The 57,671-nt window shown below is 50.2% G+C and carries 56 protein-coding genes (1 of these 56 only partly in view); 34 read left to right on the top strand and 22 right to left on the bottom strand.

Annotated features, from left to right (window positions below; translation table 11 throughout):
- Nucleotides 1-245 precede the first annotated feature (245 nt).
- Entirely contained in the window at nucleotides 246-1,568 is a 1,323-nt protein-coding gene (locus tag DV520_RS03175) for a replication-associated recombination protein A (protein WP_117141768.1), read from the top strand.
- Between the two features lie 42 nt (nucleotides 1,569-1,610).
- Nucleotides 1,611-2,066, top strand: coding sequence for a DUF5131 family protein (locus DV520_RS03170; RefSeq protein ID WP_242984636.1), 456 nt, complete (start codon nucleotides 1,611-1,613; stop codon nucleotides 2,064-2,066).
- A gap of 192 nt (nucleotides 2,067-2,258) precedes the next feature.
- Here DV520_RS03170 and DV520_RS03165 read toward each other — a convergent pair whose 3' ends face one another.
- The 4 genes from DV520_RS03165 to DV520_RS03150 all read right to left on the bottom strand — a co-directional run bounded on the left by DV520_RS03165 (nucleotide 2,259) and on the right by DV520_RS03150 (nucleotide 5,365).
- Nucleotides 2,259-3,578 (bottom strand): MATE family efflux transporter, encoded by a 1,320-nt coding sequence (locus DV520_RS03165; protein WP_117141767.1) that lies wholly within the window; start codon nucleotides 3,576-3,578, stop codon nucleotides 2,259-2,261.
- Nucleotides 3,579-3,657: 79 nt separating this feature from the next.
- Nucleotides 3,658-4,230, bottom strand: a complete 573-nt coding sequence (locus tag DV520_RS03160; protein ID WP_117141766.1) for a TetR/AcrR family transcriptional regulator — start codon at nucleotides 4,228-4,230, stop codon at nucleotides 3,658-3,660.
- Between the two features lie 77 nt (nucleotides 4,231-4,307).
- Complete coding sequence (locus tag DV520_RS03155; RefSeq protein WP_117141765.1) at nucleotides 4,308-4,688, bottom strand: DUF4363 family protein; 381 nt, start codon at nucleotides 4,686-4,688, stop codon at nucleotides 4,308-4,310.
- Nucleotides 4,685-5,365, bottom strand: a complete 681-nt coding sequence (locus DV520_RS03150) for a DUF421 domain-containing protein (RefSeq protein ID WP_117141764.1) — start codon at nucleotides 5,363-5,365, stop codon at nucleotides 4,685-4,687. The genes DV520_RS03155 and DV520_RS03150 overlap by 4 nt, the downstream gene beginning before the upstream one ends.
- Before the next feature lie 165 nt (nucleotides 5,366-5,530).
- Here DV520_RS03150 and guaA point away from each other — a divergent pair, with 165 nt between their 5' ends.
- On the top strand, nucleotides 5,531-7,072 hold the full coding sequence (gene guaA / locus DV520_RS03145) for a glutamine-hydrolyzing GMP synthase (RefSeq protein WP_276875121.1): 1,542 nt from the start codon (nucleotides 5,531-5,533) through the stop codon (nucleotides 7,070-7,072).
- Between the two features lie 115 nt (nucleotides 7,073-7,187).
- Here guaA and DV520_RS03140 read toward each other — a convergent pair whose 3' ends face one another.
- Together DV520_RS03140 and DV520_RS03135 are read right to left on the bottom strand one after the other, a co-directional pair.
- Nucleotides 7,188-8,261 carry a site-specific integrase gene (locus DV520_RS03140; protein WP_117141762.1) on the bottom strand — a complete coding sequence of 358 codons (1,074 nt, stop codon included), beginning with the start codon at nucleotides 8,259-8,261 and terminating at the stop codon, nucleotides 7,188-7,190.
- A gap of 42 nt (nucleotides 8,262-8,303) precedes the next feature.
- Complete coding sequence (locus DV520_RS03135) at nucleotides 8,304-8,909, bottom strand: helix-turn-helix domain-containing protein (protein WP_024724398.1); 606 nt, start codon at nucleotides 8,907-8,909, stop codon at nucleotides 8,304-8,306.
- 203 nt (nucleotides 8,910-9,112) lie between these two features.
- Between DV520_RS03135 and DV520_RS03130 the strand changes: the two genes are divergently transcribed.
- The 5 genes from DV520_RS03130 to DV520_RS03110 all read left to right on the top strand — a co-directional run bounded on the left by DV520_RS03130 (nucleotide 9,113) and on the right by DV520_RS03110 (nucleotide 12,942).
- The gene (locus DV520_RS03130; RefSeq protein ID WP_117141761.1) at nucleotides 9,113-9,316 is read left to right on the top strand and encodes an ICEBs1 excisionase; all 204 of its coding nucleotides are present in this window, start codon (nucleotides 9,113-9,115) and stop codon (nucleotides 9,314-9,316) included.
- A complete protein-coding gene (locus DV520_RS03125; protein ID WP_117141760.1) occupies nucleotides 9,306-10,478 on the top strand; it encodes an AAA family ATPase in 1,173 nt (390 codons plus the stop codon). The genes DV520_RS03130 and DV520_RS03125 overlap by 11 nt, the downstream gene beginning before the upstream one ends.
- A gap of 196 nt (nucleotides 10,479-10,674) precedes the next feature.
- On the top strand, nucleotides 10,675-10,833 hold the full coding sequence (locus DV520_RS03120; protein WP_476737629.1) for a hypothetical protein: 159 nt from the start codon (nucleotides 10,675-10,677) through the stop codon (nucleotides 10,831-10,833).
- Nucleotides 10,834-11,229: 396 nt separating this feature from the next.
- Nucleotides 11,230-12,492: a plasmid recombination protein gene (locus tag DV520_RS03115; RefSeq protein ID WP_117141759.1), complete on the top strand. Its 1,263-nt coding sequence runs from the start codon at nucleotides 11,230-11,232 to the stop codon at nucleotides 12,490-12,492.
- A 174-nt stretch (nucleotides 12,493-12,666) separates the two neighbouring features.
- Nucleotides 12,667-12,942 (top strand): hypothetical protein, encoded by a 276-nt coding sequence (locus tag DV520_RS03110; protein WP_058117816.1) that lies wholly within the window; start codon nucleotides 12,667-12,669, stop codon nucleotides 12,940-12,942.
- 7 nt (nucleotides 12,943-12,949) lie between these two features.
- On the opposite strand, the gene DV520_RS03105 is transcribed toward DV520_RS03110, so the two are convergent.
- The gene (locus tag DV520_RS03105) at nucleotides 12,950-14,101 is read right to left on the bottom strand and encodes a sensor histidine kinase (RefSeq protein ID WP_117141758.1); all 1,152 of its coding nucleotides are present in this window, start codon (nucleotides 14,099-14,101) and stop codon (nucleotides 12,950-12,952) included.
- Nucleotides 14,098-14,775, bottom strand: a complete 678-nt coding sequence (locus tag DV520_RS03100; RefSeq protein ID WP_117141757.1) for a response regulator transcription factor — start codon at nucleotides 14,773-14,775, stop codon at nucleotides 14,098-14,100. The genes DV520_RS03105 and DV520_RS03100 overlap by 4 nt, the downstream gene beginning before the upstream one ends.
- Before the next feature lie 147 nt (nucleotides 14,776-14,922).
- On the opposite strand from DV520_RS03100, the gene DV520_RS12230 reads away from it, so the two are divergent.
- From DV520_RS12230 to msrB, 4 genes are read left to right on the top strand one after another with little or no spacing between them, the layout of a single operon-like run.
- Nucleotides 14,923-15,069, top strand: coding sequence for a CD1871A family CXXC motif-containing protein (locus DV520_RS12230; protein WP_165643166.1), 147 nt, complete (start codon nucleotides 14,923-14,925; stop codon nucleotides 15,067-15,069).
- Nucleotides 15,070-15,094: 25 nt separating this feature from the next.
- Nucleotides 15,095-15,988 (top strand): 4Fe-4S binding protein, encoded by an 894-nt coding sequence (locus DV520_RS03095; protein ID WP_172616034.1) that lies wholly within the window; start codon nucleotides 15,095-15,097, stop codon nucleotides 15,986-15,988.
- A 5-nt stretch (nucleotides 15,989-15,993) separates the two neighbouring features.
- On the top strand, nucleotides 15,994-16,950 hold the full coding sequence (locus tag DV520_RS03090; protein WP_117141755.1) for a TlpA disulfide reductase family protein: 957 nt from the start codon (nucleotides 15,994-15,996) through the stop codon (nucleotides 16,948-16,950).
- A gap of 37 nt (nucleotides 16,951-16,987) precedes the next feature.
- A complete protein-coding gene (msrB, locus tag DV520_RS03085; RefSeq protein WP_117141754.1) occupies nucleotides 16,988-18,100 on the top strand; it encodes a peptide-methionine (R)-S-oxide reductase MsrB in 1,113 nt (370 codons plus the stop codon).
- Between the two features lie 79 nt (nucleotides 18,101-18,179).
- On the opposite strand, the gene DV520_RS03080 is transcribed toward msrB, so the two are convergent.
- The gene (locus tag DV520_RS03080) at nucleotides 18,180-18,398 is read right to left on the bottom strand and encodes a DUF6061 family protein (protein WP_117141753.1); all 219 of its coding nucleotides are present in this window, start codon (nucleotides 18,396-18,398) and stop codon (nucleotides 18,180-18,182) included.
- 421 nt (nucleotides 18,399-18,819) lie between these two features.
- Nucleotides 18,820-19,350, bottom strand: a complete 531-nt coding sequence (locus tag DV520_RS03075) for a helix-turn-helix domain-containing protein (RefSeq protein WP_117141752.1) — start codon at nucleotides 19,348-19,350, stop codon at nucleotides 18,820-18,822.
- Nucleotides 19,351-19,635: 285 nt separating this feature from the next.
- Here DV520_RS03075 and DV520_RS03070 point away from each other — a divergent pair, with 285 nt between their 5' ends.
- From DV520_RS03070 to DV520_RS03025, 10 genes are all read left to right on the top strand, one after another.
- Complete coding sequence (locus DV520_RS03070; protein ID WP_117141751.1) at nucleotides 19,636-19,827, top strand: helix-turn-helix domain-containing protein; 192 nt, start codon at nucleotides 19,636-19,638, stop codon at nucleotides 19,825-19,827.
- Between the two features lie 5 nt (nucleotides 19,828-19,832).
- Nucleotides 19,833-20,906: a site-specific integrase gene (locus DV520_RS03065; RefSeq protein WP_117141750.1), complete on the top strand. Its 1,074-nt coding sequence runs from the start codon at nucleotides 19,833-19,835 to the stop codon at nucleotides 20,904-20,906.
- A 1-nt stretch (nucleotide 20,907) separates the two neighbouring features.
- Nucleotides 20,908-21,234 carry a plasmid mobilization protein gene (locus tag DV520_RS03060; RefSeq protein ID WP_117141749.1) on the top strand — a complete coding sequence of 109 codons (327 nt, stop codon included), beginning with the start codon at nucleotides 20,908-20,910 and terminating at the stop codon, nucleotides 21,232-21,234.
- Nucleotides 21,231-22,421 (top strand): AAA family ATPase, encoded by a 1,191-nt coding sequence (locus DV520_RS03055; RefSeq protein ID WP_117141748.1) that lies wholly within the window; start codon nucleotides 21,231-21,233, stop codon nucleotides 22,419-22,421. Before DV520_RS03060 ends, DV520_RS03055 begins: the two co-directional genes overlap by 4 nt.
- A gap of 286 nt (nucleotides 22,422-22,707) precedes the next feature.
- Complete coding sequence (locus DV520_RS03050; protein ID WP_117141747.1) at nucleotides 22,708-23,892, top strand: plasmid recombination protein; 1,185 nt, start codon at nucleotides 22,708-22,710, stop codon at nucleotides 23,890-23,892.
- Between the two features lie 9 nt (nucleotides 23,893-23,901).
- Nucleotides 23,902-24,279, top strand: a complete 378-nt coding sequence (locus DV520_RS03045) for a TnpV protein (RefSeq protein ID WP_117141746.1) — start codon at nucleotides 23,902-23,904, stop codon at nucleotides 24,277-24,279.
- A 240-nt stretch (nucleotides 24,280-24,519) separates the two neighbouring features.
- Nucleotides 24,520-24,732 (top strand): helix-turn-helix domain-containing protein, encoded by a 213-nt coding sequence (locus DV520_RS03040; RefSeq protein ID WP_117141745.1) that lies wholly within the window; start codon nucleotides 24,520-24,522, stop codon nucleotides 24,730-24,732.
- A gap of 15 nt (nucleotides 24,733-24,747) precedes the next feature.
- Nucleotides 24,748-26,643, top strand: coding sequence for a Dam family site-specific DNA-(adenine-N6)-methyltransferase (locus DV520_RS03035; protein ID WP_242984634.1), 1,896 nt, complete (start codon nucleotides 24,748-24,750; stop codon nucleotides 26,641-26,643).
- A 14-nt stretch (nucleotides 26,644-26,657) separates the two neighbouring features.
- Entirely contained in the window at nucleotides 26,658-28,670 is a 2,013-nt protein-coding gene (locus tag DV520_RS03030) for an AlwI family type II restriction endonuclease (protein WP_117141744.1), read from the top strand.
- Nucleotides 28,671-28,711: 41 nt separating this feature from the next.
- Nucleotides 28,712-31,285 (top strand): TrlF family AAA-like ATPase, encoded by a 2,574-nt coding sequence (locus DV520_RS03025; protein ID WP_117141743.1) that lies wholly within the window; start codon nucleotides 28,712-28,714, stop codon nucleotides 31,283-31,285.
- A gap of 438 nt (nucleotides 31,286-31,723) precedes the next feature.
- Here DV520_RS03025 and DV520_RS03020 read toward each other — a convergent pair whose 3' ends face one another.
- Nucleotides 31,724-32,212 (bottom strand): helix-turn-helix domain-containing protein, encoded by a 489-nt coding sequence (locus DV520_RS03020; RefSeq protein ID WP_117141742.1) that lies wholly within the window; start codon nucleotides 32,210-32,212, stop codon nucleotides 31,724-31,726.
- 300 nt (nucleotides 32,213-32,512) lie between these two features.
- Here DV520_RS03020 and DV520_RS03015 point away from each other — a divergent pair, with 300 nt between their 5' ends.
- The 12 genes from DV520_RS03015 to DV520_RS02960 all read left to right on the top strand — a co-directional run bounded on the left by DV520_RS03015 (nucleotide 32,513) and on the right by DV520_RS02960 (nucleotide 46,265).
- On the top strand, nucleotides 32,513-32,716 hold the full coding sequence (locus DV520_RS03015) for a hypothetical protein (protein ID WP_002566189.1): 204 nt from the start codon (nucleotides 32,513-32,515) through the stop codon (nucleotides 32,714-32,716).
- Nucleotides 32,717-32,718: 2 nt separating this feature from the next.
- Nucleotides 32,719-33,801 (top strand): site-specific integrase, encoded by a 1,083-nt coding sequence (locus DV520_RS03010; RefSeq protein WP_117141741.1) that lies wholly within the window; start codon nucleotides 32,719-32,721, stop codon nucleotides 33,799-33,801.
- Nucleotides 33,802-33,805: 4 nt separating this feature from the next.
- Entirely contained in the window at nucleotides 33,806-34,141 is a 336-nt protein-coding gene (locus DV520_RS03005; RefSeq protein WP_117141740.1) for a plasmid mobilization protein, read from the top strand.
- Nucleotides 34,131-35,321: an AAA family ATPase gene (locus DV520_RS03000; protein ID WP_117141739.1), complete on the top strand. Its 1,191-nt coding sequence runs from the start codon at nucleotides 34,131-34,133 to the stop codon at nucleotides 35,319-35,321. Before DV520_RS03005 ends, DV520_RS03000 begins: the two co-directional genes overlap by 11 nt.
- Nucleotides 35,322-35,414: 93 nt before the next feature.
- Entirely contained in the window at nucleotides 35,415-35,648 is a 234-nt protein-coding gene (locus tag DV520_RS02995) for a complexin-2 (RefSeq protein ID WP_071422327.1), read from the top strand.
- A gap of 657 nt (nucleotides 35,649-36,305) precedes the next feature.
- Nucleotides 36,306-36,551 (top strand): DUF6061 family protein, encoded by a 246-nt coding sequence (locus DV520_RS02990; RefSeq protein ID WP_117141738.1) that lies wholly within the window; start codon nucleotides 36,306-36,308, stop codon nucleotides 36,549-36,551.
- A gap of 85 nt (nucleotides 36,552-36,636) precedes the next feature.
- On the top strand, nucleotides 36,637-36,861 hold the full coding sequence (locus tag DV520_RS02985; protein WP_117141737.1) for a helix-turn-helix domain-containing protein: 225 nt from the start codon (nucleotides 36,637-36,639) through the stop codon (nucleotides 36,859-36,861).
- Nucleotides 36,858-38,588: a type I restriction-modification system subunit M gene (locus tag DV520_RS02980; RefSeq protein WP_117141736.1), complete on the top strand. Its 1,731-nt coding sequence runs from the start codon at nucleotides 36,858-36,860 to the stop codon at nucleotides 38,586-38,588. The genes DV520_RS02985 and DV520_RS02980 overlap by 4 nt, the downstream gene beginning before the upstream one ends.
- Nucleotides 38,585-39,892, top strand: a complete 1,308-nt coding sequence (locus DV520_RS02975; RefSeq protein ID WP_117141735.1) for a restriction endonuclease subunit S — start codon at nucleotides 38,585-38,587, stop codon at nucleotides 39,890-39,892. Before DV520_RS02980 ends, DV520_RS02975 begins: the two co-directional genes overlap by 4 nt.
- A 3-nt stretch (nucleotides 39,893-39,895) precedes the next feature.
- A complete protein-coding gene (locus DV520_RS02970) occupies nucleotides 39,896-40,495 on the top strand; it encodes a hypothetical protein (protein ID WP_117141734.1) in 600 nt (199 codons plus the stop codon).
- Complete coding sequence (locus tag DV520_RS02965; protein ID WP_117141733.1) at nucleotides 40,495-43,497, top strand: type I restriction endonuclease subunit R; 3,003 nt, start codon at nucleotides 40,495-40,497, stop codon at nucleotides 43,495-43,497. Before DV520_RS02970 ends, DV520_RS02965 begins: the two co-directional genes overlap by 1 nt.
- A gap of 26 nt (nucleotides 43,498-43,523) precedes the next feature.
- The gene (locus tag DV520_RS02960; RefSeq protein WP_117141732.1) at nucleotides 43,524-46,265 is read left to right on the top strand and encodes an AAA family ATPase; all 2,742 of its coding nucleotides are present in this window, start codon (nucleotides 43,524-43,526) and stop codon (nucleotides 46,263-46,265) included.
- A gap of 329 nt (nucleotides 46,266-46,594) precedes the next feature.
- On the opposite strand, the gene DV520_RS02955 is transcribed toward DV520_RS02960, so the two are convergent.
- The 11 genes from DV520_RS02955 to DV520_RS02905 form a co-directional block, all read right to left on the bottom strand.
- Nucleotides 46,595-46,942 carry a TIGR04076 family protein gene (locus tag DV520_RS02955; protein ID WP_117141731.1) on the bottom strand — a complete coding sequence of 116 codons (348 nt, stop codon included), beginning with the start codon at nucleotides 46,940-46,942 and terminating at the stop codon, nucleotides 46,595-46,597.
- A 185-nt stretch (nucleotides 46,943-47,127) separates the two neighbouring features.
- On the bottom strand, nucleotides 47,128-47,787 hold the full coding sequence (gene kdpC / locus DV520_RS02950) for a potassium-transporting ATPase subunit KdpC (protein ID WP_021920134.1): 660 nt from the start codon (nucleotides 47,785-47,787) through the stop codon (nucleotides 47,128-47,130).
- Nucleotides 47,788-47,803: 16 nt separating this feature from the next.
- Entirely contained in the window at nucleotides 47,804-49,861 is a 2,058-nt protein-coding gene (gene kdpB / locus DV520_RS02945) for a potassium-transporting ATPase subunit KdpB (RefSeq protein WP_021920135.1), read from the bottom strand.
- 15 nt (nucleotides 49,862-49,876) lie between these two features.
- The gene (locus DV520_RS02940; RefSeq protein ID WP_021920136.1) at nucleotides 49,877-51,628 is read right to left on the bottom strand and encodes a potassium-transporting ATPase subunit KdpA; all 1,752 of its coding nucleotides are present in this window, start codon (nucleotides 51,626-51,628) and stop codon (nucleotides 49,877-49,879) included.
- Nucleotides 51,629-51,649: 21 nt separating this feature from the next.
- The gene (gene kdpF, locus DV520_RS12750) at nucleotides 51,650-51,745 is read right to left on the bottom strand and encodes a K(+)-transporting ATPase subunit F (RefSeq protein ID WP_117141730.1); all 96 of its coding nucleotides are present in this window, start codon (nucleotides 51,743-51,745) and stop codon (nucleotides 51,650-51,652) included.
- A 476-nt stretch (nucleotides 51,746-52,221) separates the two neighbouring features.
- The gene (locus DV520_RS02930) at nucleotides 52,222-52,905 is read right to left on the bottom strand and encodes a V-type ATP synthase subunit D (RefSeq protein WP_021920137.1); all 684 of its coding nucleotides are present in this window, start codon (nucleotides 52,903-52,905) and stop codon (nucleotides 52,222-52,224) included.
- 12 nt (nucleotides 52,906-52,917) lie between these two features.
- On the bottom strand, nucleotides 52,918-54,294 hold the full coding sequence (locus tag DV520_RS02925) for a V-type ATP synthase subunit B (RefSeq protein ID WP_021920138.1): 1,377 nt from the start codon (nucleotides 54,292-54,294) through the stop codon (nucleotides 52,918-52,920).
- Complete coding sequence (locus DV520_RS02920; RefSeq protein WP_117141729.1) at nucleotides 54,291-56,069, bottom strand: V-type ATP synthase subunit A; 1,779 nt, start codon at nucleotides 56,067-56,069, stop codon at nucleotides 54,291-54,293. Before DV520_RS02920 ends, DV520_RS02925 begins: the two co-directional genes overlap by 4 nt.
- Nucleotides 56,070-56,147: 78 nt before the next feature.
- Nucleotides 56,148-56,459, bottom strand: a complete 312-nt coding sequence (locus DV520_RS02915) for a V-type ATP synthase subunit F (protein WP_117141728.1) — start codon at nucleotides 56,457-56,459, stop codon at nucleotides 56,148-56,150.
- Nucleotides 56,452-57,453, bottom strand: coding sequence for a V-type ATPase subunit (locus DV520_RS02910; protein WP_117141727.1), 1,002 nt, complete (start codon nucleotides 57,451-57,453; stop codon nucleotides 56,452-56,454). Before DV520_RS02910 ends, DV520_RS02915 begins: the two co-directional genes overlap by 8 nt.
- A 24-nt stretch (nucleotides 57,454-57,477) precedes the next feature.
- Nucleotides 57,478-57,671, bottom strand: partial view of a V-type ATP synthase subunit E gene (locus DV520_RS02905; protein ID WP_165850023.1) — the 3' portion only. 409 nt of this gene lie beyond the right edge of the window; 194 of the gene's 603 nt are visible here — the last part of the coding sequence; its start codon lies off the right edge, out of view; its stop codon occupies nucleotides 57,478-57,480.

Here is a 57,671-nt window from a genome sequence, read left to right as displayed (position 1 = left end):
AACTGAGAGAAAATTTTTTTTCGTTTGTTCGCAGATTTTTTTGCCCCTTTCCCATACCTTTTCCGTCAAATTTCTCGTTCTTCCTCTCTTTCCCTTCCCTCCGGTCCCATGCCAGCCCGCAAAAACCATGGAATCCCCTTTCCTGGACTGGATCAGCGACAAAAGAAAGCCCGTTCTATTGAAGCTTCTCAAACTCTGTGATACCATAAACAAATACCAAGCGCAAGCAGAAAGCAGGACCCACCATGGAACAAAATACCTTATTCGGGCAAGAGCCCCCTCGTCCCCTGGCTGCCCGACTCCGCCCTCAGTGTTTAGAAGAATACGTCGGGCAAACCCATCTCTTGGGGGAAGGCAAGCTCCTCCGCCGGCTGATTGAAACGGATCAGCTTGCCTCTATGATCTTCTGGGGGCCGCCCGGTGTGGGAAAAACCACTTTAGCCCAAGTGATTGCCCATGCCACCAAAGCAGAGTTCATTGCATTCTCGGCTGTTACCGGCGGGATTAAGGAGATCCGCGCCATTATGCAGCAGGCGGAGAGCAACCGAAGATTCGGAACCCGCACCATTGTATTTGTAGATGAAATTCACCGGTTTAACAAAGCGCAGCAAGACGCATTCCTTCCCTTTGTAGAAAAGGGAAGTATTCTGCTTATCGGGGCTACCACGGAAAATCCCTCCTTTGAAGTCAACGGCGCTCTGCTCTCCCGGTGCAAGGTCTTCGTGCTCCACGCTTTAACCTCAGAAGAGCTTGTCCATCTGCTGAACCGGGCCCTGCAGGACCCCCGCGGCTTTGGGGCTCAGCATATCCTCATCGAGCCGGACATGCTGGAGCACATTGCCCGTTTTGCCAATGGCGACGCGCGAATCGCCCTATCCACCCTGGAAATGGTGGTCCTCAACGGAGCGGTCTCCGACAATACCATTACAGTAACCAGAGAGACCCTGGAACAGTGCACCGCCCAAAAGTCCCTTCTCTACGACAAAAATGGAGAGGAACACTACAATCTGATCTCCGCCCTGCACAAATCCATGCGAAATTCTGACCCGGATGCCGCAGTTTACTGGCTGGCCCGGATGCTGGAAGCAGGAGAAGACCCCCTTTACGTCGCCCGACGCCTGACCCGGTTTGCCAGCGAAGATATCGGACTGGCCGACGCCCGTGCCTTGGAAATCGCTGTGGCTGCCTATCAGGCCTGCCATTTCATTGGAATGCCTGAGTGCTCTGTTTTCCTGACCCAAGCTGCGGTTTACCTCTCCCTGGCACCCAAATCAAACGCCCTGTACCTGGCCTATGAACGTGCCAAACAAGACGCCCTGACCCAGTTGACGGAGCCTGTCCCCCTAGCACTCCGAAACGGGGTCACCAAATTGATGAAGGACTTAAACTACGGCAAAGGCTATCAATACGCCCATGATACCCCGGACAAGCTCACCACCCTACAATGTCTCCCAGACACTCTGGTGAACCGGGTCTACTATCAGCCCACAGACCAGGGGCAAGAGGCCAAGTGGAAAGCTCGCCTGGAACAGATCAAAGATTGGAAACACGAAAATCGGCATGCATGACATTTGGAATCCTTGGCACGGCTGTCATAAGTACAGCGAAGGGTGCCGGTACTGCTCCATGGACCAGAAAAGCGGCCGGAGCGGCGCAGATATCTACCGGACAAAAATTCCTACCCGCTCCAAAAAGACCGGCGGGGCCAATACAAAATTAGGCGTGGTGAAATGCTCTGGGTGTGCATGACCTCCGATTTTTTCTTACCGGAAGCAGACCCATGGCGGGATGATGCCTGGGATATGATTCGCATGCGACCAGATGTCATCTTTTTCCTCCTAACCAAGCGTCCCCAAAGAGTATCCGCCTGTCTGCCGGAAGACTGGGGCAACGGTTGGGAAAACGTATTTTTTCACGTGGCTTGTGAGAACCAAATCCGAGCAGAGGAACGGATTCCCTTTCTGCTCTCCCTCCCCTTCCGTCACAAGGGCGTCTTCTGCACGCCTCTCCTGGGGCCCATCTCCCTGCGCTTCCAAGCCCATTTGCAATGGATGCGCGGACTGTAAAGTCTGCCGCGCCATGTAAGGAGAAGTGTCCCACTGAATGTTCCTATCGTTCTGTCTCATCATCCGTTCTCAGCCTTCCTTTACAGAATGTGTATCCACCATGGGCGGCAGCGGTCTGTTCTCTTTGTCTACCTATCTGACCATGTCCGCTTTGTCGGCATCCCTCGCAGCTTTTTTGCTGCGAAAGACGGATTATATGGGGCTTTTCTTTCTGGAGGCCAATCCCCTGGCAAGCAGGCACGCCGTTACCACCGCTGCCACATGGCTACACAAAACAGCAGCCCATATCCCATTTAGCCCGGCAGAGGAGAGCAGACAGGCCAACGGAATCCGAATGATTAAGTAGTACAGTACCATGCAAAGCATGCTGTGTCCTGGATGACCCATCCCATTGACTGCCCCCAGAAAACAGTTGGTTTCCATATTGAACAGATATCCCACACTGACCACCTGGAAATATCCGGCCACCACTTCCGCCACAGCCTTACTGTCTACAAACAGTTCAGACAAAGGATGAGCCAGTCCCACAACACCGCAGGAGAGAATGATCAACAGACCTCCGCCCCAAAGCAAAGCCGTTTTACAGTATACCCACGCGCGATCACGGCGTCCGGCCCCTATACACTGACCCACAATCGTTGTCAAAACCATTTGAAAGGACATCGCTGGATAGAAGAGAAGAAGCTCCAGCTTCCCAGCCACGCCATACGCCGCCAGGGCGGTCACCCCAAAACCGCTGACTATCGCAGTAAGCACACTGGTGCTGATGGCAGGAATACTTTGCTGAAACGCCGCTGGAAGGCTTTTTAAGCAAATGGTGCCAAGCTCCTTCCCGGACCAATCAGCAGCATGGAAAGAAAACAAGGCTTTCTTTCTCAGATAACACACCATAAACCCCAAACAAATTCCCTGAGACAAAACCGTCGCCGCTGCCGCGCCCTGCAATCCAAATCCGTGAATCAACAGCGGGTCTAACGCGCCGTTGAGTACAGTACATACCAGCATGGCCAGCATCTGGAACACCGTATCCCCAAAGCTGCGCAGCACAGCGGCAAAATAACAATAGAGATAAACCGCCCCATACCCAATCAAATAAATCCTCAGGTAGAGACAAGTCATTTCATACAGCTCCGATGGAACTTGAAGAAACCGAAGCAAAGGGGATACCATTCCCTCCAATAATCCTGTCATCCCAAGAGAAAACACAATACTTAAAATAAATGAAGTAAACAGGATGGTTCGGGTTCGTCGTGTCTCCCCCGCCCCAATGGCCTGAGAGAGCAAAATAGCAACCCCGTTGGTCGCCCCCATTGCGATGGAATTGAGCAGCAAAAGGATTGGGGTCGCCGCTGTCAGCGCCGCGTAGGCAGACTCTCCCAGCAGGTTTCCAATCCATAGACTGTCCACCAAATTATAGGCCATGTTCAAAAACATCGCCGCCATCATCGGCAGCACCATGGCAAACAAGCACTGGCTGGGATTGCCATGGATGATATCAAAATTTTTACTCATATTTTTCTCCTTTTTTGAATGAATTTCATTCATTTACTTGCCGAAAAGAGTCCCAGCCCAAAAAGAGCAGGGTCTTTGCTTAAAATGTAGTCAGCAGATGGATTAAAAATGCCTTGACGCGGCGTACTCTCTCCTCTCCACTGAGCGTTTGATTCCATAGAATGCCCAACTGTCCATAGACACAAAAAGAGGCGGCCGTCTCCGGGTCTGCAATCTGGACCTCTCCCCGCTCATTGGCCTTCTCCAACAACTGTTGCACCAACGGCTGAAGTTTGGCACATATCGCCATGGAGAGCGGCCCATGGAGCTTTTCGCTCTCCGGCCCATGGCAGAGCTTGGCAATGGCACTGTCCTCCGCCTCGGTTTCCAGAAAGGTCGGCATTTGTTCCACCACTTGGACCAGTGTCAGACCTGGTTTTCTCAATACGCTGGCGATCTGATCCACTTGCCGCTGGGCATATTGATCAACAGCTGTCTGAAACAACGCCTCTTTGGATGGAAAATAGCGGTAACACAGTCCCTGTGCCACCTGCATGGCCTGGGCAATCTCGGTCATCGAGGTTTTTTCATAGCCCTTTTCCCAAAAAAGTTTCAGGGCCGTATCTAAAATTTCTTGCCGGCGTTCTGTGGGATCCTTTGTAATCCGCGACATGGGAATCCCTCCTTTTTGAGCTCCTGCTAAGGATACACCGCATTCCGCTCCTTGTCAATGAATTATTTTCATTCACATTAGAAAAGATTTCCGGCGGATATTGTTTCCAGCCCACACATTGCCTCCAGCTTGCCACAGATCCGGACACTCATTGCCGTGTACTCGCCCACTTCCCGATCCCATAAGAATCCTTTTGCCTCCTTCAGCAGTACAGTAACCTCATCAATCTCCTCATGAAACTGTACAAACCGAAGATATGACACATTACTCTGCCAATGCTCCTGTGCCTTTTGGGTCAGTGCCTCTGCCTTCTGCCAGTCCTCCTCCCGCGCCGCTGCAACCGCTTGGGACAGGTCTTCCCGCATGGGTTCCGTCAGCTGATGCACATGGACCATGTTCCAGGACAGAAGGAGCACCATACCAGCTAAGATCGCCACAGAAATCCAAAGCTGCCTCAAGTTTTCTCCTCCTTCTTGACAAAATATACATTGTCGGCTTCGTCCACGGTCATCAGAAACACCTGGCGGATGTCCTGAACGCCCCGGCTTCCCATCTGCTCCTTCACCCACCGCATAGACAGATTCCTGGTTTTTAAGTTGTGGGAGAGTACCCGGCCATCGCTGACCACAATCACCGGCAGTCCGGCTTCCTTCACCTTCAGCCCCATGTCTCTGACCGTGACCGGCTGATGCTCAGCGTAAGGCAACACAGAAATGCGGCCCGTGGTCTCCAGCACGGCATACTTCACCGTGGAGAGGTCCGTAACCCCTGCCATGCGAAGCTCTTCCATCAATTCATCCACAGTGAAGCGGTTCTTCACCATTTCCCGGGTTAAAATCTTCCCGTCCTGGATCACGATGCTGGGTCTGCTGCATAAGAGTGCCCGAAACCGGATGCTCTTCACCGTCAGCACAGACAGGATCGCGGACAAGCACAACAAAGTTAAAATCGGAATAATCCCCATAATCAAGGGAATTCCAAAGTCCTGCATAGGAACCGCCGCCAGGTCCGCAATAATCAGGGAAAGCACCAGTTCGGAGGGCTCCAACTCCCCGATCTGCCGTTTCCCCATGAGGCGGATTCCAAGGATAATCAGCAGATATAAAATAATTGTCCGGACCACAGCAGTAATCATGCCTTCTCCCCCTTTGATCGTCCCATTCTTTGCCATAGCATGCCCTATCATTTACAAAATATGTAACCAAAAGATACAGAGATCAGGCAAACCGGACTTGTAATTCCTACTGACGCGCAGTACAATAAAACATCATCATTTTACGCAAGAGAAAGGATGGTCCCTGTGAAACACGAGCTTGTCCTCGTCTTGGACTTTGGCGGGCAATACAACCAGCTCATTGCACGCCGGGTTCGGGAATGCGGCGTCTACTGCGAGGTAAAACCTTATACAACCCCCTTGGAAGAGCTGAGAGCCATGGCACCAATCGGCATTATCTTCACTGGCGGGCCTAACAGCGTTTATCTGGACACCGCCCCCCATGTGGATCCTGAGATCTTCACCTGGGGCGTTCCCATCTTGGGTATTTGTTATGGATGTCAGCTGATGGCCCACAGCTTGGGCGGTGAGGTTTCCCCCGCCCAGGAAGACACAGCCCGGGAATACGGAAAGACAGTCACTTATTACGACACTACCTGTCCCCTCTTCCAAGGAATCCCGTCAGAGGGCATCTCCTGGATGAGCCACGGGGATTATATGGCCCAGGTTCCTTCCGGCTTTTCTTTGACCGCCCATACGAAAATGTGTCCCAACGCCGCCATCGCTGACATGCAGAGAGGCTTCTACGGCGTACAATATCATCCAGAGGTCAACCACACAGAATATGGTATGGAAATGATCCGCAATTTTCTCTATTCTGTCTGTCACGCCAACGGCGACTGGACGATGCACGATTTCTGCCAATCTGCCATTGCCGCCATCCGAAAAAAGGTGGGCAGCGGCAAGGTCCTGCTTGCTCTTTCCGGCGGTGTGGACTCTTCTGTTGCCGCCGCACTGCTTGCAGAAGCAGTGGGAAATCAGCTGACCTGCGTCTTTGTAGACCACGGCCTTTTGCGTCTGCACGAAGGAGACGAAGTAGAGGCCGCCTTTTCCAAGTGGAACCTGCACTTCCGCCGGGTCAATGCAGAAACCCGTTTCCTGGGCAAACTGACAGGTGTAGAGGAACCAGAACAGAAACGCAAAATCGTTGGCGAAGAGTTTATTCGGGTCTTTGAAGAGGAGGCAAAAAAAATCGGTGCCGTAGACTTTTTGGCACAGGGCACCATCTATCCCGACGTAATTGAATCCGGGACGGGAGAAGCCGCCACCATCAAGAGCCATCACAATGTCGGTGGCCTGCCGGACTATGTAGATTTTAAAGAGATTCTCGAACCGTTGCGTATGCTTTTTAAGGATGAAGTCCGTCAGCTGGGGAGAGAACTGGGACTCCCAGAATATTTAGTCAGTCGTCAGCCCTTCCCCGGGCCAGGTCTTGCCATCCGCATCATCGGAGATGTCACCAAGGAAAAAGCAGATATCCTTCGCCTGGCCGATTTCATCTTCCGAGACGAGCTTTCTAAATCCCGGGAAGCCCAAAATCTTAGTCAGTTTTTCGCCGTTCTCACCAATACCCGCTCTGTGGGCGTCATGGGCGATGGCCGTACTTATGACCATACCTTGGCCCTTCGCGCCGTCACGACCGATGATTTTATGACCGCTGACTGGGCCCGTATCCCCTACGATATTTTGGACTGCATCAGCACGCGCATTGTAAATGAAGTTCCTGGGGTCAATCGGATTGTATACGATATTACATCCAAGCCCCCGGCAACCATCGAGTGGGAATAAATATTTAGTGTTTTTGGAATCCTGAAAAGCGTTGGTAATACAGCGTTTTTCAGGATTTTTCTTTTTTAGTGGCTACAAATTGGCTACATTTGCAGCGATTTTTGTAGCCAGAGGCTCACGGCATGATGCCGTCAAGCTGTCTGGCTACCTCCACCTGCTTGTTGGGGTACAGGTGGCTGTACGTGTCCATCGTTGTCTGCACCTTTTCATGTCCGAGCCGCTCCGCGATCAGCAGCGGTGAGAAGCCCATCTCCACCAGCAGGCTGGCGTGGCTGTGGCGAATATCATGCACCCGAATCCGCTTCACACCTGATGCTTTGCAGCCATACTCCATTTCGTGATACAGAAAGCTCTTGGTATAGGGAAAGAGCCGGTCGTCCTTTTGCAGTCCGTAGCAATGGGACATATACTCCTGCAAACAGGTGCAAAGACCGTCGGGAATGGGGATAGTGCGGATGCTTTTCGGCGTTTTCGGAGTGGTGATAATATCCTCTCTGCCGAGGCGCTGATAGCTCTTGTTCACCGTCAGGGTCTTCTTCTCGAAGTCGATGTCCGACGGTGTGAGCGCCAGCAGTTCTCCCTCCCGGATCCCCGTGTAGTACATGGTCATAAATACCGTGTAGCTGGCAGGCCGGTCTTTCATGCTCTCGATAAAGGTCTGGAACTCGTCCTTTGTCCAGAACAGCATCTCGTCGGCTTTCTTCTTGCCCATGCTCCCCGCCTTGTGGCAGGGGGTTTCTTTCAAGCCATAGTATTTGACTGCGTAGTTGAAAATCGCCGTGAGCTGGTTGTTGATGCACTTGAGATAGGTCTGGGCGTAAGGCTTGCCATTTTCATCCCGATAGCTGGTCAGGGAGTTCTGCCATTGGCGCACATGAGTGGGCTTGATCTCGTTCAGCGGGATTTTCTTAAAGAAAGGCGTTACCTTCAGGTCAATCAGCCATTTCTTGCTGGCAACGGTGGAGGGCTTGAGGCGGTGCTCCATATCCTTGACATACAGGGCGATGAAGTCACCGAAGGTCATGCCGAGGCTGCCCGTGGATTGGCTGATAAAGTCCCGTTCCCATTGAAGGGCTTCCTTCTTGGTGGCAAAGCCACGCTTCTTCTTGTGGATGGTCTTGCCCGTCCAGTCCGTCACGCGGATCTGGGACATCCAGCGACCGGTGTCGCCGTCTTTTGTTACTGACATTTTTACCTCCTTCCCTCAAGAATCAGGCTTTGATGGGGTTATTTACTCATTACTCTCGTTTTTACCGTATTCCTTTTCCAAAAGCTCTGTCCGTCTTGCAATTAGTTCATCACGGTCAAGTTCTTCCGGCTCTGTGCATTTGACTGCGTTCGCGGCATAGTATGCAAGCGTCTGCTCCTTCCAGCGCTTATATGCTGCCTGCGTGGAGTTATAGGCGCGAAGCTCGCTGCGTTCGTCCTCCCACTGCTCAAGGAACAGGCACATATCGGCGTTGAACTCTGCCATGCTCTTTCCGTCAAAGGAAATGGAACATTCCCACTGCTTGCGGCGGGGTGGCTTCTGCACGTCGATCTTGAAGTCGATGCCTTCTACCGTTTCCAGCTTAAAGAGAAAGTCCATCACGTCGGAAAGCGTTCTGATCTGCGTTGTACTGGATTCGTAGCCGAGGATATAGGTCGGCGTTGAATCCAACAGGTCGGCAATCTGATTGACAACGGCAATCGACACTTCGATCTCTCCAGTTTCGTACTTCTGTACGGTGCGGAGAGATTTTTTCAGCATTTGTGCCAGTTCGGTCTGGTTCAGCCCCTTGCGTTTTCGGAGCTGCTTGATTCTCTGCCCAATGGCGGGATAATCGAAATTGTCCATATCTGATTCACCTCGTCCATATCATATCACAGAATAAAGCGAATTGCAAGTACATATTTTTATTTTCTAAAGGCTTGATAAATGCACCTTGTGTGCGTATAATAAAATATGTACTCAGGGTGCGTATTTCGGAGAGGCTGGAGAAAGGGGGATGAACAAAAGATACGCAGGCCGAGGCAGATCACATTGAAACAGGAGGTACTATGAGAGCACAGTTTATCACAGCGTCAGAGGTGGCAGAGATCATGGGAATCAGCCGCAGCAAGGCGTATCAGATCGTCCGGGAAATGAACAGGGAGCTGAAATCCCAGGGCTATCTGACCGTAGCCGGAAAATGCCCTGCCCAGTATTTCAAGCAGAAGTTCTACGGCTTCCAGATTCCCGGAGGTGAGCGTAATGACGGATAATGAGAAAACGACCGCCCTCATCCCATCTGTTGGCGCAGATGGAGGGCAGCCGCCTCACAATTCAACTAACCAGAGCATACTACATGAAACCTGCGAAAGCAATCCCCCAGAGGGAAATATTGAGGAAATGCGCGAGAAAATCCGGCGCATGAACGACCCACATTATCTTCATACCGTTTCCATGACAGAGCTGTATCAGACCGCCTACAAGAGCAGACCGCCCGTCATAGACGGTCTGCTCTACTCCGGGGCATATATCCTCGCAGGAGCACCCAAAATCGGAAAATCATTTCTGGTAGCGCAGCTTGCCTACCATGTCAGCACAGGGCAAAGGCTGTGGGGCTATGAAGTCCATCAGGGTACGGTTCTGTACCTTGCACTGGAGGATGATTTCCAGAGAATCCAGAGTCGAATGTTTATGATGTACGGCGTGGCGGATACTGCCAGCCTGCATTTTGCAACGGCAGCAAACAAAATCGGAAACGGTCTTGACGAGCAGCTTGAGAATTTCATAAAGGAACACCCCGACACGAAGCTGGTTATCATTGACACCATGCAGAAGATCAGAGAAGCTGGCGGCGAGGCTTACAGCTACGCCAGCGACTATGAGATCATCGGAAAGCTCAAGCGTTTTGCGGACAGGCACAGCATTTGCATCGTTACCGTTCATCACACAAGAAAACAGCCAGCCGGAGACAGCTTTGAAACGATCTCCGGCACGACGGGACTTCTTGGTTGTGCAGACGGAGCACTCCTGATGCAGAAGAAAAAACGGACAGCATTGGAGGCCACGGTCGATGCCGTGGGGCGAGATCAACAGGATCAGATTCTATATCTGAAAAAAGATGCCGACACGCAGATATGGAGCCTTGAACGGACGGAGAACGAGCCTTATCAGGAGCCGCCCGACCCTGTATTGGATACGGTTTCCCAGCTTGTTTCCTCCGAAAGCAGAGAATGGGCAGGCAGTCCGACCGAGCTTGCGGAAGCGGTGAATACGGGCATGGCGGCAAACGCTCTCACCAAATACCTGAACGTAAAATCCGGCAGGCTGCTGGACGAGTACCATGTGAGGTATGAGAACAGGGCCAAGCACTCCGGGCGGCAGGTGAAGCTCACCTATATGATAATCGACAATGTTGAGTACGAAGTAATCGACTGATGAAAGCGCGACGACTGCGACGGTCGCGACGGTGGAAATGATGCCATCAAAGCAACCGTCGCAATCGTTGCGACCGTCGCGGATAGGAAAGGATAGGAAAATGAAAAGCGTATAAATCCCCTATGATCTGTTCATCGACCTCGCCATGTATCATCTGCGGGGCGAAGACGATTATGAAGAAGAAATCCGGCAGGGCTTGGAGCAAAAGCTCGACGCCATGCTGAACCGGCAGATCTATTCCCGGTACAAGACTGCTCCCACCGAAGAAGAACGGGAGCAGGCGCGGCAGGAGTATCTTGACCGGCGTGGAGTGCCGCAGAGCTACCGATGGACTACTCCTCCTTGGGAACTGTGACAGGAGCGTGCCACGCTCCTGTTGCTGGCAGACAAGGCAAAGCATTAGCTGACACAGCCCCTCGCATCCCCGTCCCCATCGAAAAACTAGCAGATTTTGAGATGGATGGCGGAGAGGATTTTCAAAATTCTCTCTGCCTGTGGGCGGCAGCGTTGAAGCAAATTTGATTGCTGAAAGGCTGGCGGTCACGCCGTGGATTTTGCAAAGTGGGTACTACTTGCAAGCCACGGCAGAGGCTTCCGCAGAAGCCGCATACCCCGTTCCCCCTCGGAGAGCCCACGATACTTTGCAGCCGCAGGTTGAAAGTATCATAGTGGGTTATTACACTTCCGCAGAAGTGCTCCCTCGAAAGCTGCCCCCGTCCTGCACAATCTGAAATCAGGAGGTAAACTGCCTATGGCAAGAGGCGACGGTATTCACCGTACCAGCGCAAGAAATATGAGGCTGACGGCTGCCAAAATCGGCAACGCGCAGCAGCACAACGAACGGGAAAAGGAATCCTATGTCAATCAGGATATTGTCCCGGAGAGAACGCACCTCAATGTCCATTTCAAGAAACCGACCGCCGGATATGCGGAGATGTCTGAGCAGTTGAAAAAGGACGGGATCATCTCCACCCGTGGATTGAAAGAGGATGCCTTTCTTTACGGCGAGCTGGTCTTTGACGTAAACACCGCCTATTTTCATAATCACGGCGGCTATGACTTCGCAAAACAATTTTACACCGATGCTTACAAATCCGCAATAGAAATCGTCGGCGGTGAGCAGTACATCCTTTCGGCGGTCATGCACGCCGACGAGCGCAACCGCGCCATGTCCGACGCGCTGGGGCAGGACGTGTACCACTATCACCTTCATGTGGTCTACATTCCCGTCGTGGAAAAGCAAATCCTGTGGTCGAAACGCTGCAAGGATAAATCTCTGGTGGGGACGGTCAAGGAAACGATACAGCAGGTCAGCATGAGCAAGAAGTGGGATTCCAAGCCCGCACTGGACGAAAACGGAAAACCGCTGCTGAACGCAAACGGAAAAACTGTGCTCCGAAAATCCTATTCCGTTCTGCAAGATGATTTCTTCGCCGCCATGCGAAAGGCAGGGTATGACGATGTGGAGCGAGGCGAACGCGGCAGCTCCGAGGAACACCTGACGGTGACGCAGTTCAAGGTGCAGCAGGAACAGGCGCGGCTGGCAGAATTCACAGAGCAGAACCGTCAGCAGGAAAAGCAGGCAGCAACGCTTGGAAGCAAAATTGAAAAAATCCAGAACCAGCGGGTCGATGTGCGGTCTATCGAAAAAATCGTGGCAACGTCCATTCCCTTCTCATCCAAAGTTGCCGTGGAGCGTGAGGACTTTGGCCGACTTTCCACTCTGGCAAAGAAGTACGTTACAGCAGAGAAAAAGGAATCCAAACTGCAAAAGGCGTTGGATGCGGCAAACAAACTGATTGCAAAGCTCAAGGCTGAGATTGACAGTTTGAAACAGGAAATTTCTGATTATAAGTCTGTCCACAGCAAGCTCCGTGCGGCAGAATTGGAGCGTGAAAATACGGAGCTACGCGGGAAAGTCCGCAGCTATGAGGATGTAATTCAGCGTAATAATCTGTGGCGATTCTTCCATCCGCGCAGAGAAAAAGCGGTCACGAGGGACGAAGCTCGCTGATTCCTGTGTAGAGCCGGAAAAAACGCATTTTATCGAATGGGAGCGCGTCGGACAGGGCAGACATCGTCCGGCGCGCTCCTGTTTGAAAATCGCCATTTTTCCCAAGTCAAGAGCCGAAGAAAATCCCCGAAAAACACCCCTATTGAGTGACAGAGCCGCAGAAAGGATAAGCCTATGAGAACTGGACTTACCAAGCAGGAAAAGACCACCGAAATCTATTTTGACGAGAAAGACCCCACCATCTTCATCCGCACCCACAACACCGACCTCAAAAACAGGCTGACCGCATACAGCCGCAAACACCCTGCCGTCTGCAAGCTGACGGACGTAGACCTGGACACGGGCTACAAGGAATTTGAGATTGAAAAGGGACGCTTCTCTTTCCGGCTGACCGCCCCATACAGAGAGGAACGCCGCAGGGCGGCAAGCGAAGCGGCGAAAAACGAATAAAAGGGTTTTAGGGCTTCGTTGATTGTTGCGTTGGCAACCCCACCGCAATGGTAGTGCCCTTCTCCGAACTTTTCTCTACCCAAACGGAGCCGCCGTGGAGGTCGGCGATCTCCCATACCAGTGAGAGCCCCAGTCCTGCGCCACCGTATTCCCGGCTGCGAGACTTGTCCACCCGGAAGAAGGGCTGGAAGATACTGCGCTGATACACCTCCGGGATGCCGCAGCCGGTGTCGGAGACGCGGAGCAGGAGCTTTTCCAGCTCCTGAGTGACAGAAACCCGTACCGAGCCGCCCGGCCGGTTGTACTTGACAGCATTCTCCGTCAGGTTGAAGATCAGCCGGTAGATCAGTGCATCGCTGCCAGTCATAATGCCGTCACCCTCCGCCTCCAGTGTGATGCCGTTTTTCTCCGCCAGCGGGGCGAGGTCCGTGAAGATCTCCTCGATCATGGGGGCGAGCTGGATTTGCTCGTTCCGCGCCACCTGCCGCAGATTGCTCATTTCCAGCAGCGTTCTGGTCATTTGGGTCAGCCGCTCCGTCTGCTCCCGCAGAAGGGTGAGAAACTCCGCCGTCTCTGGCCGCACGTCGGGATGCTCCGCGGAAAACAGCTCCAGCCGCGCCTGCATCAGCGCCAGCGGCGTGCGCAGCTCGTGGGCGGCGTTGCCGGTGAACTGCCGTTGGGCGGCAAAGGCGTTGTTCAGCCGCTCCAGCATCTGGTTGAACGAGCGGCTCAGCTGCCGGAACTCCGAAATAGCGTCTTCATCGATCCTCATATCGGCAAGATTGTTCAGCTGCACCTGCTCCACCTGCGAGACAAAGCTGCGCAGGGGCTTGAGAGCGCGTCCGCTGACAAAATAGGCGAGGATGCCGCTGAGCAGCGTTACCGCCGCCGTGATGTACCAGTTGGTGGTGCGGAAGCGCCCCTGCACCCCATCGACGACGATGGTCAACTCCTCGTTGGGTGCTATGAGTTGCGGGTCAAAGCTCGCCGCTCCGCCATCATTCAGGATCACCGTGCCGCCGCCTTGTAAACTGTCCGCAATGGTGTCCATATAGTACACACCGGAGGAGCACAGCAGCAAATTCATGACCACGCAGGTGATGCCGATGAGCAGGACGGACATCAGCGTGATGCGCCACTGCAGGGAAAGCCGCTTCATTCCTCCTCGCCTCCCATCAGATAGCCCTCGCCGATGCGGTTGCGGATGGGGTCATAGCCCAGCACGGCGCGGAGCTTTTTGCGCAGGGCGGAGATGTGGACGCGAATGGAATTGCTGAAGCTGTCCACGCTATTTTCCCAAACGTGATCCATCAGCTCCTCCTGACTTACTGGCCTTCCTTGATGCACCATCAGGTATTCCAGGATTCCAGTTTCCTTCCGGGTGAGCGTCAGCGTCTGCCCGTTGACGGTGGCGGTACGGGAGCGGGTGTCAAAGGTCAGGCCTCCGCAGCTTAGCAGCACATCCTGCTGGGTGAACTGCCGCAACGTCAGGCTGCGGATGCGGGCCTCCAACTCCGCCAAGTGGAAGGGCTTCGCCAGATAGTCGTTCGCCCCGGCATCCAGCCCCTGCACCTTGTCCTCCACTTCGCTGCGGGCGGAGAGGATCAGCACCCGCGTCTCCCGGTCGGTCTGCCGCAGGGTGCGCAGCACCGTCATGCCGTCCTTTTTCGGCAGATTCAGATCAAGAAGCACCAGATCGTATCGTTCCACGCCCAGAAGCGCCAGCGCCTTTTCGCCGTCATAGCAGTAGTCCACGCTGTAGGCCAGCCGCCGCAGGCTGCGAACGATGGTCTCGCACAGGGCGCGTTCATCTTCAATTACTAAAAGGTGCATGAGAGCCCTCCTTTTTGTTTCTTCGTTTTTGTGTTGCTTTCATTATAGCAAAAACAGATAAGGTTTGCGTTAAGTTTTCGTTCTTAACAGAGACTTTAACTCTCCCGCGCTATGATGGGGGCAGAAAATCGGAAAGGGTGATGAAAAATGAGCTGCGGGAAAAAGGCCGCGGCGCAGATCGTGCTGCTGATGGCCGGAGCCGCCATGCTGTGCTTTGGTGTCTGGCGGGGCGAGGCGGCGACAGTGCTGAGCAAAGCAATCAAATTATGTCTGGAGTGTGTGGGCATTGGGTAAAAAGTTTTCAGGCGTTTCACAGACCATGTCCCGCTTCCGGGGCTGGATTCAGGCGGGGGCGACGCTGCTGACCAACCTGCATCTGCCGAACTTTCTCAAGGGCGGACTGTATCAGGGGGCGGGGAAGACCGTCTGTGTGCCGGGGCTGAACTGCTACTCCTGTCCGGCGGCGTCCGGGGCCTGCCCCATCGGGGCGTTTCAGGCGGTGGTGGGGTCTTCCAAGTTCAGCTTCTCCTACTATATCACAGGCTTCCTCATTCTGCTGAGCGTGCTGCTGGGGCGCTTTATCTGCGGCTTTCTATGCCCCTTCGGCTGGTTTCAGGAGCTGCTGCACAAAATCCCCACGAAGAAGCTTTCCACAAAGAGGCTGAAGCCGCTGACATACCTGAAATACGCTGTCCTGCTGGTGATGGTTTTCCTGCTACCGGCGTTCCTTGTGAACGATGTTGGCATGGGAGACCCGTTCTTCTGCAAATACCTCTGCCCCCAAGGCGTGCTGGAGGGAGCCATCCCGCTGTCCCTTGCCAATTCCGGCGTCCGGGCGGCGCTGGGCAAGCTGTTTGCATGGAAATTCAGCATCCTGCTGTCGGTGATTGCGCTGAGCGTACTGTTCTACCGACCGTTCTGCAAGTGGCTCTGCCCGCTTGGCGCGTTCTACGCGCTGTTCAACCGGGTGTCCCTCTTCCAGATGAAGGTGGATAAGAATAAGTGCGTCTCCTGCGGGAAATGCGCCAGAGCCTGCAAGATGGATGTGGATGTGACGAAAACGCCCAACCATACCGAGTGCATCCGCTGCGGAATGTGCATCCGCGCCTGTTCGACGAAAGCCGTGTGCTTCCGCTACGGCTTCGGAGACGGTAAAGATAAGGCAAAAGCAGCGGAAACGCTACAGACAAACAACAATAACAGGGAGGAATAAAACGAATGAAGATGAATAGGACGAATACTGCCGGCAGAATTCTGGCGCTGCTACTTACTGCACTGATGGTGCTCTCTCTGGCAGCCTGCGGCACAAAGGGCGGAGACAAAATGGACGGAATGAGCAGCGAACCGAAGAATGCCGAGGAAGCGGTTGCCATGCACAAGGAGCTGATGGCGCAGGAAAATGCCATTCTCTCGGAGGACACAGCGCTTTGGGAAAAGGTTTTCATGGCGGCCGACAAGGGCATGACCATGCAGGAGGACGGCAAAAACTATGGTGAGTTCTTGTTGGACACCATCGAAGGTTCCAAAGATCAGTTTACGGAGGATGAGCTGAAGCTGCTCAAGGAGGCGGCGGAGAAGATCTGCGAGATTGAAAACAAGCTGACCATGATAGAGAAAAAGTACCCCGAGGCGGCACAGCAATCTACGGATGGCGCTATGAGCGTGCCCGCGGGCAGCGACATGACCACGCCGCCTGATGACGGCAGCATGCAGAAATTCCCCGCCTTTGAGGGCAAGGACCTGGATGGCAACACGGTGAAGAGCGACGAGCTGTTCTCCGCCAACGCCGTCACCGTGGTGAATTTCTGGTTCACCACCTGCAATCCCTGCGTGGGCGAGCTTTCCGAGCTGGACGCACTGAACAAGGAGCTTGCGAAGAAGGGCGGCGCACTCATCGGTGTCAACACCTTCACATTGGATGGCGATGAAGCGGCAATTTCCGAAGCAAAAGATGTACTGGCCAAGAAGGGCGTGACCTACCAGAATGTGTATTTCGCTTCCGACGGCGAGGCGGGAAAGTTCACTACAAACATTTTTGCCTACCCCACCACCTATGTGGTTGACCGCAACGGCAATATCGTGGGTGAGCCCATCGTAGGCGCCATCACGGAAAAAAAGCAGGCGGAGACGCTGCAAAAGCTCATCGACCAGGCTCTTGCCGCCGATATGGGCTGACAAACGAATTTATCTTCTCAGAAAGGAGGGATACACCATGTATCGGAGAGTATTGCCGCTTCTGCTCACCGCGGTACTGCTGCTGAGCGGCTGCACTGCCGGGCAGAAAAATATGCCGCAGAAAACGGACGAGAAGGAAATGACCGGACAGCCCTCTGATATGTCCGGTGAAGGAAGCATGTATATGGATACCACGGAAAATGTCATATATCTGGCGGGCGGCTGCTTCTGGGGCATGGAACAGCTGATGCAGTCCATCCCCGGCGTCATCGATGCCGAGAGCGGCTATGCCAACGGCACCTGCGAGGCGGACGCCGATTACAAGACCGTCTGCAAGGGCGAGACCGGCTTTCGGGAGGCCGTGCGGGTGGAGTATGACCCCGGACAGGTGAGTCTCGACGCCCTGCTGCTGGCCTACTTCTATGTGATCGACCCCACGGTGGAGAACCGGCAGGGCAACGACCGGGGCAGCCAGTATCAGACCGGTGTCTATTACACCAACGAAAGCGCGAAGGAAACGGTGGAGCGCATCGCGGAGATCGAGCGGGGACGCAGTGAAAAGTTCTTCGTGGAGATCGGCCCACTCAAGAACTACTACCCCGCCGAGGAGTACCACCAGAACTACCTCGAAAAGAACCCGAACGGCTACTGCCACATCCCGCGCGCGGAGATGGAGCTGTTTTCCCGGCTGCGCATCGATCCGGGCGACTATCAGAAGCCCGCGGCGGAATCCATCCGGGACAAGCTGACGGCGGAGCAGTACCGTGTTACACAGGAGAGCGGCACGGAGCGCGCTTTCACAGGCGAGTTCTGGGATAAGTTTGAAAAGGGCATCTATGTGGATGTCGTCACCGGCGAGCCGCTCTTTTCCTCCACGGATAAGTACGAGAGCGGCTGCGGCTGGCCGGCTTTCACAAAGCCCATTGAAGAGCCTGCCGTGGTGGAACTGGAGGACCTGAGCCACGGCATGCGCCGCACAGAGGTCAGAAGCCGTGCCGGAGATTCTCACCTTGGTCATGTGTTCACCGGCGATCCGGAGTCCCCCAATGGCGTGCGCTACTGCATCAACAGTGCGGCCCTGCGCTTTGTGCCTTACGCAAAGATGAAAGCAGAGGGTTACGGATATCTTCTGTATCTGTTCGAGGAATGAGTTCGCAAAATACAATGATATAATAAGCAGCGGCCCAATCATTATGAACCGGGACGCTGTCGTTTATGCTCATGTCGGTTTATTCAAACAGGACGTTCAGCTTGCTGTTCAGAATCAGATCGGCATAAGCAAGCGGGTCGTTGTAGATCAGATAATCCAGCTCTGACCGCTGGAAGCGGTTATCGGCAACTTCGTTTTCAACGGCGGTGAAGTCAATGGGAATCTGGCTTCTATCGTCAAAAACCAATTCTACGCAGGCTGTGTCGATGTTGAATTGACAGAAAATAAGTTTACTCATAGTCATATCTCCAAGATGTTTTTTAGGTGAATCAGGTGGTCAATTTTGTCTGATGATTGGCGGAAATCATATTGAAACCCACCGCAGATTATTCAAATCAAGTCGTTGCGAACGGTTAGTACGTATAAAATAGCTGGCTACAAAACGGCTACAAAATTCGTAAGAAACCTATGTACAGCCCGAAATACGTGGATTATTTGGACAAAATGCGTATCGAGAGTACATTTTATAACCCTAAATCAAAGCCCAAGACTTGAGTGGGAATGATTGCATCCCGGAAAAAAACCAGTCATACCAAGGCTTTTTCGCCATGAGTGCCCGCTGTGGCAACAAAATGGCAACATTATTTGAATTATTGCGATAACAAAAAGCGCTATCTGATTTGAAGCCAAGTCAGATAGCGCTTTTTTTCTATTGTTTTTTAATCAGCCTTCAGCCGGTCCTTGAACGCCTCCACCATTGCATTGCTAAGCTGCTGGGACGGCACTTTCACATAACCGGAGGCTTCGTCATATTTCGGGTAGTTATAACGCCACTTGTCGTAGTCCTCCCGGTTGATTTCTCCGCTACGATACTTTTCCGCTTGCTGCGCCCAAGCAACAAGCATTTCGGAAAGCTCAGCGGCGTCCTTCCCCTTCCGGGGATCAACACGCAGGGAAACGCCGTTTTCGCCGGTTTCCACCCTCAGGCCGTAGCGATCCTCTAAGGTAAACAGGGTGTGCATCAGGCCGAGATAGCTGTCAATGTCCGGCACGGACAGCGCCAGCGGCGAGACGCCCAGCGCACTGGCAAGGTTCTCCGTCAGCTCTGCCTTAGGCGTTCTGCTGCCGGATTCATACTGCGCCATACGGATGTCGGCGGTCTTTTCCGGGAAGCCGATCACCTGCCCCAAGTATTTTTGTGTCATTCCCCGCAGATTACGGAAAAAGCGAATTCTCTCACCGATTGCCATAGCACAACACTCCTTTATGTATTGTGCAATTAGCATAGCATATGAATTTAAGTTGTGTCAAGATAGCAAAAGCAAAAAAGTTAAATATTTTCTTGCAAGCCTCTTGACAATAGCAAATTCGTTTAGTATAATGGCTATAGCAAATAGCGTTAAGTTATTTGTAGACAACAGAATATCCGTCGTGCGTCACGGTAATGGCGTACCCGCTCGGGCAAATCGGAATGCGGTCAGAAAGTTCTCCGACACTAAATAAGAGAACTATAACCAAACGAAAGGGGTGATGGAATGGAAAACACAAGCTTTATGAGAGTGGAGGAAGTAGCACAGGAATTGGGCGTTTCCAAATCCTACGCCTACAAGATCGTCCAGAGGTTAAATGCCGAACTGAAAGAAAAAGGCATGTTGACCATCTCAGGGCGAGTGAACAGAAAGTATTTTATGGAGCGCACCTGCTACGGTGCAGAGAGAAAGGAGTAATCACATTGGCAGTTTATAAGGAACCGAAAACCAACACTTGGCGGGTCATTTATCGGTACACAGATTGGAACGGAGAACGGAAGCAATCCCAGAAGCGTGGCTTTCAGACAAAACGAGAGGCACAAAGCTGGGAGAGGGAGCAGCTTAACAAATTGGGTTCCGATTTGGATATGACCTTCCGAAGCTTTGTGGAGCATTATGAGGAAGATCGGCGCAGCCGCATCAAGGACAGCACGTGGGAGAGCAAGGAGCACATCATCCGCACCAAGCTGCTCCCCTACTTTGGAAAGCTCAAAATGAGCAGCATCACCCCGCAGCAAATTGTTCGGTGGCAGAATGAGCTAATCAACTATCGTGACAAGGATGGGGCTCCCTACTCACCGGTGTATCTCAAAAGCATCCAGAACCAGATTAGCGCCATTTTCAATCACGCCGTCAGGTACTACAACCTGAAGGAAAATCCCTGCAAGAAAGCCGGAAGTATGGGCAAGAAGAAAAATCGGGAAATGGCTTTCTGGACCAAGGATGAGTATCTGCAATTCATTGATGCAATGATGGACAAGCCGCTGTCGTTTTATGCTTTTGAGATGCTTTACTGGTGCGGCATCCGTGAGGGTGAGCTGCTAGCGCTGACCCCGGCGGATTTTGACTTTGATAAACGCACAGTCACGATCAACAAGACATTTCAGCACACCGGCGGGAAAGACATCATCACGCCGCCCAAAACGGAAAAGAGCAATCGCACAATTACGATGCCACGCTTTCTGGCAGATGAGATGCAGGAGTATTTGAAGATGCAGTATGACATTGGCATAGATGACCGGATGTTCCCAGTCACAAAAAGCTATCTGTATCGGGAAATGCAGCGTGGCTGTAAGGAAACCGGCGTAAAACGCATCCGAATCCACGATTTACGACACAGTCACATCAGCCTTTTGATTGACCAAGGTTTTTCTGCGGTTGCTATTGCCGACCGGGTAGGCCACGAGAGTATTGATATTACCTACAACTATGCACATTTGTTTCCTTCTAAGCAGGCAGAAATGGCGGATAAGCTGGATATGGAAAGGGGTATTTAAGATGTCATTGAAGAACAGGGACGAGCATAATCGCTGGCGCAGCAAAACGGTTGCTTTTCGGGTATCGCCGGAGGAAGATGCCCAAATCGAACGCTATGTGCAGCTCTCCGGGCTGACCAAGCAGGACTATATCACCCGGCGGCTCACCCACAAGGATGTAGTGGTGCAGGGCAATCCCAGAGTTTTCAAGGCGCTACGAAACCAGCTTACGGAAGTGCTTTTGGAATTGCAAAGAATTGAGAGCGGCAGCGTAGTCAATGATGAGCTGCTTGACCTAATTGAAATGATCGCCGACATTCTCGGCGGAATGAAGGAGGAATTTGAATGACCAACGAAAAAGAAATGACCACCCCTATTGTATCTGTTGGCGCAGATACGGAGCAGTCATCCCAAAAACTTACTGACAATAGTTTAACCGATTTTGATTCAGATTTCAAGGGGGCTGACGATGATTTCTACCGGGAAATGCAAAGAAGGATGGCCCCGGATTATCTGGAAGCGGTATCGATGACCACCCTCTATGATACGGACTTTGAGGGGCAGGAGCCGCTGATCGACGGCCTGCTGTACCGAGGCGCCTACTTACTGGCCGGTTCCCCGAAAGTGGGAAAAAGCTTCCTGATGGCCCAGCTTGCCTATCAGGTCAGCACCGGCCTGTCCTTGTGGGGCTACAAGGTGCGGAAAACGGGCGTTCTTTACTTTGCGCTGGAAGATAACTATGCCCGCTTACAGCGGAGACTATTCCGAATGTTCGGAGCTGAAGCGGCGGAAAATCTGTATTTTGCCACCCACTGTAAAACAGCCAACAGCGGTCTGGAGGATCAGATTCGCAGCTTTATGCGGGAGCATCCCAACACCGGTCTGATTATCATCGACACCCTGAAACGGGTGCGTGAGGTTGGCGGCGCAGAATACAGCTACAGCAGCGACTACGACATTGTGTCCCGGCTGAAAGCCGTTGCCGACAGCTACAAGGTGACGATGGTAATCGTTCACCATACCCGCAAGTTGGAGGCAGATGACAAATTCGATATGATTGCCGGGACCAACGGCCTGCTGGGTGCAGCGGATGGCGGTTTTGTTCTCAGCAAGGAGCAGCGCACCTCCAATGCGGCGGTACTGGATGTCACCGGCAGAGATCAGGAGGACCAGCGGCTGCACCTGACTAAGAACCCCGAAACGCTGGTATGGGAGCTGGCAAGCGTTGAAACAGAGCTTTGGCAGGAGCCGCCGGACCCGTTTCTGGACAGCATTGCGGAATTTCTTTCTTCGGCTGGTGGTCAGTGGGAAGGCACTGCTTCTGAGCTGTGCGGTCTGTTGCATCTGGACTGCAAGCCCAATGTGCTTTCTCTGCGGCTGAGCGTCGGCTCGATGCGGCTGCTGCGAGATCACGATATTCACTACAAGGCAAGCCGCAATCACGGTGGACGCAAAATCTCCCTGTGGAGAGAGATGGACAGCGTGTCAAAGGGTGACGACCGTGACGGTCTTTTGGTGGGTGCTGGCGAGGTCTAAAACATCGTCACCACCGTCACGGTTTGTCACGCTTTGAAGTTTCGGCAAGCCGTGCGGCTGCCCTTTTCAAAGGGCATTGAGCACTGGGGAGCAGCCCGCAGGCTGCCGGGGCAAAGTCCCGGTACAGGGTTGGTGCTCGATGCACCGGCTCTGTACCAGCCCCCTCGGGAGAGCGCAAACAGCATCTTTTGATGGCCGCAGGCTGTCAAAAGTGCTTTTGCGTTTACTCTTGACAAGAGTAACAGAACCCCGGCTGCGGCCGGAAAGCGAAAGGAAGTGAGATTTTATGAAGAGAACGATCAGTGCCGAGGTCGGCAAAGGATCTGTCAACCACAACAGCCGCAAATTTCGGGCGGAGAATGTAGACGGAAGCCGAACTCATCTGAACATCGACTACTGCAACGAGCGCATCCAGACTGTGTACCACCAACTTTTCGATGAAGCCCTGAAACGCTACAACGAGAAGCAGACCCGTGCAGACCGGCGCATTCCGAACTACTACGAGAAAATTCGCTCCGGCAATCAGGAGAAGCCATTCCACGAAATCATCCTGCAAATCGGGAACAAGGACGATATGAGTGCTACCGGCGAATACGCAGAATTGGCACGAACCATATTGGATGAATACTATCGAGGATTTCAGGAGCGAAATCCCAACCTCCGGGTATTCTCAGCGCACCTCCATATGGACGAAACCACGCCTCATCTGCACATTGACTTTGTGCCCTTCACCACCGGGAGCAAGCGTGGACTTGACACCCGGGTATCGCTGAAACAGGCGCTGGCGGCGCAAGGCTTCAAAGGCGGCACTCGTGGTGCAACGGAATGGGCGCAGTGGGTGCAGTCCGAAAAGGAACAGCTTGCCGCCGTGATGGAGCGGTATGACATTCAGTGGGAGCAGAAAGGCACCCACGAAAAGCATCTCTCCGTCTTGGATTACAAGAAGCAGGAACGGGAGAAAGAGATTGCGGCACTGGACACCACACTGGCCGAAAAGCAGGACGAGTTGGAAACGGTGCAGAATCGGATCGACAACTTCGATCAGGGTGCGCAGTCTATTGAAAAGCTGGAGCAGCGAATTGAGTCGGATGCAGAGTTTCAGCTCCCCAATCCGCCCACTCTAATGACCGTGAAGACCTATAAGCAGCGATTTGTTGACCCGTTAATCAAAAAGCTGAAAGAAGTCATCCGGGAGGTGTTCTACCACTATTACAAGGCACTGGACAGCTATCACCGGCTAAATAACACAAACGGTCGGCTGTATCGGGAAAACGAGCATCTGACCGCAACCAACGACCGGCTCAAAGGAGAAAATGAAGTCCTACGCTCCGAATTGAAGGATTTCCGTTTTCTGCGGAAAGTCCTTGGTAGTCAGCAGATAGATAATCTGATTGCACAGGCAAAAGATATGGAGCAGCAGCGAAAGCAAACCCAGCGCACAAGGCGCAAAAATACAACTTTTGAAAGGTAGGAACAAACTATGGCAAAGACAATTTTTGAGAAAATGGGCGGCACTTATACGCAGGTCGGGGATCATCTGCTCCCCAATTTGAAACTGCCCGAGGAAGAACAGCCGCCCATCGGCGTGTGGGGCCAGCGTCACCGGCGTTACCTGAAGGAGCATCGCCGGGCAACCTATGCGACGTTGCTCACCAGCGGCAGATTAAACAGTTACCTTGCCGACATAGACCGGCAAGCAGAGGCGATGTTTCTTCGGCTGGTAAAACAGCTGGCCGAAGCGGAAGGCATCACAGAAACGCTAAAAGCCGCCGATCCGATGGATTGGGTCGGCAGGATGAATAGCATACGAGGCAGAGCTATGGAAATTGTAAATAGCGAACTGATTTACACAGCATAAGCGTAACGGCGGCAGGGAAAATCCCTGCCGCCACAGCAATCAGCCATTCCCATAATAAGACTGCCTTATCAAAGCGATAGGCGAGAGAGTATCTGCAGAATTGCCACCGAATAGGAAGAACTTGCAATTATCATCTTGAAAAGCGAGCATAGCTATGCTATACTATTTTCAAAATCAGTGAACGCAGAATTTTTATCAGCGATTTTTGAACTGCGAGAACTACTATTGGAGTTGATAGGTATGGCGGTTAGCTATAAGAAGCTTTGGAAGCTGCTAATTGATAAAGATATGAAAAAGAAAGACCTGTGCGCTGCAGCAGGTATTAGTCACGCTTCGATGGCAAAGTTAGGAAAAAGCGAAAATGTCACTACAGATGTGTTGGTAAAAATCTGCACCGCATTACAGTGTGATATTGGTGATATTATGGAATTAACCCAAGATCCCATTAAATGAAAGGAGGCGAGTACATTGGCAGAACAAGCAGCTAAAAAAATAGTGTCTGCTCAAGCCAAGCCAATTTTGAAATGGGCAGGCGGCAAAACACAGATGTTGGGTGATCTTTTGCCGAAAGTCCCGACCTCCTTTGGCCGATATATTGAGCCGTTTTTTGGCGGCGGAGCAATGTTCTTTGCACTGCAGCCGGAAAATGCAGTCATTGCAGACAGCAATCCCGAACTAATCAATATGTACCGAGAAGTTGCTGATCATGTGGAAGATGTAATTCAGTGTCTCAAACAGTACGAAAACACTTCCGAGATGTTTTATGCCGTCCGTAGTCAAGAGTGGACAACGCTTCCAAAAGCCGAGGCTGCTGCAAGAACAATCTTTTTGAACAGGACTTGCTTTAATGGGTTGTATCGTGTCAATAAGCAGGGACAGTTTAATGTTCCCTATGGAAAATATAAAAACCCAAAGATTTGCGATGAGGACGGACTGAGAGCAGCGTCTGTAGCACTGCAAAAGGTAGATATTCTGTGCGGCGACTATCTTCTGGTTTTAGAGCATTATGCCCAGCCCGGAGACTTTATTTTCCTTGACCCTCCATATTTGCCGGTCTCTGAATACGCTGATTTTAAGAGGTATACTAAAGAACAGTTTTACGAAGAAGATCATATTGAGCTTTCGAAAATGATTATGGCATTACATGAACGTGGATGCTATGTCATCCTAACAAACTCTAATCACCCATTGGTACATGAGCTATACGCTCCGTTCAATATTGATGTCATTCAGACGAAACGCCACATTTCCTGCAACGGAAGCACACGTAAAGGTGAGGATGTCATTGTCACTATTCCTCCGAAGCAGCGTACTTTAATAAAGTTGCTTCCTCAGCCGCTTCCTGAACAAGTGTCAGCTTATCCACCGACTCGTTTTATGGGCTCAAAGAGCAAGTTATTGTCCGAAATATGGTCTGTTGCCTCGCAATTTAAGGTGAATACCGTTGTCGATCTTTTCTCCGGTTCCGGAATTGTTGGCTATATGTTCAAAGCGCAGGGTAAGTCTGTAGTCAGCAATGATTATATGGCTATGTCTGCAACATTTACCAAGGCAATGATAGAAAACAATTCTGTTACCTTGCCGTTGGATAAAGCCAAGGGATTGCTTATTGAACATAGGGAGTCCGATCACTTTGTGGCATCGACTTTCAAAGGTCTTTATTACACAGATGAAGAAAACGACTTGATTGACACGCTTCGCACTAATATTGCAGATATCAAAGATCAATACAAACACGCAATCGCTATGACGGCATTGATTCGTGCCTGCATAAAGAAGCGTCCCCGTGGTATCTTTACCTACACAGGACAGCGATACAATGATGGACGCAAGGATTTACAAAAAACGCTTGCTCAGCAATTCCTGGAGGCTGTTGAAGCTGTCAATAAGGCTGTATTTGATAACGGTCAAATCAATCGTTCCAAGCAGGGGGATGCTATGGATTTGAGGGTGGAACAGGTAGATTTAGTTTACATTGACCCTCCGTACTATTCTCCCCTATCCGATAATGAATACGTTCGGAGATACCATTTTGTTGAGGGCCTTGCCCGCGATTGGAAGGGGGTCGAAATTCAGCAACATACGCAAACAAAGAAGTTTAAATCGTATCCTACGCCTTTTGCTACCCGCAAAGGTGCGGCAGATGCGTTTGATCATCTTTTCAAAAAATTTGCAAACAGTATACTGATTGTTTCCTATTCTTCTAACAGCTTACCTACGCAAGATGAAATGGTAGCGATCATGGCCAAGTATAAGCAGCATGTAGAAGTCATCCCTGTAGACTACAAGTATTCGTTTGGAAATCAGAGTGATGCCAAAACACATAGAAATTCTGTACAGGAATACCTTTTCGTTGGGTATTGATTGGAGGATGCGGTATGAGCGAACAAATTAAAATATGGCTGGTAGGTAATACTGGCCTGCGTAATCCTAATCGAATCCAAGAAGGATTCTCTGTGTATGCTAGCTCTGCCTTTGTAGGACATCTCCATGGGCGTGAAAACGAGCTTGGTTTTATGAATTTGCTCGATGAGAAAGGGATTATTCAGAACGAAGTTGGCAAGGATAGCTCTGGTAGTCACGCCCGTAAATGGCGGTTGATGTTTGCTAAAAACGGATTGATTTATCCACAGATTCAGAAAAAAGATGGCCGGCAAGAGGATCTCGGCGCATTGGATGACATTACACCCTTTGGAAGATCATTTCTAAAAGCAGATACATACCCGGCCGTACAGGAATGCTTCCTGCGAGCAATGAGCGTAGAACAGTTCCCAATGTCGGATGGCACACACTACTTCTCCCCATTACGGTGGTTGCTGGCAATTATGCTGGAACTCGAGAAGCGCACGGGCACCTCCGAACTGAGCAGAATTGAATTTGCTCTGTGGGGACAAACAACCAATCCCAGCTATAAGCTGGAAGAAGTCGTTGATAACATCCTTGATCTGCGTCAGCGGAGATCTGCTTCCCAAGCTAAGCGTTCTTTCGACAAAAAGGAAATCGCTAAAAGAGGCGAAAACTACGACAAAAAAGCTGATAATTTCTTGGATTACGGCGATATGAATATGCGATACCTCCGCATTTCGGGTGTGCTCCAACGAAAAGGCAGAGGCCTTATAATCGTACCTACAAAACGCATACTTGCAGAAAAACTCGCTAAATCTACGGCCAGTTTGCAGTCCATTATGGAGCAGTATAAGTTGCTCTGTACCGGTGCACCGTTGCCCACAGACAATATGGATGTCGCAAAATCTTTGTTGGATGATTTGGTCAGGCAGATGAAAGAGCGTCATATTCTTTTTGACATTTCCGATCTGCCTTTGAATACTCCCACAGAAGTCAATATCGCGAGGCAAAGGCTCGAAAATATCCTTGCTCAGACGGATGAAATACAGTATGCCAGCGATCAGTGTAACCAGTGGGAAGAAATCAGAGATTATATGACGCTGCTAATTAAAGGTGGCGGCAAGATGGTCTACGACGAAGATAACGCTATTGAAGTACCCAAGGATGAGACCCCTGCGTATCTTGAATGGACACTTTGGCGTGCAGCACTGGCGATTGATCACATGGTCAATAAGCCTTATGAAGTCCGTGGGTTCAAATTGGATTCTGACTTCTTGCCGGTTTCCGCTGCAGGTGGAGGAAAAGGCGACTTGTACTGTGAGTTTAATGACTTTACCATCTTGACTGAAGTCACAATGTCCACATCTTCCCGCCAAGAGGCAATGGAGGGCGAACCTGTCAGGCGTCATGTTTCCGATGCTGTTCTGAAATACGACAAACCGGTCTATGGCATGTTTGTTGCTGTCCGCATTGACACAAACACCGCAGAGACTTTCAAACACGGTATTTGGTACGCAAAAGGCGATGTAAAGCAGCGACTTGACATTGTCCCTCTGACCTTGGTACAGTTCCAGAAATACTTCGTAGCAATGTTTGAGTCTAATAAGTCAGATCCTCAGAAACTCAGAGATTTGATTCTCCAATGCGAGTCCAGAAGAGATATACTGGAGGCCCCGGCTTGGAAAGAGTACATTGACACAACTGTTTCTGAAAAGGCAAATGAGATCGCAAGCGGAATTGTTGTACACAAGTCCGATGACGCACCCCTTGTGCCTGCCGGTGCCGTTGTGCGTCATGTAACTTTCGGTGAAGGACAAGTAGTTGCACTTGAAGCAAGTTTTCCCGAATGTCCTGCAAAAACGGTTGAAATACCGTATCTGCGGTCTTTACCAGATGCAATAAGTTTCTGTGCAGATGGAAGAACACTGTTGCATGATCGCTTTGGGGAGGGAACTGTACTTGCGTATACTGTGGTATTCCAAAATCAGATGTTGACTCTTTCTTATCCAGCAGCATTCAAGAATGGATGTTTAGCAATGGAGTAAGCGTCAAAGCAATAACAACATAAGAGAAATGGGGGATAAGTATGTTTGAATCAGGCTTACAATATGTTCGCGCAGACTTTCATTTACATACTTTGAAGGATAAAGAATTCACCTATTCTGGCGAGTCAACCTCATTTTTGGGTGATTATGTTTCTGCTCTAAAAAACGCGAGCATCAATGTCGGCATAATTACAAATCACAACAAATTCGACATAGAAGAATATAAAGCTATTCGTAAGGCTGCGAAAAAGCAAGACATATTTATTCTGCCGGGAGTAGAATTGACCGTTAAAGAAGGCGCAAACGGTATTCATACGCTAATTGTGTTTAATCCAGAGGAATGGCTTGAAAATGGAAACAATCATATCCAGACATTTCTGACGGCAGCATTTGCCACTATTTCCAATCCAGAAAATCGCAACACAAAAAGCATATTTGATCTAAAAAATGTATTTGATCAGTTAGACGCTTATGGACGGGATTATTTTATCGTATTTGCACATGTAGATCAAAACAGCGGCCTATTTAGTGAGTGTAGGGGTGGGTTGCTTGAATCTTTAGCAGGTTTTGCACCTTTTAGACATCGTGTTCTTGGGTTGCAAAAATCTAGAACACGTGACAATCTTGGTAAGTTTGAAAAATGCTGTGGGTATTTGCCGGCTCTGGTTGAGGGTTCCGATCCCAAATCCATCTCAGATATAGGAAAGGGAGACAGATGCACATATTTAAAAATCGGTGAATATTCCTATGCTGCAATTAAGTTTGCTTTACAAGATTATAGAGACCGAGTTAGCGAAAGTGTTCCTGACAATAAACATGGGTTTATAGAATCAATCTCTTTCCAAGGTGGCAAGTTCGACGGTCAAACAATTATGTTCTCTCGTGAGCTGAATACGCTTATTGGCATAAGAGGTAGCGGAAAGTCTTCTATTTTAGAAGCTGTGCGGTATGTCTTGGGACTTACAGCTCAAATGGACAAAGACTATAAAGAATCTCTTGTGAAAAATGTCTTTGGTTCTGGCGGAAAAGCAACATTGAATGTAATAGATAAACACGGAAAACATTATTCTGTCAGCCGAATATTGGGGGAACGCATAAATGTTCTTGATGAGACCGGTAATGACTTAAATATTAATCCGATCAGTTTGTTCGATGGGGTACAATATTTTGGTCAAAAGGATCTGTCCAGCAGTGCAGATCACGAAAACGGTTTGTTGGAGAAACTGATTAGCGGTAGAATTGGTCAACCTTCTAATTTGGATAATTGTGTGAATGAACTGATCAAAACAGTGGAGCGCTTACTGGATGTGAGCAAAATTCCACAGCAAATGACTGAAGTTACAACACAGCAAACCGAGCTTGAACATAAACTCTCGATTTTTGAAGAAAAAGGTGTTGCAGACAAACTTAAAAAGCAAAGTGGATACGCTACCGATACAGCAAAGCTTGATGCTGTAAAAAATAGAATAGACACTATTCTGCGTGATATTCGTACTGCGTTTTCAAAAAACTCGGTTGTATCGAGTGCGTTGGACGGATATAGTAGTGATTTTAATAAGGACATATTTGGAGATGTATCAATAGTATTGTCGTCAATCGATGCTCAGCTCGCACAAATCGGCTCTTGTATTGTAGAAATTGAAAAACAACGAAGTGGTATGGACGACCTCATATCCCGCCTAAAAGAGCGAATTGATAGTTTGGCGGATGAATTTGCTGAAATTAAAAGAGAAATCAAAGACGATACTTTGGATGTTGATAGTTTTGTCAAAATGACCGCTGAATTGCAAAAAACAAAAGAAAAACTAAAGCAATTAAGCGAAGAAGCTTCCTCTAAATCCAAAATAGAAGCATCATTTACTAAGGCAACACGAGAACGTAATGAAGCTCTCTTGGCAACTTATAATGCTTATAAAGCCGAAACCGAACGAATCAATCAGAACCAAACCGAACTCAAGATTGAAATCACATTCAAGGGAGATCGAGAAGGCTTCAAAGCTCAACTTAAAAATGATTTCAAGGGGACGGGAATCTCGGATATTAAATATCAAGCTATTTGTGATTCTTTTACTGATTATGCAGCTATCATAGAAGATTGGATTGTTTGCGATGGCAGCAAATTGAAAGGTATTGTTACGCCTGGCGAATATGTAAAATTGGAAGATAAGCTTCGTGGTCAATATGAAGAATTGCTGAACAGGCAGGTTGAAAATAAAGTAGATATTTATTATCACGGAAAACTGTTGAGGCAACACTCAATCGGGCAGCGAGCATCAGCACTTATACTGTTTATATTGACACAAGATGATAATGATATTATCTTCATTGATCAACCGGAAGATGATCTCGATAATAAGGTGATCTATGATGAAGTCATTACCGCTATTGCACAGAAAAAACCTTATATGCAGTTTATATTTGCTACACATAACGCAAACATCCCTGTGCTTGGCGATTCCGAAAGAGTATTAGTTGTCGAGTTTCAAGAATCAAGAATTGATGTTGCCCAAGGTAATATTGACTTGGATTCTACGCATAAGCAGATTGTTGATATTATGGAGGGCGGCAAGGAAGCATTCGACAAGAGACAACTTATCTATACTTCTTGGCGTTAAGTTTCCGGTTCGCGTGGCAACACCATGGCAACAAAAAATCGGATAGCCGATGTGTATCCGATAATTCAAATAATGTAGATACTCTCTGCTAAATCACCAAATCAAACTTGTTTAAGATGATTTTGCAGAGGGCGAGTGGGAATAAGCAAAAAGTGGATATGAGGGCCCGCAAAGGCGCATAAACACTGGGTTTTTGATTTTCAAATTCCCCATTTGATAGCAGATTGATAGCACTCGTCAAATCCCGATTTATTGAGTTTGAAAAGAAAAATCGGGTGGCTTGCGAGTAGCCTAAAAATCCTCATCTTTTTATTCATAAGTAAAAGGTCTAACTGATTTTTGTTGATCAGTTAGACCTTTTTTATTTTGCTCTCATTTATCTGAATTATCTGTTTTTGTGCAACAAATGACCTTTCCCGTGGCCTACAAGTGAGAGGGTTAGATCAGACCCTCCGGCGGCATCTTGGCGCGGACTTGGCTGCTGTCGTACTCCGGGTAATGGTAACGCCAGCGGTCGTACTCCTCCTGAGAGATCTCTCCGGCCTCCAACTTGGCGGCCTGTTCCCGCCAGGTCCAGAGCATCTCGTGCAGTCGGGCGGCATCCTTGTTTTTGCGAAAATCTACCTGCAAGGCAAGCTCACCGTCCTGCTCTGTGACTTTCAGCCCGTAGTTGTCCTCCAGGGTAAACAAGGTGTGCATCAGCCCTACATAGGAGTCTATGTCCGGGACAGAGAGCGCATGGGGCGAGACATCCAGCACTTCAGCCAGGGCAGCGGTCAGGTCTGCCTTTGGGGTTCTTGATCCTGTTTCGTACTGTGCAAGGCGTACATCAGCAGACTTCTCCGGGAAGCCCAGTGACATGCCAAGATATTTTTGTGTCATCCCCCGCAGGAGACGGAAAAAGTGGATTCGTTCGCCAATCGCCATATCATCAACTCCAGTCTATGATTGTCCTTATTTGAAACATAGCATATTTGCTTAGTTTTGTCAAGATAATCTAAGCAAATTTATTTAATAATATTTCTTTCAAAACACTTGAACTAAACTTATATGTATAGTATTATAAAAACACTAAGCTAATAAGTTTAGATAATATAGAGAATCAAATGGACCATCAGATTTTTGGTTGCGAAACCGAGAAAAAGTGGCAGTAGAGAGTAAGGAGGTCTTTATGAAAAACAAAATTAGCAGGCAGCTACCAAAAACAAAGAAAGGAAGGTATTTACTATGGCTAATCAGATTTTTATGCGTGTCAACGAAGTGGCGGAGGAGTTGGGGATCTCCATCCCCTTTGCCTATAGGATCATTCGACAGATGAATGAGGAACTGGCTAAAACCGGCTGCATCACCATTGCCGGGCGAATTGACCGAAAGTTTTTCCACGAGAAATTCTATGGTACAAGATCTGAGACAGAAAGGAAGGAGAAATAATTATGGCAGCGTTCAAAAATAAGGACAATGGCACCTGGTATGTTCAATTTCGCTACACCGATTGGAAGGGTGAACGCCAGCAGAAGCTCAAGCGCGGCTTTGCCACCAAGCGAGAAGCGTTGGAATGGGAACGGGAGTTCCTGATGGAAAAACAGGCTGATGTGAACATGACCTTTGAGAGCTTCGTTGCTCTCTACGAGAAGGACATTAAACCCAAGCTGAAACTCAATACCTGGCTTACCAAGGAGAGTATCATCAAGAAAAAGATCCTCCCCTATTTTGCAAATCGAAAACTCTCTGAGATCACGGCAAAGGACATTATCCGTTGGCAAAATGAAATCCGGGAGTTGAGGGACTGCCATGGTAAACCACTGTCTAAAACCTACCTGAAGACAGTTCACAATCAACTTAGTGCCATTTTCAACCATGCTGCACGATTTTACGGTCTGAATATCAACCCAGCCCGGCAGGCAGGAAACATGGGAGCGGAGGAACGAAAGGAGATGCTGTTCTGGACCCGGGAGGAGTACACCCGCTTTTCTGAGGCCATGATGGACAAGCCGTTGTCCTTCTACGCCTTTGAGGTATTGTACTGGTGCGGTGTCCGTGAGGGAGAGCTGCTGGCCCTGACCCCAGCAGATTTTGACTTTGAAAAGCGCACCGTCACCGTCAATAAGTCTTACCAGCGGCTCAATAAGCAGGATGTGATCACTACGCCTAAAACACCCAAGAGTAACCGCGTGATCCAGATGCCGCAGTTCCTCTGTGATGAACTCCAGGACTACCTCAAGCAGCTCTATGGAGTGGAGCCGGACAGCCGGATGTTCCCCATCAGCAAAAGCTATCTCCACCGAGAAATGGACCGTGGCTGCAAGCAAACGGGGGTGAAAAGGATTCGCATACACGATTTGAGACATAGCCACATCAGTTTGTTGATCGACATGGGCTTCACTGCCCTGGCTATTGCAGAGCGTGTAGGGCATGAGAGTATCGACATCACCTACCGATACGCCCATCTATTCCCCACCCGACAGGTGGAGATGGCTGACAAGTTGGATTCACTGAAAAATGAGAAGGGGGTGTAAGAAGATGTCCAAGAAGAACTATGACAACCACAACCGCTGGAGAAACAAGACGGTGGCTTTCCGAGTGTCAGCGGAAGAAGATCTCCAACTGGAAACCCTGGTGAAACTCACCGGCCTGACCAAGCAGGATTACATTATCCGGCGGCTATTGGAGCGAGATGTGGTGGTGCAGGGCAACCCAAAGGTTTACAAAGCCCTGCGGGATCAGTTGTCTGCCGTGCTGGACGAGCTGCGCCGGATCGAAGCCGGGCAAAGCGTGAACGACGAGCTGCTGGACACGATCCGAATGATTACAACCATTATGAACGGGATGCAGGAGGAATTCGCCTATGACCGATGAGAAAAAGAAAATGACCGCCCAGGGTTCATCTGTTGGCGCAGATGATGGGCAGTCAATCTCTCAAATCACTGAAAATAGTATACCCACTTCCGGGCAAAAAAGCAACGATGAAATTGTAAACTCCCAGGAAAGTCTGGAAGAAATGTACCGCAAGATGCAGCGTATGACAGACCCCCGATACCTGCATACACTCACGATGACAGAGCTGTTCCAAACCACCTATAAGAGTAGGCCACCAGTGGTGGAAGGTCTGCTTTACGCAGGGGCATATATCCTTGCCGGCGCACCCAAAATCGGCAAGTCCTTCCTGGTGGCTCAGATCGCCTACCATGTCAGCATCGGGCAGGATTTGTGGGGATATAAAGTCCATCAGGGGACGGTGCTTTACCTTGCGCTGGAAGATGATTTTCAGCGTATCCAGAGCCGGATGTTTATGATGTACGGTGTGAACGATACCCCCAACCTCCACTTCGCCACCGCCGCCGGAAAGATTGGGAATGGGTTGGATGAACAGCTGAAGAATTTCGTGCAGGAGCACCCGGACACCAATCTCATCATCATTGATACTATGCAGAAAATCCGTGAGGTAGGCGGCGAAGCGTACAGTTATGCCAGCGACTATGAGATCATCGGCAGAATCAAGCAGTTTGCTGATCAGCACGGGATCTGTGTTCTGACCGTCCACCATACCCGGAAGCAGCAGGCAGACGATTCCTTTGAGACGATTTCCGGCACCACCGGGCTGCTGGGCTGTGCAGATGGTTCGCTGCTGATGCAGAAGAAAAAGCGCACGGAACTGGACGCCACCATTAAGGTGGTGGGACGAGATCAGCCGGATCAGATCCTCTACTTGAAGAAGGACCCGCAGACCCAGATTTGGAATCTGGAACGCATGGAAAACGAGCTGTATAAAGAACCGCCGGACCCAGTGCTGGATGCAGTTGCAAAGTTGGTTTCCGCCGAGTGCCGGGAGTGGATTGGCTCTCCATCCGAACTGGTCGAAGCCATCCAAACGGGAATGGCCTCCAACGCCCTCACTAAGTACCTGAATGTCAAGGCAGGCAGGCTGCTGGAGGAATACCATGTTGGCTATGAAAATAAGGCCAAACATTCCGGTCGGCAAGTGAAATTGACCTATATGCTGGTAGAATCAACCGCCTGTGAAGTAACCGAAGAATAAGGAGCGCGACGATAGCGACGGTCGCGACGGTGAAAATGATACCGTCAAAAACACCGTCGCTATCGTCGCAACCGTCGCAGAAAGGAAATGAATATGAAAAGTGTACAAATCCCCTATGACCTTTTTGTAGCTTTGGTGGAGTATCATCTGGCCTATGACGATGATTATGCCGAGGAAATTCATCAGGGGCTGGAGCAAAAGTTAGATGCGCTGGTGCGGCATGAACTGTATGCAAAATATAAGACTGCACCCACCGCAGAAGAACGGGAGCAGGCCCGGCAGGCATACTTGGATAAGCGTGGAGTGTTCCCGGATTTTCGGTGGTAAGATAAGTTTCCGTTTAGACTAATTTCACCGATGAGATTAGCATAAAAGTTTTCTCTATGTTTGTAAGGACAGGAGCGTGGCACGCTCCTGTTTTTTTCTGGCAAAAGGAATGGCTGACGGCAGTTTGGGCAAAGAAATTCAGCTAAAAAGCATCTCGGATGAGGTGGTGTTTTGCCACCCCATTATCCCAAAGGGTGCCCCATTTTAGGGTACCCCAAAATCACCATAGGATGTCGTGTTTCACGACACCCCATGCCCAAAAAACAGAACACAGGGTGCGGAGTAAAAGAGAACGATAGGTAGGCATTTTGCCCACACATCAAGCGAGGGCTACTGTGTTTTACGGCAGCCATCAGGCAATAAGGGGGGACGATTTGTTCCTGGGCATCTGAAAGGGAACGGTGCTTTGGCGTACCCTTTGAAAGCGTTCGCAGAACGCGCAGCCACAGAATGAAATTCTGTGTTCAAGGGGCTTGGGGGCGCTGCCCTCAACAAGCAGACGACAGGAAATGTGAGTGTGTATTAACACTCGCATTGCTTGCCGGATTTGTGTGTGGATAGCCACACGCATTGCTTGCCAGATTCTAAAATTAACGAAACAGACCTTGTGCCTCTGCGGAAAATCAATTGAAATTCAAGTATTGGGAGGTAACGACTATGAGAAAGATTTTGTCCTGTGAGTTCAACCCGGACACAGCCTGTGTGGAACTGCGTCTGGATGACGGGACACTGCTCGCCATCGATTGCACCGCTGTGGAGAACGAGGTGGCGAACGGCATGTATCAGCGGTCAGAACTGGACTGGTTGATCTATAACAATCCGCTGGCCTATGCTGAGCTGATTTTGAATGGTGACCCAGAACTATATCTCAAGGCCGTGACAAAGAAAGCCCCGTTAGATTGACGGAAGAGAAAATAACTCGAGATTGAGTTTTTCACGAAAATGTGATAAAATAAATCCAAGCATTTCTTGCTTTGGAGGAACTAAAATGGCGATTTGTTATGATCGGTTATTTCATTTGATGATTGATAAAAAGATAAGCAATGCACAGCTAAAAGAGCGGGCCGGTTTTAGTGCCAATATTATCACCCGCCTAAAGCGAAACGAGTATGTTTCCATCGAAAGTGTAGAACGGATTTGCCGCGTGATGGAGTGCGGCGTGGACGATATTCTGGAGTTTGTTCCAGAGGAAAAGGAAGGAAAAGAATCATGAGCTTGAGTGCCAATGTAAGCGAAAAAGCCGCCCTGATCTGGGCAATCGCAGATAAATTGACCGGGGTATATAAGCCCCATGAATACGGAGAGGTGATCCTGCCCCTTACGGTGATCCGCCGCTTCGACTGCATCCTGGCCGACACCAAGGATGCGGTGCTGGAGAAGTACGAAGCCGTGAAGAATCTCCCCATGCGGGATGTGCTGCTGCGCAATGCCTCCGGCAAGGCGTTTTACAACACCAGCAAGTTCACCTTTGAGCGGTTGCTGGATGACCCGGACAACATCGAGGCCAACTTCCGGGACTATCTGAACGGTTTTTCAGAGAATGTCCAGGACATTCTGGAAAAGTTTAAGTTTGACGGACAGATCACCACCATGGCCAACAAAGGTATCCTCTACATCGTCATCAAAGAATTTACTTCTCCTAAGGCAAATCTGCACCCGGATGTGATTTCCAATCTGGAGATGGGCTACATCTTTGAGGAGATCATCCGCCGGTTTTCTGAATCCCACAACGAGGACGCCGGGCAGCACTACACTCCCAGAGAAGTGATCCAACTGATGGTCAATATCCTGTTCTACGATGACAATGACATTCTCTCCGGCAACAATGTGGCCAAGACCATCTATGACCCGGCCTGTGGTACCGGCGGTATGCTGTCAGTGGCAGAGGAATATCTGCACCAGCTCAATGCCTCCACCGAACTGATGGCCTTTGGACAGGAGCTGAACGATCAGACCTTTGCTATCTGCAAGGCGGATATGCTCATCAAGGGCAACAATGCCGACTTCATCAAGGACGGCAACACTCTGTCCGACGACCAGTTCGAGGGCCAGACCTTCGACTATGTGCTGTCCAATCCTCCCTTCGGCCGGGAGTGGAAGAATGAAAAAGCGGCGGTGGAAGCCGAGTCCAAGAGGGGGTTTGCCGGACGGTTTGGCCCTGGTCTGCCTGCGGCCAGCGACGGTCAGATGCTGTTCCTGCTCACTGCCATTTCCAAAATGAAGGAACCTAAGGACGGCGGCAGCCGCATTGCCATCATTCACAACGGCTCTCCCCTCTTTACCGGCGACGCCGGCAGCGGCCCTTCCGAGATTCGCAAGTACATTCTGGAAAATGACCTTCTGGAGGCTATCATCGCCCTGCCAAACGATATTTTCTATAATACCGGCATTGCCACCTATATTTGGGTGCTGTCCAATAAGAAGGCCGGAACTAAGCGAGAGGGCAAGGTACAGCTCATCAACGCCAACGGCCTATACGAAAAGCGCCGCAAGGCTCTGGGCAACAAGCGCAACGACATCCCGGAGAGAGCCATCACGGAGATTACCCGGCTGTACGGCGACTTTGTGGAGAGTGAGATCAGCAAAATTTTTGACACTGCCGACTTTGGCTATACCAAAATCACCGTGGAGCGCCCTCTGAAGGACGAAAACGGCCAGCTGATTTTGAAGAAGGGCAAGCCCCAGCCGGACACCGCCCTGCGGGATACGGAAAATGTGCCGCTGAAAGAGGACATCCAGACCTACTTCGAGCGGGAAGTGCTGCCCTTTGCGCCGGACGCCTGGATCGATGAGAAGAAGTCCAAGGTGGGCTACGAGATTCCCTTCACCCGGTATTTTTACAAGTACGAAGCCCCCAAGCCCTCGGCGGAGATCATGCAGGAGATCCTGGCCATTGAAGCGGAGTTGGACGGCGCTCTGGCGGAGGTGTTTGGGGCATGAGGGAGATGAAGGCCAGCGGGATTGAGTGGATTGGGGAGATTCCGGCTGATTGGTCAACGGAGCGGGTAAAGCATATATTTACTCGGAAAAATGAAAAGGCCATGCAGGAGAACCCAACCATACTTTCATTAGCACGAGATGGTGTTAAAGTCAGAGATATATCGAATAATGAAGGACAAATTGCAGAAAGCTATTACAATTACAATCCTGTCGAGGAAGGTGATCTGCTATTGAACCCCATGGACTTATATAGTGGCGCAAATTGTAGCATTTCTAAAGTCCAAGGAGTGATAAGCCCCGCATATATCAATTTAAAGGCGAACGCAGGGGTGAGTCCTGCTTTTTATGATTATTACTTCAAAGTTCAATATTGGCTGATGGCGTTTTTCTCTTATGGAAAGGGCGTTTCATATGATAATAGGTGGACATTAAGCGTTGAAACCCTTATGAATTATCCCGTTGTGGCTTTGTCACATGAGGAACAGTGCAAGCGCGCCGATTACCTCGACTGTAAGTGTAGTCAGATCGACACCATCATTGCCCGCCAGCAGGAAGTGATCGAGAAACTGAAAGCCTATAAGCTGTCCGTCATCACCGAAGCCGTCACAAAAGGTCTGAATCCCGATGTGTCCATGAAGGACAGCGGTGACAGTTTCATCGGAGTTATGCCGGAGCACTGGAATGTTGCAAAGCTGGGGATGCTTTTTGATTTCTTGGGGGGATACGCATATAACAGCGATTCTTATACATCGGAATCTGACAATCAAGTGATTAGAATTGGAAATGTGAAGAGCGGATATATGGCACTTGAAAATAATCCAGTGTATATTAGCGATGAAATTGCGAGTGCTACAGATAAGTTTAGGATCAGTCCGGGAAGTATTCTTTTCACAATGACAGGGACAAAAGGAAAACGAGATTATTTTTTTACGCATCTTGTGGCAGAAAAAGATTGCAAAGGTAAAAAACTGTTTCTAAATCAGCGTGTAGGGTGTTTTATTCCAAAAGAATCTATAGATGCCGGATACTATAATTATTTGTTGAAGGAGAACAGAATCTTAGACGCAATATTTGTATATGAGACCGGTACTGCTAATCAGGGTAATTTGGGTATCGAGAGCATTAGGAGAACTAAAGTACAACTACCTTCAAAAGACGAACAGGTTAAAATACGGGAATATCTAGATAACCGCTGTGCAAAAATCGAAGGCTTGCTTACAAGAAAGAATGAAATCATTTGTAGGCTAATGGCTTATAAAAAATCCCTCATTTATGAGGTCGTGACCGGAAAGAAAGAGGTGTAAGGTTTGAAAAAACGCATCTTCAAAATCATACTCTCTTGCCTTGTACTTACATTCATCTATTTCCTTCTGGACATAAATGATTTACCTGCCAGTATAGGAATTCAAAGCGAAAATATTAACTGGGATATTGCTTCAATTATCATTAGTAACATTGTAGTTGTATGCCTATATCTAATTACATTCAATGAGCTGGATCACAGAAGTATAGAAAAAGACAAAAACCAACGGGAAGTCGCCCTACTTTTGTTGTCCAAAACATATGGAGAGTGTAGAGAATCTGTAGAAGTGTTTGACTATCCGGGAGCGGCAAAGCATGCTGCGGAAAAATGTGATTTATCTAAAATGATTCACGAGGACAAACAACTGCAATATTATCTGGACTTTCCGTTTGAATTCCATGAACAGATTGTGGAGTTTGCTTCTTCTGGAATAATCTCAAAAAAAGAATTTTCAGATTATCTGGATTTGCGAGAGGCTTTTAGAAAGCACATCAACATAAGGATTATGTCCTTTGATCGAGAAGAGTTGCCTAATTCTACAAAGAACGAGTTTTTGGAAACTTATGAGAGAGTTACCAGCTTTCTGAATAGAGGTGAAAAATAGTGCCCGACTTTGACGTAAAAGAAAAGCGCTTTGAGCAGGATATTGAGGAATACCTTCTTACCCATGGCGGCTATCAGAAGGGCAACCCCGCTGCCTTCAACCGGGAAAAGGCGCTGGACACCGCCACTTTCCTCTCCTTCATTCGCACCAGCCAGCCCAAGCAGTGGGAGCGGTTTGAGAAAATCTACGGTGCCGACAGTGAGCGCCAGCTCATCGACCGTTTTTGCCGGGAAGTGAAGCTGGTGGGCCTGCTGAAAGTACTGCGCCAGGGTTTTACCGACCGGGGCATCAAGTTCCGGGCCGTGTTCTGGAAGCCGGAGACCTCTATCAATGAGACCAGCCAGGCTCAGTACGCCGCCAACATCCTCCACTGTACCCGACAGCTCCACTACTCCCTGAGCAATGAAAACAGCATTGACATTGTCCTGTTTCTCAACGGCATCCCGGTGGTGTCCATGGAGCTGAAATGCCAGTTCACCGGGCAGGACACCGCTAACGCCATCCAGCAGTACAAGTTCGACCGGGCGGGCAAAGACGCTATTTTCGAGTTCAAGAACCGGGTGCTGGTCCACTTTGCCGTGGATCTGACCAATGTATATATGACCACCCGGCTGGAGGGGGCGAAAACCTATTTCCTGCCCTTTAATCAGGGCAGCAACGGGGCCGGAAATGTGGGCGGCAAGGGCAACCCCATCAACCCGGACGGTTACGACACTGCCTACCTGTGGGAGAATGTGCTGTGCAAGGACCGCCTGCTGGAGATTTTACATAAATACCTCCACTTGCAGCAGGAGAAGGACGAAAAGACCGGTGAAGTGAAGTCCGAGCGGATGATTTTCCCCCGGTATCACCAGCTGGATGTGGTGACCAAGCTGCTGGCCGATGTAAAAGCCAACGGCTCCGGCAAGAATTATCTTATTCAGCACAGCGCCGGTTCCGGCAAGTCCAACTCCATCGCCTGGCTGGCCCATCGGCTCACCGGTCTGCACGATGACCGCGATGAGAAAATCTTCCAGTCCGTTATCATCGTCACCGACCGCCGGGTGCTGGACAGCCAGCTGCAAAACACCGTCTATCAGTTTGACCATGTGGCGGGCGTGGTGCAGAAGATCGACAAGAACGCCCAGCAGCTCCGGGAGGCCATCGAAGCCGGGACGGGTATTATCATCACCACCCTTCAGAAGTTTCCGGTTATCTACAAAGAAGTGCGCTCTGGCAATAAGCGATTTGCAGTCATTGTGGACGAAGCCCATTCCTCCCAGACCGGCGATGCCGCCCGCAAGCTGAAACGGGCGCTGGCCGACACCGAGAAAGTTTTGGAGGAGTACGCCAAAGAGGAGTACGAGGAAGAAGCCACACGCAAGGACGATGAGGACAAGCTGTTGGATGAACTGGCCGCCCAGGGTATCCACGAAAATCTGTCCTTCTTCGCCTTTACGGCTACCCCCAAGGACAAAACGCTGCAAATGTTCGGCCAGCGGGATGAGAGCGGCAAATACCACCCCTTCCATGTGTATTCCATGCGGCAGGCCATCGAGGAAGGCTTTATTCTGGATGTGCTGCAAAACTACATGACCTACAATATGTACTACAAGATCGCCAAGGCCATTCCCGATGACCCGGAGCTGGACACCGCCGCCGGTGTGCGTGCTATTCGCCAGTTTGAGACGCTGCACCCCCACAACATCTCGCAGAAAACGGCTATCATGCTGGAGCAGTTCCGCAATGTGACCCGCCACAAGATCGGCGGCAAGGCCAAGGCCATGATCGTGACGCCCTCCCGGCTCCATGCAGTACGCTATCTACTGGAGTTCAAGCGGCAGATCAAAGAGAAGGGATACACCGACCTGGATGTGCTGGTGGCCTTCTCCGGAGAGGTAGAGGACAACGGGGAGACCTATACCGAGGAGAAGCTGAACAAAACAAAATCCGGCGAGACCATCAAAGAGAAGGCTCTGCCTGAGGCATTCCATACGGACGAATATGGGATGCTGATTGTGGCAGAAAAGTATCAGACCGGCTTTGATGAGCCGTTGTTGCACACCATGTTTGTGGACAAGAAGCTGTCCGGCGTGAAGGCTGTCCAGACCCTTTCCCGGTTGAATCGTACCATGCGGGGCAAGAAGGATACCTTTGTCCTGGATTTCGTGAACTCTGCCGAGGACATCAGAAAAGCCTTTGAGCCGTACTACGAGGAAACGGTTCTGGAAGAGGAGACCGACCCCAATGTGGTGTACGATCTGAAGAACACCCTGGACGAGTACCGGGTGTATCAGCAGATAGAGATCGACCGGTTTGCGGAGATTTTCTATTCCTCCAAGGAGCAGTCCGGCGGCGATTTGGGCAAACTCCAGGGCACCATTCGCCCGGCGCTGGATCGTTTCGAGGCACTGGAGGAAGAAAAGCAGGAGCTGTTCAAGTCCACTCTAGCCCGATTCAACCGCATCTATGCCTTCGTCACGCAGGTCTGCCGCTTGTTTGATAAAGATATCCACAAGTTCAGTGTATATGCAAAATTCCTCTATACCATGCTACCCAAAGGCGGGCGGGATAAGGTCTATGTGGATGACAAGGTGTTGCTGGAGTATTACCGTTTGGAAAAGGACTTCGAGGGCGGAATCCAACTGGAGAGCGCCCCGGAGGGTTTCCGCCCAATTACCGGCGAGGCTGGCCGCAAAGAGAAGAAGCGTGATCCGCTGACGGTTATCATTGACAAAATCAATGAGAAGTACGGCACCAACTTCACCGAGATGGATAAGGTCCTGCTTCAGATGGAGAACGACTATGCCGCTCAGGACAAATGGCACAGCTACGCCCAGAACAATGACCGCAAGACCTTCATGCTACTGTTCGAGAAGGACTTTCCCAACATGGCTGCCGCCCGGTATGAGCAGAATGAGGACTTCTTTGTGAAGATGTTCTCTGATCCTGACATGATGCGGCAGGTCATGGAAACCGTGGGCACGGTGCTGTATGAGAGGCTAAGAGGCCAAAAGGAATGAAGAGAAAACAATGAGGTGATGAAACTATGATTGAAAAAGTAAAAGGTCTTTCAATCTGTGGTCGTTGCTTTTCAAAGAAAACAAATTTGACTTTTTTCCCTAATGATAACGACCGTATTGCTATTGTTTACGGTAAAAATGGCAGCGGTAAAAGTACAATTTCAGATGGCTTTTCTCAAATTGCTTCCGGTGAGGATACAGAAGAATTATCTGCTTCACTGATTGATCGAGCTGATAACGAGATTGATTTGGTACCTGAAAGCAAAATATTTGTATTCAATGAAAAATATATTGACGAAAATGTAAAGATCGATGCAGATGGGTTGGGGACTATTATCCTTTTAGGAGGCCAAGTTGATTTACAGGCAGATATAGATCGCTATACGGCGTTGTTGGCGACAGCTCAAGAAGAACATGATGTAGCTCAAACAGCATTGCAATCATTTGGAAATAAGAATAACCCGCTTAGCCCTGATTACCATTTTACTCGTATCAAAAAAGTATTACAGGGCGATTGGGCAACTACAGATGCTGCAATCAAGGGAAACAAAATTAACTCGAAGGTAACAGAAGAGGTTGTCAGAGAAATAGGAGGCCTTTCTGTTTCTGAGACTAAAGAACAATTACAACAAAAGTTTGATGAAACCAAGGCGCTACTAGATAAGGTGGCCGATGTCACAACAAGCTATCCGGTGCCCATCGGTGGAATTGAGTTCACGGACGGCTTTGAGAGAGTAATTTGTGATCTATTAGCAGAGCTCGTCGAAAAGCCTGTGTTGACTGAGCGAGAATCGATGATTCTTTCAATGATTCAGAGTGGACGGCAATCTATTGTTGAGGCAGCAAAAAATGATTTTAGTGACGGAGCTACTACTGTATGTCCCTACTGTTTCCGGGAGATTGATGATGAATATCGTCGTAGCCTAATTAATAGCATCAATAAAGTACTGAACAAGGATGTTGATGAGCATAAGGCAGAATTACGGGCAATATCTTTTCCTGGATTTGGTCAAGACTATTCTCATTTTACGGATTTGGATGCTGGGTTAGTAAAAGAAATCCAGGAACAGATTGAGAATTGTCAAAAATTGATAGAGCAATATTTAGCCGCTATCCAACTGAAGTTAAATAGTATTTACAATCCGGTAAATATTGCCCCCATAGGTTTGGAAAACAGTATCCAGCAACTAAATGTGCTTTTAAGTAAACTTGAGTCAAAACGGCAAGAATTTGTAGATGCCATTCAACGACGAAAAGCAATCTTGCGAGATTTGCTTCTGATTAACAAAAAAATTGCACACCTGCAGATAGGACAAGCGTATCGAGATTACCTGAAGCAACAGCGCGAAATGAGAGCCGCAGAGGCCAAACTGCAAACCAAGCAGAAAGAGGTGAACGAAACCTCAGAGCATTTAAAGGCTCTTGAGTTGCAAAAGTCAAATGTGGGGCTGGCCATTGAAAACATAAACAATGCGCTCGATTATGTGTTTTTTTCGCATGGTCGGCTTTCGATTGAGTTGAAAAATGACAAGTACTACTTGAAATCAAACGGCAATGATGTTAAACCCAAAAGCGTTTCTCTAGGCGAGAGAAACATTATTGCTTTATGCTATTTCTTTACTCAGATATTGTCAAATCAGGATGTTGGAAGACTATATCAGGATGAAGAATTAGTGGTTATTGATGATCCTATTTCTAGCTTTGATTTTGAGAACAAAGTCGGTATAAGCTCCTTCCTGAGGTACCAGACACATAGAATTATTAAAGGTAATGCCAAAAGTAAAATCCTATTTTTGACACACGATTTATCTACATTTTCTGATTTGCAAAAAATAGCTGACGAAATGGAGAAGTCTTTCAAAAAGCAAAAGCTAGGTGTGTCAGTTAAAGGTAAATCATTTGAGTTGCAAGGGAGAACTTTGTCAGATCCGATAAAGTCCATTAATGAATATCGTGATTTGCTACACATGATTTTTAACTATGCAATGGGCAATATCGAGGGGTTAGATTTGGCAATTGGTAATTCTATGCGACGAGCATTGGAAGCATTCTCTACTTTTATTTATGGGACAGGAATTGCAGAAGTCTCTTTTGACCCGAAGGTTATAAAAAGTTTGGGCAATCATTCTAGGTATTTTGAAAACCTTATGTATCGGCTCGTGCTCCATGGAGAAAGTCATTTTGAAACCCGTGTTTATGCGATGCAAGGCGATCTTAGTTTTTACCGTTTTATTTCAGAAGAAGAAAAACAGCGCACTTGCAAAGAGGTTTTATGTTTTATGTACTGCTTAAGTCCGGATCACATCGAATCGCATATTCCGGATGCAATCCATGAGATTCAGAAATGGATGGCAGACATTCGCACAAACGAAGAATTTGATATTATAGCTAATCCGAAAAAGCGGATTATCCATCTATATGATATTCCTTTGTCCGCTGGTTTAGGTGAGAATATGCTGGATAGTGACATACCCTATGTAGAATATGAAACGGATGTTGAGGATGGAGACTTTGCGCTTCGTGTATCTGGTGACAGTATGGAACCGGATATTCCCAACGGAAGTACCGTCTTTGTCAAAAAGCAAAGTGAAATAGCTGATGGTATAAGTGGTGCATTTTTTCTTAACGGGGAAGTTTACTGTAAGAAACTGCTACATAAAGATGGAAAGGTCTTTCTTTGCTCGGATAATGCTGAATACCACCCTATTGAAATTCATGATGGAGACACCCTAAAAGTGTATGGAAAGATTGTCAAAGTGCTTTGTTAGTGCTATAATACTCCTAAGCCACCCAATCATGCATCTCAAGCAAAACCCGTGATAGGATGGCTTGGATAGATTTTTGATAGCAAAAGTCCGAATAGACCTTAGGATAAGGATAATCTGTATCAAATAAAACCACGACGAATCAAATCCTCTATACAAAAAAGTTTAGAAATGGATTTAACTCGGCGAGTGGGAATAAAAATAACTTTTCAAATTGTCTCGTTGAAAATAGAAAAATCCAGCAGCAAAAACCGCTTCCTATGCAGCAGAAAACATTCTCAGTTTTCTCCCATAGGAAGCGGTTTTTTGAATCTCTGGACCTGGTCAATTACTCAGTCAAAAAATTTCCCCTTATAAAAATTTTCATTCCCGAGTTTTTTCGCCGTTAATCGAAACACGACACATCCATCAGGGCAAACCACCTCTTTGCAATCCTTTCTCACGCCTCCAATATTCTCTAAATCTCCACCGCTTCTCACCGCCTCCATGATGGGAAACAGCATCATCATTACTTTAGAGCAAATTCCCTGCCCTTCCCCATTCACCGGGCAACCATAGGTACAAGTATACCGGTCTCCAATTTCCTCCCCATTGCGGCAGTATCGCTCTGTACGCGATCCCCGGAGAAAACTGATAACCTCTATCTCAAACGCATACTCTTCCGCATACCACTTTTTCATTCATTGCCTCCTTTTTCTTCTATTCCACTTCTGCAAAAATCTTAAGAACAATCCTACACCGATTGTAAGTAATACAATTAATTTTAGCATCTCATCGCCCCCATTTCCACCCTATATCCCAAATTGAAAAAGAGAGCCGCAGATTCTGCGGCTCTCTTTGATGATCTGAAAGAAAAACTCCAAGATTATTCCTCAGAAGAAGCAGGAATCAATCCCATAGCCTGGGCAATTTCAATGTTTACCAAGAGAACATTTACCTTGTCCTCTCCAAAGACGCCCAGTGTCTTTCCTTCTGTATTCCGGTCGATGATTTCTCTGACCTCTTCCTCACTCAGACCAGAGGCCTCCACAATCCGGGGAATCTGGATTTCCGCAGAATCCGGAGAGATATGAGGGTCCAAGCCGGAGCCGGAAGCCGTGAGCAAATCGGTGGGAATGTCTTCCTCTTTCACCTCCGGGTTCTTCTCCAGGAAGGTCTCCAAATCAGCCTCCACACGCTCTGTCAGAGCGGGGTTGGAAGGTGCGTAGTTGTTGGAACCGGAAGACAGACCTGCAAATTCAGAACCATCGTTGTAGGTCTGGGTTCCATCCTCCTGCTCCACATAGGTATTATAATGATAGGCAGAGGGACGGCCCCACAGATAATAGTCCTCTGTAAACTCCTGGCCGACGTTCTTTGCGCCAACCACTTGTCCGTCTACTGTCACCAGACTGCCGGCGGCCTGACTGGGGAAAAAAACTTTCGACAGCCCCGTGAGCAGCAGAGGGAACAACAGACCGCAGATCAGCAACAATACGATTGTCACCAATAGTGCCTGGCGACCATTGTGCAAAAAATTCTTCATAATTACCTGGACCTCCTTAGAATCCAATGAGGGCGAGCAACGGATGGATGATCAGGTCAATGATCTTAATCCCGACAAACGGGGTGATGATGCCTCCCACCCCAAAGATCAGCATGTTGCGGGCCAGAATTTTTCCGGAGGACATGGGGCGGTATTTTACACCCTTCATGGCCAGAGGAATGAGGCAGGGAATGATGATGGCATTGAAAATCAACGCAGAAAGGATGGCACTGTAAGGCGTTGCCAAATTCATGATATTCAGCACACCCAGTTCAGGGATGGCCGTCATGAACATAGCCGGGATAATGGCAAAGTACTTGGCAATATCGTTGGCGATGGAGAACGTGGTCAAGGACCCGCGGGTAATCAGCAGCTGCTTGCCGATCTCCACCACTTCCAGAATCTTGGTGGGGTCGGAATCCAGATCCACCATGTTGGCCGCTTCCTTGGCAGCGGTGGTGCCGCTGTTCATCGCCAGGCCCACGTTGGCCTGCGCCAGCGCAGGGGCGTCGTTGGTACCGTCACCAGTCATGGCCACGATCTTACCCTCGGACTGTTCCTTCTTAATCAGCTTGATCTTGTCCTCCGGCTTGCACTCTGCCACAAATCCATCCACGCCGGCTTCTTTGGCAATGGTGGCAGCTGTCAGCGCATTGTCACCGGTACACATAATGGTCTTGATCCCAATCTTGCGGAGCCGCTCAAATCTCTCTACCATGCCGGGCTTTACCGTATCTTTCAGGTAGATGACACCCAGAATCTTGTTGTTCTCACAAACCGTCAGCGGGGTGCCGCCCAGGCCGGCAATTTCGGAAACCTTTTCCCGCAGGTCAGAGGGTACCTTGCCACCCAGTTTTGATACAAACTCCTCAATGGCATCAGACGCACCCTTGCGTACTTTGGTGCCGTCAGGCAGATCCACACCGCTCATCCGCGTCTGTGCAGAGAAAGAAATGAACTCGGAACCAGACAGCTCCTTGCTCTTATCCCCCAGCTGACGCGCCAACTCCAAGGTGGACTTGCCCTCCGGTGTCTCATCTTTCAGAGAGCAGAGTGCAGCACAGCGGATCAGATCCTCCCGCTTAGCGCCGCCCACAGGGAAGAAGTCAGCTGCCAAACGGTTGCCGTAAGTGATGGTGCCTGTCTTGTCCAGGATCATGGTATCCACGTCACCGCAGGCTTCTACTGCCTTACCAGACATGGCAATGACATTAAACCGGGTAACACGGTCCATACCCGCAATTCCGATGGCGGAAAGCAGACCACCGATGGTCGTCGGAATCAAACAGACACACAACGCAATCAAGGTAGAGGTCTGCAGCTGTACACCGGAGTACAGGCCAATGGGATACAGCGTCACAATGACGATCAGGAAAATGATGGTCAGAGAGACCAGCAACGTGTTCAGTGCAATTTCGTTGGGGGTCTTTTTTCTGGAAGCGCCTTCGACCAGCGCGATCATACGATCCAAGAAGCTGTTGCCGGGCTCAGAAGTAATCCGGATTTTCAGCCAGTCAGACACGATGGTCGTGCCGCCGGTAACCGAGCAGAAGTCACCGCCGGACTCCCGGACCACGGGAGCAGACTCACCTGTGATCGCAGACTCATCCACGGAGGCAATGCCCTCGATAACCTCACCGTCGCCGGGAATAATCTCCCCGGCCGAGACCATAACCACATCACCTTTCTTCAGCTGGCTGGAGAGGACTTCCTTCTCCGTGCCATTTTCCAGCAAAAGACGTGCCTTGGTGTCCTTTTGGGTTTTCTTCAAACTGGCCGCCTGTGCTTTTCCTCGTCCTTCTGCCACAGATTCCGCGAAGTTCGCAAACAAGGCAGTAATGAACAAAATGATGCAGACGATCACATTATACAGGCGAAGATTGGTGCCGGCACTCACATCCCCAAACAACCCAGGGAAAATGGAGAGAAGCAGCGTGATGATACAGCCCACTTCCACCACAAACATAACAGGGTTTTTCATCATGTATCTGGGGTTGAGCTTTGTGAAGGACCCAATCACCGCCTGATGAAAAATCTCGGGCGTCACCAGTTTTTGGTTGCGATTTTTACTCATATTCACAGTTCCTCCTTACGCCCAAAGGGTGAGGTGCTCTGCGATCGGGCCAAGGGCCAACGCAGGGAAGAAAGTCAGTGCGGCAAAGATATACACCACAAACACCAGAATCACCGCAAAGGAGAAGGTATCGGTGTGGAGTGTGCCAGCAGACTCATTGACAAAGCGTTTCTTCATCAGCGACCCCGCAATCGCCAGCTGAATCACAATGGACAGATAGCGGCCGAAGAACATCGCCAAGCCGGCGGTAATGTTCCAGAAATAGGTGTTATCGGCCAAGCCCTCAAAACCGGAACCGTTGTTCGCAGCAGAGGAAGCGTATTCATACAACACCTGGCTCAGGCCATGGAAACCAGGGTTGGTAATTCCCTCCTGCCCTGCTGCGGTACCGACCGCCAGCGCGGAGAACGCCAGAATCAGGAAGGGGTGAATGATGATGCACAGTGCGGTGAGCTTCATCTCCCGTCCTTCAATCTTTTTGCCCAGGTATTCCGGGGTACGCCCAATCATCAGGCCACAGATAAAGACTGCCAGGATGGCGTACATAATCATATTCATAAGGCCAACGCCTTTGCCGCCAAAGACCACGTTCAGCATCATGTGGAGCAGCGGCACCATGCCGCCCAAAGGCGTTAAGGTATCGTGCATGTTATTGACGGTACCTGTGGTAAAGGATGTGGTGGTCGTGGTAAACATCGCCGACTGGGCAATGCCAAACCGGACCTCTTTGCCCTCCATGCTACCCATGGACTGGGACAAGCCCGCATCAGCCAGTGCCGGGTTCCCCTGGCTCTCCGACCAGAAGCAGAGAGAGAGACCGATCAGGAAGATAATTCCCATTGCCAGGAAGATACTGCGTCCTTCCCGTCCATAGATTCGGGCGGTCAGGCTCTTTCTCAGATCAACCTTTACTTCACTGCTCTCTGCCATGGCCTTCTTACGATCCCGCACCATCTTACCGAAGGTAATGACGCATGCGCCGGGCAGAAGCATCATAGAATACAGTTCAATGAGGTCAGAGATAATCGTGGGGTTCTCAATTGGTGTGGTGGAGTTTGCTCCAATGAAGCCACCGCCGTTGGTTCCCAAGTGCTTAATAATCTCCAACGCTGCCACAGGGCCCATCGCAATGGCTTGCTTGGTTCCTTCAATGGTGTCCACAACCAGGTTCCCCGTGAGGTTCTGAGGCACTCCCTGCCATACCAACAGCAGGCCACCCACAATGGAGAAGGGCAACAGCACACGGGTTGTAACACGAACCAAGTCCACGAAGAAGTTACCCACGTTGTCCTTGGTCTTTCCTGCCAGGCCACGAATAAAGGCAATGCAAGCGGCATACCCAGTGGAGGCAGAGACAAACATCATAAAGGTGATGACCAGCATCTGGGAGAGATAGGACAGTCCAGACTCACCGGAATAGTGCTGGAGGTTGGTGTTTGTCATAAAGCTGATGATGGTGTTGAAGGAAAGGGTTTCCTCCATGGCGCCAATCCCGTTGGGGTTGAACAGGCCAATACTCTGAATCCGCAGGATGATGTATCCAATCAGAATCATAATGGCATTGGTTCCTAACAGGCAAAGGGCATATTTTTTCCAATTCATGCCCTGGTTGGGATTGATCCCGCTGATTTTGTAAATTGCCCCGTCAATGCGGTTAAAAACCGGATCTGCCAGGGTGCGTTTCCCTGCGGCGACGTGATACAAATAAACGCCCACGGGAATGACGATGATCAAGTAAATGATAATCGTCAGGATTAACTGCAGCATAATGGCTACCTCCTGCGTGCCTTAGAATTTTTCCGGGTGAACCAGCGCATAAACAAGGTAAGCGCCCAGAAGCAATACGATTACGCCAAGTATGATCACAATACTTCCTCCTTTCATACATTGGCCTGGGTCATTCGTTGCTGTCCACCTGTTTGTGACACCAGTGGACCAACAAATAGACAAGCCCACAGCAAACAGCCAATGTGGCCACCATAATTAGGTCAAGCACTTTTGTTCCCTCCTTTGTTTTTCTCTTTTTTGCAGAGCAATTATAGCAGAACCCTCGTGAATGTGCCCTTAGCGAATTCCCTGGAGTGTTAAAGTTATATTAATATTTTCTCGAGAAATCAAAGCACAAATCCGCTCTGCCCCCCTTTCCAGTCCCTGCATAGCCTACCCAAATACCTGCAAGTTATCTGGAGCAGCGAGAGAAAGTTTCCCAAGAAATAAAAACGCTGGTCCAGCTCTCCACTTTCATGCCTGGTCCAGCTTGTTGTTCTCTCTTTACAATAAATACAAAATTCAAAAGCGGCCAACCTTACCATTAAACTGCAAGGTTGACCGTCCCTGAATATATGTAAAGCATATTGACTTTACAGATGTTGAACTATTTTCTGATCCTGCCTCCGTTTCTCTTCCAACGCTTCAGCCAGGAGCATATCTTTGACCTTCATCAATCGAACTATGTTATTTCGTTCATTTTCCTCCAGTTTCATTCTAATGTATTTGATGCTCTCCTGCATACGGGGAATCATAACATATTCCAACGCATTCACCCGCCGACGCGTCTTTTCAATCTCCTGCGCCAACAGCTGTGAGGTCTTTTCCACCTGCGCCAGCTTCAGCATATCCTGAAAAACAGAGGAGAGCGCCTCCACTGCGCCATCAATTTCGCAGGATGTCATGGCAAAGCCATAGGGATAAAGCTCTTTCCCTTTACACTCTTTCGTCCGAAAAGTATACATAGGAACAGGAACTGACATGATGTTGCGGGTGGTCATATCCAACTCCACACGTTGCTTGGGGTAAAGCAGCGCTTGTTCCAACCCCTCCGGGGACATCAGAGCGGATGCCACGGTAAACGAACCATGGGCCCGCATCAATCCTTCCTCCACCCGACGCCGAAGGGTACGGTTTTCCCGGACACTCTCCAGGAACTGCTTCATCAGTTCATCCCGTTTGTCTTTGAGCAGTTTGTGTCCCCGCACTGCTGTTTTTAACCGGTTCTTGAGCCGGGTCAATTCCATCCGCGTGGCATTCACTGTGACCGATGGCATCTTTCCGCCTCCTTACGCTTGCCGGGGAAGATATTTGTCGATGTGTTCCTGCTTGATCCGTTTCAGCTCCGTTTCCGGCAAGATCGACAGCAGATCCCACCCAATCGCCAAAGTCTCCTGAATGGATCGATTCTCCTCAAAGCCTTGACCGACGTATTTCTTTTCAAATTCCTCGGCAAATCGGGCATACAGCAGATCTGTGGGCGACAAGGCCGCCTCCCCTAAAATTGACATGAGTTCTTTCGCCTGCTTACCTGCAGAATAGGCCGCAAACAACTGATTCATCGTCCCCGCATGGTCCTCCCGGGTCTTTCCTGCCCCAATCCCCTTGTCTTTTAAGCGAGACAGAGAGGGCAGCACATCCACCGGCGGCTGAATGCCAGCCCGGTGCAGCTCCCGGGAAAGGATGATCTGTCCTTCCGTAATATAGCCTGTCAGGTCTGGGATCGGGTGGGTCTTATCATCCTCCGGCATAGTAAGAATGGGGATCATGGTGATGGAACCCGCCCGCCCCACTTGACGGCCTGCCCGCTCATACATAGTGGCAAGATCCGTATAGAGATAGCCGGGATACCCCCGCCGGCCGGGGACCTCCTTCTTGGCCGCGGAGATCTCCCGAAGTGCCTCCGCGTAATTGGTGATATCCGTGAGAATCACCAACACATGCATGTTTTCATGAAATGCCAAATACTCTGCGGCGGTCAGCGCCATACGGGGGGTAGCAATTCGTTCCACTGCCGGATCGTTGGCTAAGTTCGTAAATAGAACCGTTCGTTCGATGGCGCCTGTCCGTTGAAACTCCTCGACAAAATAGTTCGCTTCCTCAAAAGTAATTCCAATGGCCGCAAAGACCACTGCAAAATTTGAGTCTCCGTCCAACACCTTTGCTTGCCGGGCGATCTGTGCCGCCAGTGCCGCATGGGGCAGCCCGGAACCCGAAAAAATGGGAAGCTTCTGCCCCCGCACCAAGGTATTCAACCCATCAATGGAGGAAACCCCCGTCTGAATAAACTCATTGGGATAGGCCCGGGCCGCAGGATTCATCGCCAAACCGTTGATATCCCGATATTCCTCCGCCAAAATTTCCGGCCCCCCGTCGATAGGCTGCCCCATCCCATTGAACACGCGCCCCAGCATATCCCGGGACACCGCCAGCTGGAGGGGATGCCCCAGGAAACGAACCTTGGCATGGGCCAAATTGATCCCCGCATTGGCCTCGAAAAGCTGGACCACCGCACTGTCTCCATTGACCTCCAGCACCTTTCCACGGCGAACCGATCCGTCCGACAGTTCGATCTCCACCAGTTCATCGAAGGTCGCGCGCTCCACCTGCCGGACCACCATCAATGGCCCCGCAATTTCCGCAATGGTTCGGTATTCCTTGATCATATATCCGCCCCTCCTTTCTCTGTCAGCTGGGCAATCTGCTGGGCCATATCCCGGGCAATGGTTTCATAGGCCTGGATATATCGCTCCTCCGGTACACTTTTGGCTCTGCCAATGGCCGCACGGGCCGGAAGAGAGAAAAGCGCATCAGGGTCTGCCCCCTTCTCCAGGGCTCCCCGGCAGAGCCGGTCATAGTCCAAAATCATCGCCAGCAGCCTGGACTGCCGGTCATAGTTGGAGAAGGAATCTACCTCAACAAATGCATTTTGCTGGAGAAAGTCCTCTCGAATCATTTTGGCGGTCTCCAAGGTCAGCTGATCCCCAGGCGCCAGGCCATCCTTGCCTACCAGCTGGACAATTTCATTCAGACTGGCCTCCTGCTGCAGCAGGAGCATCGCCTGGGTACGATTTTGCACAAAGGCTTTTCCCAAATGCTCCTCAAACCAAGGTCTGAGAGAATCCAAATATAAAGAATAGGAATTGAGCCAGTTCACCGCTGGAAAATGCCTGGCGTAGGCCAGTGAAGCATCCAGAGCCCAAAACACCTTAACAATCCGCATCGTCCCCTGAGAAACAGGTTCGGACAAATCCCCGCCCGGGGGAGACACCGCTCCCACCGCGGTCAGAGAACCCCGGCGTCCATCGGACCCCATGCACTGCACTACACCGGCCCGTTCATAAAACTGGGACAAACGGGAGACCAGATAGGCCGGGTATCCCTCCTCCCCGGGCATCTCCTCCAAGCGGCCAGACATTTCCCGGAGCGCCTCCGCCCAGCGGGAGGTCGAATCCGCGATGACCGCCACATCATAGCCCATATCCCGGAAATACTCCGCAATGGTAATCCCGGTGTATACAGAGGCCTCCCGGGCCGCCACAGGCATATCCGACGTATTGGCAATGAGAACCGTCCGCTTCATAAGGGATTCCCCCGTCCGGGGATCTACCAGTTCCGGGAACTCCCGGAGCACATCGGTCATCTCATTGCCGCGCTCTCCGCAGCCAATATAGACCACCACATCCACATCAGACCATTTGGCCAGAGCGTGCTGCACCACCGTCTTTCCCGATCCAAAGGGCCCTGGAACCGCAGCGGTTCCTCCCTTGGCCACTGGAAACATGGTGTCAATTACCCGCTGCCCCGACTGAAGCGGGGTCACCGGCGCAAATTTTGTCTGATAAGGGCGGCCTTTCCGCACAGGCCACTTCTGCAGCATGGTCAGGGGCTCCTGAATTCCCTGCTCATTCTCCAAAACAGCCACGGTTTCTGTCACCGTATAGGTTCCGCTTTGAATGCTGCGAAGGGTCCCCGTCATCCCCAGGGGAACCATAATTTTATGTTGGACCGAAGGGGTCTCCTGAACCGTCCCGATGACATCCCCGCCCACTACTTTGGTGCCTGGAGAAACCGACGCCACAAACTCCCAAGTTCTCTCCCGATCCAGGGCCGGAACCTCTACTCCTCTGGGGAGATGATTGGAGCCTGTGAGGCTGGCAATCAGCTCCAGAGGACGCTGAATTCCGTCATAGATCATACCGATCAGTCCCGGCCCCAGTTCTACGGACAACGGCGCCCCCGTGGTTTCCACCACTGCCCCGGGACCCAGGCCAGAGGTCTCCTCATACACTTGGATCGAAGCGGCGTCCCCTGTCATGGTCAGCACCTCTCCAATGAGCCGCTGTTCCCCTACCCGGACCACATCCGCCATGTTCGCCTCCGCAAGTCCCGTAGCCACCACCAGGGGCCCGGAAACCTTCACAACCTTACCATTGCTCATTGCTCTTTTTCCCTTCTTTCCGTCCATGGACCTTGCCAGCGGCCATCGCTGTACCTCGTCTTTCTTGGCGCAAAAACCTTATGCCAGAATGTCCGCACCCACGGCCCGTTCTACCGTTTCTGTTATCTTTTCCATCCCGATTCCCAGCGACCCTTCTTTTCCGGGAATTAGAATTACTGCGGGTGCCAGCTCTTTTTCGTACTGTGCCAGCAAATCTTTCAACTGCGTGCCCAGCTGTTCTGTCAGGTAAATGATCGCATACGCCTCCTTGGCTGTGGCGTGGATCACCCTTCTGGCCTCTTCCGCTGTTTCAACGGGGAAGACAGACAGCCCAAGGGCCTGAAAGCCCAGCACGCTGTCCCGGTCCCCCACCACCGCGATCTTATACATACGCCTCACGCAGCCTTTCCCGAATAATATCCGGCGCCAAATCCGCCAAACGTCCTGTCAGAATGATGCGGATTGCCAGGATTTCAGCCTCCTTTGCCGCCAAATAGGCAATCACTGGCGCCTCTCCAAACGCAACAAACTGTGCCCGCCGGACCTCATCCAAAACCGCGTCATCACAGTCCTTTTCGAATTGTGTCAAGGAACCGCCACGGGCCGCCATAGCTCCTGATTCCGCAGCCCGTGCCAGGGGGGAGGAAGCATACAATTCCTCCAGCATACTTCCGCCATTGATCCCTGTCAAAAGCCGCTCCACCTCCATGTTCCCTCCCGGGAAAAGGATTCCCTCCAGGAATTCCGTCCCCTGCCCCATACGGAGAACACGGACTGCCGTCCGGAGATTGGCCGCATCTATCATGCGCTGAACATATCCCTGCAAAAACAGAGATCCCGTCTCCTCCGCCAGGACAAGCAGCTCCTGGAAATAGCGCCGATCCAGAACCATATCCCCCAACTGCGGGTCTCGTGTGGCTGAGAGCACTTGGCGGGCCTCGTCTATGGCCTCTCCCAGCTGCGGCGGCAGATTCTGAACCTCTCCCGACCGCAGCGCAGCGACCAGCTGCTTCGACGGAATACGGCCGGCATCCACCAGCAGCCGGTCCTCCTGAATCCCCATTGCTTCGCTCTTTAAGAGCACTTTTACATTGTGATAGTCGTGGGGCAACTGGAATACGGCCAAAATCGCCGGGTCAGGAACCAATTCCGCCAAATCCTGGAACAAACGTTCCCGTTCTCTGTTCAGCATCTCCCCCACCGTTATTGCGCTGACCGTTTCCAGTTCTGGATAACCGCAGTCGGTCAGGATGCGGGCTGCCTCCTCCGGGCTTCCGGCTTCCAGCATTTGCTCCATCTGTCCCCGGTTCAGAAGGCAGCCCTCCAGAGCACGGACGCGGGTAGTTAAAAACAAATAGTCCGTATCATGTATTTTTCTTGTCACAAGGCGCCCTCCTTCATCCGTCGTTCACACCTGCTCTCCTCGGGGAAAGAGAATCTCTGCCACTTGGGCACTGAGCGATTCCCTCCGTCGCTGCAGAAGCATGGAAAAGGTACAATTGATATCGACCCGGCCCCGCCGCAGGAGCAGACCGCCTGCGATTCCTTCCTCCGCCGGCCCCAAGGTCAGGTGTCCCTCCCCAATCAGCTGGTTGGCCTGGT

It is taken from the genome of Evtepia gabavorous, from assembly GCF_003425665.1.
GTDB classification, from domain to species: Bacteria; Bacillota; Clostridia; order Oscillospirales; family Oscillospiraceae; genus Evtepia; species Evtepia gabavorous.
The sequence above is the reverse complement of the archived record's forward strand: the minus strand, read 5'-3'. Positions and strand labels throughout refer to the sequence as shown.

Excerpts from the sequence above, each read along its gene's own strand:
- DV520_RS03175 (WP_117141768.1), top strand. The coding sequence starts at position 246 with ATGGAACAAAATACCTTATTCGGGCAAGAGCCCCCTCGTCCCCTGGCT.
- DV520_RS03165 (WP_117141767.1), bottom strand. The coding sequence starts at position 3,578 with ATGAGTAAAAATTTTGATATCATCCATGGCAATCCCAGCCAGTGCTTG.
- DV520_RS03160 (WP_117141766.1), bottom strand. The coding sequence starts at position 4,230 with ATGTCGCGGATTACAAAGGATCCCACAGAACGCCGGCAAGAAATTTTA.
- DV520_RS03150 (WP_117141764.1), bottom strand. The coding sequence starts at position 5,365 with ATGATTACTGCTGTGGTCCGGACAATTATTTTATATCTGCTGATTATC.
- DV520_RS03140 (WP_117141762.1), bottom strand. The coding sequence starts at position 8,261 with ATGTCAGTAACAAAAGACGGCGACACCGGTCGCTGGATGTCCCAGATC.
- DV520_RS03135 (WP_024724398.1), bottom strand. The coding sequence starts at position 8,909 with ATGGACAATTTCGATTATCCCGCCATTGGGCAGAGAATCAAGCAGCTC.
- DV520_RS03130 (WP_117141761.1), top strand. The coding sequence starts at position 9,113 with ATGAGAGCACAGTTTATCACAGCGTCAGAGGTGGCAGAGATCATGGGA.
- DV520_RS03125 (WP_117141760.1), top strand. The coding sequence starts at position 9,306 with ATGACGGATAATGAGAAAACGACCGCCCTCATCCCATCTGTTGGCGCA.
- DV520_RS03115 (WP_117141759.1), top strand. The coding sequence starts at position 11,230 with ATGGCAAGAGGCGACGGTATTCACCGTACCAGCGCAAGAAATATGAGG.
- DV520_RS03110 (WP_058117816.1), top strand. The coding sequence starts at position 12,667 with ATGAGAACTGGACTTACCAAGCAGGAAAAGACCACCGAAATCTATTTT.
- DV520_RS03105 (WP_117141758.1), bottom strand. The coding sequence starts at position 14,101 with ATGAAGCGGCTTTCCCTGCAGTGGCGCATCACGCTGATGTCCGTCCTG.
- DV520_RS03100 (WP_117141757.1), bottom strand. The coding sequence starts at position 14,775 with ATGCACCTTTTAGTAATTGAAGATGAACGCGCCCTGTGCGAGACCATC.
- DV520_RS12230 (WP_165643166.1), top strand. The coding sequence starts at position 14,923 with ATGAGCTGCGGGAAAAAGGCCGCGGCGCAGATCGTGCTGCTGATGGCC.
- DV520_RS03095 (WP_172616034.1), top strand. The coding sequence starts at position 15,095 with ATGTCCCGCTTCCGGGGCTGGATTCAGGCGGGGGCGACGCTGCTGACC.
- DV520_RS03090 (WP_117141755.1), top strand. The coding sequence starts at position 15,994 with ATGAAGATGAATAGGACGAATACTGCCGGCAGAATTCTGGCGCTGCTA.
- msrB (WP_117141754.1), top strand. The coding sequence starts at position 16,988 with ATGTATCGGAGAGTATTGCCGCTTCTGCTCACCGCGGTACTGCTGCTG.
- DV520_RS03080 (WP_117141753.1), bottom strand. The coding sequence starts at position 18,398 with ATGAGTAAACTTATTTTCTGTCAATTCAACATCGACACAGCCTGCGTA.
- DV520_RS03075 (WP_117141752.1), bottom strand. The coding sequence starts at position 19,350 with ATGGCAATCGGTGAGAGAATTCGCTTTTTCCGTAATCTGCGGGGAATG.
- DV520_RS03070 (WP_117141751.1), top strand. The coding sequence starts at position 19,636 with ATGGAAAACACAAGCTTTATGAGAGTGGAGGAAGTAGCACAGGAATTG.
- DV520_RS03060 (WP_117141749.1), top strand. The coding sequence starts at position 20,908 with ATGTCATTGAAGAACAGGGACGAGCATAATCGCTGGCGCAGCAAAACG.
- DV520_RS03055 (WP_117141748.1), top strand. The coding sequence starts at position 21,231 with ATGACCAACGAAAAAGAAATGACCACCCCTATTGTATCTGTTGGCGCA.
- DV520_RS03050 (WP_117141747.1), top strand. The coding sequence starts at position 22,708 with ATGAAGAGAACGATCAGTGCCGAGGTCGGCAAAGGATCTGTCAACCAC.
- DV520_RS03045 (WP_117141746.1), top strand. The coding sequence starts at position 23,902 with ATGGCAAAGACAATTTTTGAGAAAATGGGCGGCACTTATACGCAGGTC.
- DV520_RS03040 (WP_117141745.1), top strand. The coding sequence starts at position 24,520 with ATGGCGGTTAGCTATAAGAAGCTTTGGAAGCTGCTAATTGATAAAGAT.
- DV520_RS03030 (WP_117141744.1), top strand. The coding sequence starts at position 26,658 with ATGAGCGAACAAATTAAAATATGGCTGGTAGGTAATACTGGCCTGCGT.
- DV520_RS03025 (WP_117141743.1), top strand. The coding sequence starts at position 28,712 with ATGTTTGAATCAGGCTTACAATATGTTCGCGCAGACTTTCATTTACAT.
- DV520_RS03020 (WP_117141742.1), bottom strand. The coding sequence starts at position 32,212 with ATGGCGATTGGCGAACGAATCCACTTTTTCCGTCTCCTGCGGGGGATG.
- DV520_RS03015 (WP_002566189.1), top strand. The coding sequence starts at position 32,513 with ATGGCTAATCAGATTTTTATGCGTGTCAACGAAGTGGCGGAGGAGTTG.
- DV520_RS03010 (WP_117141741.1), top strand. The coding sequence starts at position 32,719 with ATGGCAGCGTTCAAAAATAAGGACAATGGCACCTGGTATGTTCAATTT.
- DV520_RS03005 (WP_117141740.1), top strand. The coding sequence starts at position 33,806 with ATGTCCAAGAAGAACTATGACAACCACAACCGCTGGAGAAACAAGACG.
- DV520_RS03000 (WP_117141739.1), top strand. The coding sequence starts at position 34,131 with ATGACCGATGAGAAAAAGAAAATGACCGCCCAGGGTTCATCTGTTGGC.
- DV520_RS02995 (WP_071422327.1), top strand. The coding sequence starts at position 35,415 with ATGAAAAGTGTACAAATCCCCTATGACCTTTTTGTAGCTTTGGTGGAG.
- DV520_RS02990 (WP_117141738.1), top strand. The coding sequence starts at position 36,306 with ATGAGAAAGATTTTGTCCTGTGAGTTCAACCCGGACACAGCCTGTGTG.
- DV520_RS02985 (WP_117141737.1), top strand. The coding sequence starts at position 36,637 with ATGGCGATTTGTTATGATCGGTTATTTCATTTGATGATTGATAAAAAG.
- DV520_RS02980 (WP_117141736.1), top strand. The coding sequence starts at position 36,858 with ATGAGCTTGAGTGCCAATGTAAGCGAAAAAGCCGCCCTGATCTGGGCA.
- DV520_RS02975 (WP_117141735.1), top strand. The coding sequence starts at position 38,585 with ATGAGGGAGATGAAGGCCAGCGGGATTGAGTGGATTGGGGAGATTCCG.
- DV520_RS02960 (WP_117141732.1), top strand. The coding sequence starts at position 43,524 with ATGATTGAAAAAGTAAAAGGTCTTTCAATCTGTGGTCGTTGCTTTTCA.
- DV520_RS02955 (WP_117141731.1), bottom strand. The coding sequence starts at position 46,942 with ATGAAAAAGTGGTATGCGGAAGAGTATGCGTTTGAGATAGAGGTTATC.
- kdpC (WP_021920134.1), bottom strand. The coding sequence starts at position 47,787 with ATGAAGAATTTTTTGCACAATGGTCGCCAGGCACTATTGGTGACAATC.
- kdpB (WP_021920135.1), bottom strand. The coding sequence starts at position 49,861 with ATGAGTAAAAATCGCAACCAAAAACTGGTGACGCCCGAGATTTTTCAT.
- DV520_RS02940 (WP_021920136.1), bottom strand. The coding sequence starts at position 51,628 with ATGCTGCAGTTAATCCTGACGATTATCATTTACTTGATCATCGTCATT.
- kdpF (WP_117141730.1), bottom strand. The coding sequence starts at position 51,745 with ATGAAAGGAGGAAGTATTGTGATCATACTTGGCGTAATCGTATTGCTT.
- DV520_RS02930 (WP_021920137.1), bottom strand. The coding sequence starts at position 52,905 with ATGCCATCGGTCACAGTGAATGCCACGCGGATGGAATTGACCCGGCTC.
- DV520_RS02925 (WP_021920138.1), bottom strand. The coding sequence starts at position 54,294 with ATGATCAAGGAATACCGAACCATTGCGGAAATTGCGGGGCCATTGATG.
- DV520_RS02920 (WP_117141729.1), bottom strand. The coding sequence starts at position 56,069 with ATGAGCAATGGTAAGGTTGTGAAGGTTTCCGGGCCCCTGGTGGTGGCT.
- DV520_RS02915 (WP_117141728.1), bottom strand. The coding sequence starts at position 56,459 with ATGTATAAGATCGCGGTGGTGGGGGACCGGGACAGCGTGCTGGGCTTT.